This window comes from Geobacillus sp. FSL K6-3411 (assembly GCF_037965715.1).
In the GTDB taxonomy this organism is placed as follows: domain Bacteria; phylum Bacillota; class Bacilli; order Bacillales; family Anoxybacillaceae; genus Geobacillus; species Geobacillus thermodenitrificans.
Map to the genome: position 1 here is coordinate 3,544,009 of NZ_CP150187.1, position 57,671 is coordinate 3,601,679.

The following is a 57,671-nucleotide window of genomic DNA, read 5'->3' on the forward strand; positions in this document are numbered from 1 at the left end:
TCCGCGAAAACGGGCGGTGACCGAAAAAGCCGCGCGCGGCAGAAAACGGGCTCGGGTGCGGCGCCTCGATGATATGATGACGCGGGTTCGTGATGCGTTCTTTTTTCTCTTGCGCGTTCCGCCCCCAAAGCAAAAAGACGACTGGATCGTCTTTTTCGTTGACGAGCTCAATGACGCGGTCGGTGAAATGTTCCCACCCTTTGCCGCGGTGGGAATTTGCCTGGCCGCGCCGAACCGTCAGCACGGTGTTTAGCAACAGCACCCCTTGCTTTGCCCATTTCACGAGGTAGCCGTTATCCGGTATGTAACAGCCAAGGTCATCATGCAGTTCTTTAAAAATGTTGACCAAAGACGGCGGCACCGGAACGCCCGGCTTAACGGAGAAACTCAACCCGTGCGCCTGCCCTGGGCCGTGGTACGGATCTTGCCCGAGCAACACGACTTTGACGTTCGCGTACGGCGTATAATGAAGGGCGTTGAAAATATCGTACATATCAGGATAAATCGTTCGCGTCCGGTACTCTTCTTTTAAAAACTCGCGCAGCTTTAAGTAATATGGCTTTTGAAACTCCTCTTCTAGAAGCGGAGCCCAATCGTTTTTTAAAATCGGCATTGCAGCCACTCCTTTGGCATTGGCTTTTTTCTTTTCTGTTTCAAATAGTATAAAATATGGGTATATCCATTGTAAACGTCTTAGGGGTGGACAACCTTATTATACGATGACGAAGCCAAACCATCGAGCATTTGGGGTGAACCAACATGGACAGGAAACGATTTCATATCGTTCATGACGAACAGCCAGATCGGCACATGGTATACATAAAAGGAGAGCTTGATTTAGCGGCGGCCGAACAGTTTCAGCGCGCTGTCGAACCGCTTGCCAATGACGCAACGAAACTGCTTGTCATCCATTTAGACGAATTGACGTACATTGACAGCACCGGCATTGGCATGCTGGTCGCACTGTTGAAAACGAGAAAAAAGCAAGGAGCGCGGTTTGCCATTGAAAACGTGCCGCCCAAGGTGCAGCGTTTGTTTGATTTAACGGGAGTATCTTACTTTTTTTCCGAAGCGAACGATACGACAGAAAGGATCGGAGGCCAATCATGAAAGAGCATGAAACCGTCGTACAACTATCGATTCCAGCTGATGCGCAGTTTATCGATATCGCGCGTTTGACGTTGTACGGGCTGGCCGCTAAGATGGGATTTTCGTATGAAGAGATTGAGGATATGAAAGTCGCTGTTTCAGAAGCATGCAATAACGCCGTTTTGCATGCGTACAACGGAAGAAGGGGAATGATTCATCTCCGCTTTGAAATGAGCGCCGATGCCTTAGCGATTGTTATTAAAGATGAAGGCAAAGGATTTGATTACAAACAAGTAGCGAAACAGGCAGCACCACTGTCCGCTAAGCCGATTGAGGACGTCAAAATCGGCGGTCTCGGCCTCTTTTTAATGGAAGCGCTCATGGACGATGTAAGTGTCACAACAGCGGACGGAACAGAAGTCCGCCTCACGAAATTCCGCCATCGCGGCGAAGGAGAGCATGCCCATGAATGTATATCCCCCTCCTCTGTCCAAGAGCAAGCTTGACGCCCTCATTTCCGCCTATCAACAAACAAAGACGGAAGAAGCGGCGACAGCACTGCTCGTTCGCTTCGAGCCGCTCATTGCGGCCGCAGCAAAAAAAATGGCGCGCAGCCGTCCTGATTTTTATGAGGACTTATTTCAAGTCGGACGGTTATCGTTTTTGCGCCTCCTTGAGCATTACGACCCGAACCAAGGAACAAGCTTTGAATCGTATGCAATGAAAAGCTTGATCGGCTATATGAAAAACTATTTGCGCGACAAAGCGTGGTATATTCAAGTACCGCGCAGAGTGAAAGAAAACGGAAGCAAAGTGCAGAAGGCGATCGATGAGCTGACTGTCACACTTGAGCGATCACCGAACATCGAGGAAATAGCCAACCATTTAGGTTTATCGGTCGAAGAAACGATTGAAATTTTGGCTGGCCGCGACCATTATCAGGCGATTTCCATCGATGCCCCCGTGCAAGACGGGGAAAAGGACGCAACGACCATCGGCGAATTTCTTGCCGATGACACGAATGAGGTCGAGGCGCTGATCGAGCGGCTTGACTTGCAAGAAGCCATCGGCAAGCTGAGCGAGCAGGAGCGGATCGTCATCGAGGCGGTGTTTCGCCGCGGAGAAACACAGCGCTCGCTCGCTAAACGGCTCGGCGTCTCCCAAATGACGATCAGCCGCATCCAAAAGCGGGCGATTGAAAAACTGAAGCGGCAGCTTGCCGCCTATTCGTCATAATGGCAGAAGAAAGCGCCGCCTTCACCATCAAGCAGTATAAACGCTGATGTCAACGGCGGCGCAATAGCAACAACGTCTGATCGTCTTTTTGCTCGTATTGGTGATACGCTTTCACCTGCTCGTACAAATCGTGAACAACTTGTGAGGCAGGCTGGTCGAGGTTGGTGCGGGTGACCATTGAGGCGAGGACAGAAAAGCCATCAGCCACTTCTTCCCCGCGCTTTTCCGTCACTCCGTCCGTGTACAACAACACAAAATCTCCTGGTTCTAGTGCAACCGATTTGGTCTCAAACGAAAATTGCGGGAACAAGCCGAGCGCGCATCCTTTGGCGTGAAGCGGCACGCATTGTTTCGTTTTCGCCCGGTATAGAAGCGCCGGCTCATGCCCGGCGCACGCATACGAAAATACGTGCGTTTTTTCATTGTAATTGCCGACAAACATCGTTACAAACATCGACGGTTCGGTGTAGTCATAGGCGAACCGATTCAACAAGTCAAGATACACATGCGGCTGCGTCCCATAATGGACCGTGCGGTCTAAAATAAATTTCATTAGTGTCATGAGCATTGCGGCTGGAATGCCTTTTCCCGACACATCAGCAATGCCGACAGACACGGATGTTTGGTGAACAGAAAAGCGGTAAAAATCGCCGCTTAATACCCGAGCGGGAACGCTGAGGACACCGATGTCGACATAGGATGGCAAATTCGCTTCGGAAGACGTCTGCAAGAGCGCACGCTGCATATTCGCTGCAAGCGACAATTCAAAATCAAGCTGTTCACGCTCTCGTTCAAGCCGCTCTTTCTCTTTTTTCTCCGTCATGTCGCGCAACACAGCGACAAGCCCCGTCAGCGCACCGTTTTCGATTACTGGCGCCAGCGTGTAGCTCACCGGCAAACAAACACCGTCGTATCGGCAAAATGACTCTTCCTCAACGCGGATCACTTCGCCGCTTTTCAACCGTTTGACGACGTAGCGCAGCTGCTTCCAATCCCATGCGTCACCGTTCGGCCCAGCAAGCGAAACAAAAGAAAATAACGGCTTTCCTTTCGCTTCGTCAGGGACGACACCGAGCAGTCGACCGGCTTCTGGGTTCATCCAAACAATTTGCCCGTCTCGGTCTAACATCATCAGTCCTTCGCCAAGGGCGTTCGCCATCATTTCCAGCTGCTGTTCGTGTTGCTTGAGTTCTACATACGGCTTTTCAATCGTCTCCACATACATAGCCCGCAAGACATACAAAAATCCGGCCACTTCGTACAGCTGCCCCCATAGCACATGCCCAGGGCCCAACATCAGCAACACTTGGCCAAAAGCGAACAACAGTAAAGCCATCAACCAGTACAAGGGGGAAGAAGAGCCGCCTTGCCGATAGCGACGCCATACGATCGCGGCGGCTGCTGCATCAAGCAATCCAACCGTCCCTTCTCCCGCCTGCCACCAAAGCGGCCAGCGGCTCGTCCCATCTCCCAGCCAAAGCGACGCTGTAAAATGGAGCAATAGACCGATAGCAGCTGTATAAACCAAGGCCATCAAAAACGCCTGCCAACGCTGTCCGCTGTGCCGTTCCATCACCTCGTCCGGACGTGAAAATAAAAAGAGCAACCCCCAAGCGATCGTAAAGCGAGCAGCAAGCGAAAACAGCGACGCTTCACCCGCGTCCGCGAATGAAAGGAGAAAATGAAAGGAAAACAGCGATCCTGAGGAAAAAAATAACGCCCCCATCACGAGCCGCTCCATCGACAGCGTATGGGGAAACACCGCCCATCCTTGCATGGCGACAAGCCAGCAGACGACAACGGCGGCAAGCCCTAAAGCAAGATGAATAGAATGATAGAAACTAGGGGGAAAAGAGAGCCGCCCTGCAGCGAACAAAAGCACGCCAAATAACGTGGTTGCCAACACTGCCGCTATGCTGTGCAGGCGCATTCGCCGATTTTGTCTATGTTCGTTCACAAATGGTGAACCCCCACTCTTTGTTTATATGGTTTATTATACCATACGTCATCTAACTGACGTATAGGAACGTCAAAGCGCTTTTCTGTTTTCTTTGGCTCCCACAACAAAAAAGAGGCTCTCCCAAACAGAGAACCTCCCCAGATGAATAGTTGGCCATTTCCCGCGCAATATTTACTATCATAACAGAATCGAGAAACACATCCTGCCTGTCTCGATCAAAATGTATGAGCCAATTCTTTTGCCCGAGCAATGGCGTTCGCTTTAATTTCTTCCGCTTTTTCCGGCACGGCCGCATGTCCCTCGACAAACAGGCCTTCAAATGATGGTACGCCAAAAAATTGCATGATAATTTCTAAATAACGGTGTCCCATTTCCATTTGTGCTGCTGGGCCTTCCGAATAAAAGCCACCACGCGCCTGAATGTGGAGCGCTTTTTTATCGGTGAGCAACCCGATCGGTCCTTGTGCCGTGTATTTGAACGTTTTTCCAGCTACAGCCACCGCATCAATGTATGCTTTCAATACCGGTGGGAAGGAAAAGTTCCACATCGGCGTGACGAACACGTATTTATCAGCGGTGATGAATTGATCGCACAGCTCATTCATCCGTCCAACTTTCGTTTTTTCTTCGTCGGACAGCTGTTCAAACGACTGACCGGAGCGAAGCTTGCCCCAACCGCTGAACACATCGACATCGATTTCCGGAATATACTCTTTATATAAGTCAAGATGAATGACCTCATGGTCCGGATGCACTTGTTTATATGTCTCAATAAATGCCTTCCCGACCGCCATGCTGTATGATTGTGTATCGTCGTGAGGATGGGCGGTGATGTACAATACTTTCGCCATGATGCATACTCCCTTTCTTAATGGTCTCATCATTTTAGTGTTTACTGTTGTTGAACACAGCATGCACTTATCTCTAAATCAAATATCTCGAATACCAGGTAATTATATAAGGATGGTGGAAGCTTGGCAAGTCATTTGCTCAAAAAAAAATTGCCCTTGAGGCAATTTACATACGGATCAGCTATTCACCTTGTTCAACAGCAAATGGGTTGCCGCTAATTTGTTTTCGTATTTCGTCCGTGAGCGTAAACGGTTCGTTGTTCACCATATTTTCATCCGCGTCACCAGGATAATGACCACTACCATCGTAATAGATCGGTTTCCCTTCCATAGTGGTTCCCCCTCGATTCATGTAGGATACAGGAACTATTATGTATTTCTATTTTACCATTTATTCGATAAAATTTCGATGTTATTTTGAAATTTTTTCTATGAAATCAATTCCGTTTCCACACATCTTCCGATCACCCGCCTACTGGTTGGGCCAAAAAAAGAGGGCATCTCAAAAACAATGAGATACCCTTTCTCCATGACTGTATATGCGCATTGACAGATTCACCATTCTATATCTTTTGAGTCAACCCCGCCCATTTCATTAAAAGGCAATTTTTTTATCCAAAAAGGCTTTGAGCTCCCCAATCGGCAACCGCACTTGTTCCATCGTGTCACGGTCACGAACGGTTACTTGGCCATCTTGCTCGGACTCAAAGTCGTACGTGATACAAAACGGCGTGCCGATTTCATCTTGACGACGATACCGCTTGCCAATCGAACCTGTTTCATCGTAGTCGACCATGAAATGCTTCGCGAGTTCTTCATAAATTCGGCGCGCTCCGTCACCCAGCTTTTTCGATAACGGCAAGACAGCTGCTTTGTACGGCGCAAGCGCTGGATGCAAATGCATAACTGTCCGGGTCGTGCCGTCTTCGAGCTCTTCCTCGTCATAGGCGTCAATCATAAACGCGAGCGTGACACGGTCGGCACCGAGCGACGGCTCAATGCAGTACGGGATGTAGCGCTCATTCGTTTCTTGGTCAAGATAATGGAAATCCTCACCGGAGTGTTCCATATGCTGTTTTAAGTCGTAATCGGTGCGCGACGCAATGCCCCAGAGCTCGCCCCAGCCGAACGGGAACTGATACTCGATATCAGTCGTCGCATTACTATAGTGGGATAATTCTTCTTTCGTATGGTCGCGCAGGCGGATATGTTCTTCGTTCATGCCGAGCGACAACAGCCATTCCTTGCAAAATTGTTTCCAGTAGTCGAACCATTTCAGCTCTTCGCCCGGTTTGCAGAAAAACTCAAGCTCCATTTGTTCAAATTCACGTGTGCGGAACGTAAAGTTCCCTGGCGTAATTTCGTTGCGGAAGCTTTTTCCGATTTGCGCGATGCCAAACGGTAATTTTTTGCGCATCGTGCGCTGGACGTTTTTAAAGTTGACAAAAATACCTTGGGCCGTCTCCGGGCGCAAATAAATTTCGTTAGCGCTTGATTCGGTGACACCTTGGTATGTTTTGAACATTAGATTAAACTGACGCACGTTCGTAAAGTCACGACTGCCGCATTCTGGACAAGCGATGTCGTATTCACGGATAAGCTCTTCCATCTTGGCAAGCGGCAAACCGTCAACGACCATCTCAATTCCTTTTTCTTCAAGTGCCTGCTCAATCAGCTTGTCGGCGCGATGACGCGCTTTACACTGTTTGCAGTCGACCATCGGATCGTTGAAGTTGCCTAAATGGCCGGATGCTTCCCACGTTTTTGGGTTCATTAAAATGGCAGCGTCCAAACCGACATTGTATGGCGATTCTTGGACGAACTTTTTCCACCACGCCCGTTTAATGTTATTTTTCAGCTCGACACCGAGCGGACCGTAATCCCATGTGTTCGCCAGCCCACCGTAAATTTCCGACCCCGGAAACACGAAGCCGCGATGCTTGGCGTGGGCAACGATTTCTTCCATTGTTGCAGCCATGTCATCATCCTCCTCCATATTCGATTTCCAACAATCAAAAACGCCCTCGCCCCTAGGCTTACTGCCTAGGGACGAGAGCGTAGCTCCCGCGGTTCCACCCTAGTTGATGCGCCAATGGCACATCCACTTTTCCATGTTTCCGCTCCGGACTGCCGTTTCATTAACCGTCTTCACCGGGCTTCCACCGCCCCCGGCTCGCTTTAGAAGAGAGGGTTAACTACTATTGATCCGTCATCGCGATTCGTTATACGATTTTGTTCACTATCATAGCAAACCCAAAAAACTCCTGTCAATAGTTGCCCTCTTTTTTTGCGTCCAAAATCGCGACACCATCGGCTGACCGTCCCAGATGACTTCGCTTTCAGTTCGGCGACGCGCGACTTCCGGCTCGTCAAGCAACAGCCAAAAGTTTTTCACCGGCAAGTCGCCAAGCCCATGCTTCTCGCAAAGCCGCCGCAAGTAATGTCGCCGCTTGTCTCCCATTTGTCGCGACATATTGTCGCCGTCCGGGCTGAACGCATACAAAACAGTCGCCGCCGCGACACGAGTGACGCGACAAGCGGACGCGGCACGCAAAAAGAAGTCCCAATCCCAATAATGATGAACCGACACATCAAAGTAACCGATTTCGTCATGAAGCGCTTTCCGATACACACTTCCGGACGGGACGTACGTTGAGAACGTCCGCATCGCTTCCAAATCATACTCATAGGCAAATAAAAAGCGGGCCATCGGCAAGCGTTGGTCATTTTCTACCCGATATTGGACAATCTCCGCATCGGAATAAGCGAAATCCGCATGCTCGAGCGCCGCTACCATCCGCTCTAAGTGGCATGGTAAAAGCAAGTCATCGTCATCACAAAGCATAATGTATTCACCGCGCGCCGCTTGGACGCCTACGTTGCGAGCCATCACATGTCCTTCATTGCAACGGTCGATGAGTCGGATCTCAAGCTCTGGGTACAAAGCGACAACATCATGGACCGGGACGCCGCCATCATTGACCACAATCACTTCAAATGAACGATACGTCTGCCGGCTGAGTGACTCGAGCAACTCGGCTAACGGATAGGGACGATTGTACGTCGGGATGACGACCGATACGAACGAATCCACCGAAAATCCACCGCCTCTCTCCATGTTCCCAAACAAAAAGGGGCTTACCCTTAAGGTATCGCCCCTATTTTTTGGTTGTCAACTTAGAAGGTTGGTCATGTAAATGGAGAACGTGATGCAAAACATGCATCTTCTCAAATAGAGAAATCTTGCAAACGTTAACCTTTTCCCTCGTCCGAAGACCGCTGCACGATGGAAAAACCATCGTTTTTCTCCATCCTGTTAGACGAGTTCTTGCTGCTTCGTTTCTTTGCCAAGAACGGCGACCGCGAGGACAGCAACAAGGACCGACAGGCAGAACAACGTAAAAATCGCTGTCACTGACACGCCTTGAGTAACAAGGGAGCCGACCAACAGCGGCCCAAAAATGCCACCGATGCGGCCAAACGCCGCCGCCATACCGGCCCCGGTCGCACGGATTGACGTCGGGTATTGCTCCGGCGTGTAGGCGTACAGCGCCCCCCAGGCGCCAAGGTTGAAAAACGAGAGGAAGATGCCAGCTGCCATCAATCCAACAAGCGACTCGGCCGTACCGAAAAAGTAAGCACTCGCCGCTGTACCAAGCAAATAGGTGGTCAAAACAAACTTCCGCCCCGCCCGCTCGATCAGCCATGCGGCGCTGAAATAGCCAGGCAGTTGCGCCAAGGTCATGATGAGCACATATTCAAAGCTTTGGATTAAACTAAATCCCTTCATCACCATAACACTTGGCAGCCATAAAAACATGCCGTAGTACGAAAAGACGACACAAAACCAAAGGAGCCAAAGCATCGTCGTTTCCTTCCGATACGGAGCCGACCATACTTTCGCAATGTTGCTCCATACCGTTTCTTCTTTTTTTGTCGCTACAAACCGCGGTGAATCCGGCAATTGGAGGCGCAAATAAATGGCGTACAGCGCCGGTACGGCCGCCAACCATAACGCCACTCGCCAACCGTAAGTCGGAATGACAAAATACGAAATGAGCGCCGCCAGCAACCAGCCGCCGGCCCAAAAGCTTTCAAGCAGCACGACGACCCGGCCGCGGTCAGCCGCCGGCACCGCTTCGGAGACTAATGTCGAGGCAACCGGCAACTCACCGCCAAGCCCCATGCCAATCAAAAAACGAAGCACCAAAAATGCGGCCAACGTTGTCGTCAACGCTGACAGCCCGCTGCCGACCGAAAACAATAACAATGTGATAATAAAGACGTTTTTCCGGCCGATCCGGTCAGCCAGCAACCCGAACAAGAGCGCCCCGACCGCCATGCCGATCGAGTTGATACTGCCGATCCAGCCGACCTGCCCTGCATTTAAGTTCCAATCTTTTTGCAAGGCGGCCATCAAAAACGACAACATACCGACATCCATCGCATCAAACAGCCAGCCAAGGCCGGCGATACCTAACAGCTTGCGCTGGGAAATCGTCTGTTGATTCATGTATATCCTCCTGTCATTATTGATGTCAAGACAGAACCTATATCCATTATAGAAGCGGTTCAGCGCAAATTCAATCATATATTGATCATTTTCTCACAAAACGAACCGTCACATACAATGACCGCTCCCCTTCACTCACGCTTGGAAGTGAGGGTTTCTCGGTTCGAAATGATAAAAAAAAGCCGCCAAACAATTCCCCCTCGTTTGACAGCTTTGTAGATGCAAGCATATTTTAGCGTTCCCATTTCTCGATATCCATATGAAGATACCCGTGAGTGCCAATTCCAACCGGCTGGTTATCCTGATGTGAGGAAAACCGGGCGGTGAATGTTATTTCATTTTTACATGAAATAAGACGGTCTCCCCTTTTGTCGCCGAGCCTTCAGCCTTTTTCTCAAGGGTAGCAAGCGCGTCGCCGTTCGTAATGATGATCGGCGTAATGGCGCTTTTCGCCTTTTCACGAACGAGCGAGAAGTCAACAGAAAGGAGCCGCTCGCCTCGTTTCACCCGGTCGCCGGCCTGTACATGGGCGGTAAACCCTTCTCCGTTCATCGCCACCGTATCGATGCCGACATGAATAAGCAGCTCAACCCCTGCTTCCGAGCGCAAGCCAACGGCATGTTTCGTCGGAAAAAGCTGAATGACTTCGCCATCCACTGGAGCGACAACGTCCCCGTCCGTTGGATCAATGGCGATACCGTCGCCCATCATTTTTTGCGCAAACACCGGATCAGGCACGTCCTCAAGTGGCACGACCGTCCCACTCAGCGGCGCAACAATCGTTTCTTCCTCTGACTGTTTTTTGCCAAACCATTTTTTGAACAACGTATGTCATCCTTTCTTTGTCAGTTCTTCCGACAACAAGTATACCCGAATGGAAGGAAACTGCAAACCGCGCCGCTTGCTGCTCTGACGGGTCAAGCATGCTCGCGCAAGCGTCGGCAAATTTCCGCGGCTACTTCCTTCGTCGTCGCCGTGCCGCCGATATCCGGCGTTTTGACGCCGTCGGCCGTAACCTCCTCGACTACGTTTAACAACAGAGCGCCGAGTTCTTCTTCACCGAAATGGTCAAGCATTAATTTGGCCGTCCAAATTTGCCCGATCGGGTTGGCAATGCCTTTGCCGTAAATGTCGGGCGCTGAACCGTGCACGGGCTCAAACATTGACGGGTACTTGCCGTTGACGTTTATGTTCGCCGCCGGAGCGATGCCGATGCTTCCCATAATGGCGCCGCCGAGGTCAGTCAAAATGTCGCCGAACAAGTTGCTTGCGACAACAACGTCAAACATGTGTGGCCGTGTGACAAAAAAGGCCGCCAACGCGTCGATATGGTACGACGCGGTCGCGACATCCGGATAGTCGCGCTTGACGTCGGCGAACACTTCGTCCCAAAACGGCATCGTATGGAAAATACCGTTTGATTTCGTTGCGCTCGTCACATGCCTTTTCCGCTTTTGGGCCAGCTCGAACGCGTAGCGCATCGCCCGCTCCGTTCCTTTGCGGGTAAATACGGCGTTTTGGATGGCGATTTCATCTTCACCGCGATGAATGCGCCCACCGACTTCGCTATATTCACCTTCGCTGTTTTCACGGACGACGATGAAATCAAATTCGTGCGGCTCCGCAAGCGGGGAGGACAAGCCGCGGAAATATTTCGCCGGACGGATATTGATCACTTGTTCAAATTCGCGGCGGATTTTCAAGAGCAAGCCCCATAATGAAATATGATCGGGAACAAGCGCTGGATTGCCGACCGCTCCAAGAAAAATGGCATCAAAATTTCGCAAAATCGATAACCCGTCATCCGGCATCATTTTGCCGTGTTCAACATAGTAGTCACAGCTCCACGGAAATTCGGTGAACGAAAACGTCATCCCCCCATGGACATCGGCGACGGCCCGCAGCACATCCAACGCTGCTGGCACGACTTCCTTACCGATGCCGTCGCCCGGAATAACAGCGATTTCCCACTTTTTCACAACCATCTCCTCCTTGTCCACTCTCTCTTTGCCATTCATTCAACAAAAAGTGCACTCACTCCTCTTTCTTTGTAGAATGCATGAACAATCCTCATTTATGGTAAAATCAAACTAAAATCCTATGGACAATGCGAGGGAAACAAATATGTCTCATTACAATGACCCGTTCCGCGGCGAGTTTGACAGCCTTGAAGAGTTTGCCGACCGCGTCAGCGACGTGCTGCGATGTCCGGTGACCATCGAAGACGCGAACCATCGGCTCATCGCCTACAGCGCCCATGATGATTACACCGACCCGGCACGGACGGCGACAATCATCAGCCGACGCGTTCCAGAAAAAGTGATTAACAGCTTATGGAAACAAGGTGCCATTCCAGCGTTGCTGAAAAGCCGTGAACCGGTGCGCGTTCCACCAATTGAAGGTGTTGGCCTCGGCAGCCGCGTCGCCGTCTCCATTTGGAAAAACGATGAAGTGATCGGCTTTATCTGGGTGCTCGAAACGAACCGGACGCTCTCGCCTGAGGAGATGGAATGGCTGAAGCTGGCGGCCAAAGCGGCGAAAAATAAAGTGTTGCAACTGTATATGCGCAAAAACAAAAAAGAAGAACGAGTGCAAGAGCTGTTTTGGAAACTACTCACCAGTCATATCGCGACCGAAGATGAAATCCGTGCGCACCTTGCCGCGATGCAAATTACGGCAGCGCCGCAGTTTGCTGTCGTCGTCTTCCGTTTTGCGGCCGATTTGACCACCGAAATGGAACGGCAAATTTCCTACTTATTACAAACAACTCAGCAACTCCCGCTCCTTCTCTATACAACTGATAGACGTAACGTCATTTTGCTAGCAGCGCCGAAAACGGATCAGCCGCTAAAAGAACTGAACGAATTCATCGAGTCGTTTTCTGCGAAAATGAAAGAGCGATTTCACATTCATGATGTGCAAAGCGGATTCGGTGGCGTATACGAGTCATATCGTCTGATCGAAAAAAGCTACCGTGAAGCGCTCGCCGTACTAGCGCTGAAAGAAAAATTCGGCAATGAAATAAAGACGGTTTACGGCTACGCCCAGCTCGGCATTTACCAGTTTTTTGACTTTTTGCTTGAGAAAAAGCGGCAAGGGGAATGGGCCAACCCAGCTTTAGCCAAGCTGCACATATACGATAAAAAACATCATAGCGATTTAGTGAAAACGTTCGAAACATTCTTTGATCATAATGAAAACGTGCAAGAAACCGCCGACGCCCTCAACATTCACCCGAACACGCTTGCTTACCGGTTAAAAAGAATCGCTGACATTGCTGAGCTTGATCTCAATGATATGAATCAAAAAATCAAATTATATATCGATATTAAATTAGCGAAATATGAAGCGCACAGTTAATTTGTGAAAATCCACAAAAACTGTGTGCTTCTTTTCTCTTTTTTGAACAATGTCCGACCTGCTCCTTTTCTTTTATACTATAGGTGCAGCCACTTCTTACGAGGAGGAACGATATTGATGATTATTGGAGTACCAAAGGAAATCAAAAATAACGAAAACCGTGTCGCGATTACGCCAGCAGGCGTTTTGTCATTCGTTCAAGCAGGACATAAAGTGCTCATCGAAAAAGAGGCAGGAGTTGGAAGCGGTTTCAGCGACGACGATTACATCCGCGCTGGAGCGCAAATCATTGAACGTGCCGAAGACGTTTGGGCACAGGCTGATATGGTAATGAAGGTAAAAGAGCCGCTGCCAAGTGAATACGGCTATTTCCGTCCAGGTCTCATTTTGTTCACGTATTTGCATTTGGCGGCAGAGCCGGAATTGACTCGCGCCTTAAAAGAAAGCGGTGTCATCGCCATCGCTTATGAGACAGTGCAAGTCGGCCGCACGCTGCCGTTGTTGACGCCGATGAGTGAAGTCGCTGGACGGATGGCGGCGCAAATCGGGGCGCAATTCTTAGAAAAACCGTACGGAGGAAAAGGCATTTTGCTTAGCGGCGTTCCTGGCGTTGCCCGCGGTAAAGTAACGATCATCGGCGGTGGGGTCGTCGGTACGAACGCAGCAAAAGTCGCGGTCGGTCTTGGTGCAGACGTGACGATCATCGACTTGAACGCTGACCGTCTCCGTGAGCTCGACGACATTTTCGGCCACCAAATTACAACGCTCATGTCCAACCCGATGAACATCGCTGAAGCAGTTGCTGAAGCTGACCTTGTCATCGGTGCGGTTCTCATCCCAGGCGCACGGGCACCGAAACTCGTCACGGAAGATATGGTAAAAGCAATGAAACCGGGTTCGGTCATTGTCGATGTCGCCATCGACCAAGGCGGTATCGTTGAAACGAGCGACCACGTCACGACACATGACAACCCGACCTACGTCAAACACGGTGTCGTCCACTATGCAGTCGCTAACATGCCGGGTGCCGTCCCGCGCACTTCGACGATCGCCTTGACGAACGTCACGATCCCATACGCTTTACAAATCGCTAATAAAGGCGTTATCCAAGCCATTGCTGACAACCCGGCGCTCGAGCTTGGCCTCAACGTCGCCAACGGCGAAATCACGTACGAAGCGGTTGCCCGCGACCTCGGTTACCGCTACGTACCGGCCCGCGAAGCGCTCGGCAAAACGTTGGCGGCCAACTAAACGCTAACGAATGCGGCCGGCAAAGCGCGTTGTCGGCCGCATGTTCATCGCTGCCCATTCACTGCCATAAATTGCCGTCCCATACGGACGGCTTTTTTTATTTGTTCGTCATGCAAAATCGTTTTCTTCCATCAAGACAGGCGTTGTATAATGATAATGCTTGGGAAAGAAGGACGTTTTGTGAACTGTCTAGAAAAACAGATTGTTTCGCGGCGCGTTCGCTTGTTCTCGAGATCTTTTCTGCCGATGTGGAACGACTGTTTTATCCTTGAGACAGATTCATGATATGATTTTCATTAAAAAGGAGAGTGAATCACGATGACGATGCCCAAAGCATTAACGATCGCCGGCTCAGACAGCAGTGGCGGCGCTGGACTGCAAGCGGATATAAAAACCTTTCAAGAGCTTGGCGTGTATGGAATGACGGCGATTACGACAATCGTCGCCATGGATCCGCACAATCGTTGGGCGCATCAAGTGTTTCCTGTTGACTTGGCAACGATCGAAGCTCAGCTTGAGACGATCATCGTCGGTGTCGGCGTTGACGCCTTAAAAACAGGGATGTTACCGACGACTGACATCATTGAGTTGGCCGCACGAACGATTGAAAAACACGGCTTAACAAACGCCGTCATCGACCCAGTCATGGTGTGCAAAGGGGCGGACGAGCCGCTTCACCCAGAAAATACAGTGTGCTACCGTGAAACGCTCGTGCCAAAAGCGACGGTTGTGACGCCGAATTTGTTTGAGGCAGCTCAATTATCCGGTCTGCCGCGCATTGAAACGGTGGAAGATATGAAAGAGGCAGCCGGGCGCATTCATGAGCTCGGCGCGCAATATGTCATCGTCAAAGGTGGACGGAAAATCCCGCATGACTACGCAGTCGATGTCCTCTATGACGGCAAAACGTTCGAGCTGCTTGAATCAGAACGAATTGAAACGACGTATACACATGGAGCCGGCTGTACGTTCTCGGCGGCCATCGCTGCCGAACTGGCAAAAGGCCGCCCGGTCAAAGACGCCATTGCGACCGCCAAGGCGTTCATCACCGCTGCCATTCGCCATTCATTCCCATTAAACGAATACGTAGGACCGACACACCACGGCGCTTACCGCCGCTATATGGAACAATAGACAAGGCTTCAGCCTTGTCTTTTTTTATCAAGCAGCAGGTGGCCGCATCGGGACATCTAACTGCCGTCTCGCCGTCAAAAACAGATTTCATGATGAGGTTTCCATGTGCAGGAGCGAAAAAAGGAGGCGCAATGATATCGAAAAGGTCTAGGATAAGGGATTCCTTCCACCTAAGCATGAAAATGGCGTGCGCATTTTCAGAAAAAAAGGGCGGTCGCGACATAGCGCAACCGCCACACCGACTTGTACTCGGATGGGGACGGGACGACATCATGCCGCGACAAACGCCCGCATCCGGACTAGAATCGGGTGACATGGTGTCGCGACAACACCTGTACTTGAGTCGGGACATACAAAATATCTCATTGATAACAGGGTGTCCCTACGACAAAGGACACCCTGTTTGTCTTGCTTATGACAGCGACTGTTTAAACCGGTCAAATTGCTCGGCCACTTTCCCTTCCGGTGCCTTCGTCAGCAAGCTCACCACGACAATGGCAAGCAAGCTTGCGGCAAATCCCGGGATCATTTCATACAGCAGCCCTTTTAAGTAGTCTGATTGCGTCCAGAGGATGACTGTCATCGCTCCGGCGACCATGCCGGCGAACGCTCCCCATTTCGTCATTCGCCGCCAAAACAAGCTTAGCAAAATAACTGGACCAAATGACGCGCCAAACCCAGCCCACGCATAGCCGACCAAGTTTAAAATGGTGTCGTTTTTCGTGTATGCCAACGCGGTCGCGACAATGGCGACAACGAGCACCGACAGGCGGCCGACAAGGACAAGCTCCTTGTCTGAAGCCGAGCGGCGGAACAGCACTTTATACAAATCTTCAGTCAGCGAGCTGGACGTGACAAGCAGCTGTGAGGAAATCGTGCTCATGATCGCTGCCAAAATCGCCGCCAGCAAAAATCCCGTGATGATTGGATGGAACAAAATTTCACCAAGTTGGATAAACACCGTTTCCGGGTCATCGAGCTTCATGCCGCGTTGCGAAAAGTAAGCGATTCCAAAAAGACCTGTCAGCATCGCCCCAACGATTGAAAAAATCATCCAGCCCATGCCAATGCGACGGGCGCTTTTCATTTCTTTGACCGATTTAATGGCCATAAAACGGACGATAATGTGCGGTTGGCCAAAATAACCAAGCCCCCAGGCGAATAATGAAATAATCCCGAGAAAACTCGTTCCTTTCCACAGATCTAACAAAGCTGGATCAATATCGCGAATCGTCTCGATCGTATCAACCGGCCCACCTGTGTGAAACAGTGTCACAGCCGGGACAAGAATGAGAGCGATAAACATGATGGTCCCTTGTACAAAGTCCGTCCAGCTGACCGCCAAAAAGCCGCCGAACAACGTATAAGCAACGACAACACCGCCGACGATCCATAACCCCGTATGGTAGCTGACCCCAAACGAGTTCTCAAACAACACACCACCTGAGACAAGACCGGATGAAACGTAAAACGTGAAAAAGATCATAATGACAATCCCAGACACCATCCGCAACAATTTCGTCGTATCGCTGAAGCGATTTTCTAAAAATTCCGGAATCGTAATCGAGTCGTTCGCTACTTCTGTATAAACACGCAGCCGCGGCGCAACATACAGCCAGTTCGCATAAGCGCCTAGCGTCAGCCCGATGGCAATCCAAGCGGCGCTCACCCCGTCAAGATACATCGCTCCTGGCAACCCCATCAACAGCCAGCCACTCATATCGGAAGCCCCAGCGCTCAACGCGGTGACCGCTGGTCCGAGCGTCCGACCGCCGAGCACATAATCGGACAAATTGGACGTCCGTTTATACGCCCAATAACCGATCCAAAGCATGCCAACTAAATAAACAATGACGGAAAATAAAACCATGAAGGCTCTCCTTCCTTTGCTGTCTTGTCATCACTTTCATCATAACGAAATCGATAGTATTTACACAATAGTATTTATTTTTTTCCATATCGCTATAGTAAACGAATTCACAAAACCTTTGCCAATCCCTATCCCTTTCTGCTATAATATTTTGTAAATTCAAATAAATCATTTGTACTTTTCTCTATTACAAAAACTATTTCATAAAAATGCATGTAAAATTATATTCCCCATATAAATTCCAGTTAATGCAGAGAAAAACATTGGAAAAATGCGCATTTTCCCTTTTTGTAACCAAGTACCAAAATGTTCAAACAATTATTTTTATAAAACCTATTGCATAATCACAAAAATATTGATAGTATGATAATCGTTCATCGACAATGATTCCAAAGGGGGATTTTCTAGGATGTTAAGATTGAAGAAAGGATTCATCGTGGCTGTCGTTGCTGCGTTGTTTATGGCGCTCGCCGCTTGCGGCAAGTCGACAGAAACAACCTCTTCGTCAGGCAGTGAGAAAGAAACGAAACAAAAAATCACTGTCGGAACAGACGCTGCGTTTGCTCCGTTTGAGTATATGGAAAAAGGGAAAGTCGTTGGTTTTGATGCTGACCTTCTCGATGCGGTCATGAAAGAAGCCGGCTTGGACTATGAGTTGAAAAACATCGGCTGGGATCCGCTGTTCGCTTCGCTGCAAAGCAAAGAAATCGACATGGGCATTTCCGGTATTACTATCACGGATAAGCGGAAACAATCGTATGATTTCTCAGCTCCGTACTTTGAAGCAACCCAAGTGATCTTAGTGAAAGAAGGCAGCCCAGTGAAAAACGCCCTCGACTTAAAAGGGAAAACGATCGGTGTCCAAAACGCGACCACTGGTCAAGAAGCTGCTGAAAAGCTGTTTGGCAAAGGTGAGCATATTAAAAAGTTCGAAACAAGTGTTGTTGCCATTATGGAGATGTTAAACGGCGGTGTTGATGCCGTGATCACAGATAACGCAGTAGCGAACGAATATGTGAAAAACAATCCGGACAAAAAATTGCAAGTCATTGAAGATCCGGACAACTTCACTTCGGAATATTACGGTATCATCTTCCCGAAAGATAGCGACTTGAAAGCAAAAGTGGATGAAGCGTTAAAGAACATCATTGAAAACGGTAAATATACAGAAGTTTACAAAAAATGGTTTGGCATAGAACCGAATATTGAAAATTTAAAGCAACAACAATAAGCGCACGAACAAAGGAAAATGCGTAACTGCTAGCAAGTTACGCATTTTTCTTAAGAGAAAGGTGAGATTGATGGATTTTCGTTTTGATATTATTGTTGAATACGCTCCTTACTTTTGGAAAGGGCTGCTCGTAACGATCGGCGTATCATTAGCCGGCATCGTGTTCGGCCTCATCCTCGGCCTGTTCATCGGCCTTGGGAAAATGTCCAGGCACCCACTCATCCGCCTGCCGTTCACATGGTACATTAACTTTTTCCGCGGCACGCCACTTGTCGTGCAAATTTTGCTCGTCCATTTTGGTGCCATGCCGCTTTTGCTTGCAGAACCGAACGCCCTCGTTTCCTTAGTCGTCTCACTGTCACTGAACTCCGCCGCCTATGTCGCGGAAATTTTCCGCGCCGGTATCCAATCCATCGACAAAGGGCAAATGGAAGCGGCTCGCTCGCTTGGGATGACGCACGCGCAAGCGATGCGATACATTATTTTGCCGCAGGCGTTAAAGCGGATGATTCCGCCGTTTGCGAACGAGTTTATCGTCTTGATTAAAGATTCGTCGCTCGGGATGATTATCGCCGCCCCGGAAATTATGTACTGGGGAAAAGCGGCCGCTGGTGAGTATTACCGCGTCTGGGAGCCGTATTTAACCGTTGCATTTATCTATTTAATTTTGACGCTCTCCTTAAGCAAACTGTCACATTATCTTGAAAGGAAGTATTCGACCCAATGATCGATGTACGCCAATTAAAAAAATCGTTCGGTTCACTCCAAGTGTTAAAAGGAATCGACGCGCATATTCACGAAGGGGAAGTTGTCGTCGTCATCGGCCCATCGGGATCGGGGAAATCGACGTTTTTGCGTTGTTTAAACTTGCTTGAGGATTTCGATGAAGGTGAGATTATCATTGACGGCATCAATTTGAAGGCGAAAGACACCAATTTAAATAAAGTGCGCGAGGAAGTCGGCATGGTGTTTCAACGATTTAACTTGTTCCCTCACATGACGGTGCTCAACAACATTACACTCGCGCCGATGAAAGTGCGCAAATGGCCGCGTGAAAAAGCGGAAGCAAAAGCGATGGAACTGCTCGCCAAAGTCGGTTTGCAAGACAAAGCCAATGTCTATCCGGATTCCCTCTCCGGTGGGCAGGCGCAGCGCGTTGCCATCGCCCGGGCATTGGCCATGGAACCGAAAATCATGCTCTTTGACGAACCGACATCAGCCCTTGACCCAGAAATGGTCGGCGAAGTGCTTTCCGTCATGAAGCAGCTCGCCAATGAGGGGATGACGATGGTCATTGTCACCCATGAGATGGGCTTTGCCCGCGAGGTCGGTGACCGCGTCTTATTTATGGACGGCGGCTACATCGTCGAAGAAGGAAAACCGGGAGACTTGTTCGACCGCCCGCAGCACGAGCGGACAAAAGCGTTTTTGTCAAAAGTATTGTAAAAGGCGTCTTGCCATTTGGGGCAAGACGCCTTTTCTATGGTGAAATTTCTCCCTTTCACACCGCCTTCCTGGAAGGTTAAGCAAAAATGATTGTTTCTCCCTTTTGGGGCGGTTTTTGAGGCTAAGGTTTGCAAATTTTTTTAAGCTGGCCGCATTGACGATGACACCACCGGGTCTCTAGGCCAATCTTGCTTTACAATACAAATTGCATGACCCAAACCGAACCGGCCACAACAACGACAGCGATGAAAAAGCTGTACACCATGTTGAACGTTTGCACTTTGCCGCTGTCGCTTTCCGCTACGTGCATGAACATAAATAGTTGCAAGCTTGCTTGAATCATCGCAAACAAAACCATGACGACGATGACTGCCTTAAGCGGCAGCCCGGACGAGAGCGCCACCCACAGTGCCGCAAACGTTAAGAGGAGCGAAAGAACAAAACCGATCAGATGTTTCCATGGAAATGATTCATGATGGCCGTTCGTACCCATGTTACACCACCATCCCTAACAAATAAACGAGCGTGAAAATAAAAATCCAAACAACGTCTAAAAAGTGCCAATACAAGCTGACGATAAACACTTTTCTTGCTGTTTTTACTGTCAACCCGCGCTGGAGTAACTGGATGATGATGAAAATCATCCAGCCGATCCCTAAACTGACGTGAGCGCCGTGCGTGCCGACAAGGACGAAAAAGCTTGATAAAAAGGCGCTTGTCTGCATCGTCGCCCCTTCATGGACATAGTGAATAAACTCGCGAACTTCAAATGTAATAAACCCAATCCCAAGCAAAAGCGTAACAAGCAGCCAAGCGAGAAGCCCAGCAAGCCGGCCGCGGCGCATTTCAAAAATGGCCAACCCGCACGTGAAACTGCTCGTCAACAACAACAACGTTTCAATCAATACATCTTTTACTTGGAACAATTCCTGCGCTGTCGGTCCGGAGCCGGTTCGCTGGAATAAGACAAGGTAAGTCGCAAACAAGGTCGCAAATAAGACGACTTCTGCCCCTAAAAAAATCCAAAATCCTAAAATGTTGAGCCGATTTTCCTCTGTCCGATACTCAAGCGGCATCGTTTCATCATAACGATGTACTGCTTCTCCCATTCGTCACGCCCCCTTTCGCGCCGCTCGCTCAGTCCGTTTAATTTCATCGACGCCAATATGATAGCCGTCATCATTTTCAAACGAGCGGAGAATGAGCCCGAGCACAATGAACAACGCACCGGCAATTGCTAATGCAAACCATTTGAACACAAGACCAAACCCTGCGACAAAGAATGCGACCGAGATCCAAAACGGACGCCCCGAATTGCTTGGCATATGGATCGGCTTCAATTCCTCCTCTTTCACTTGGAAACCGCCTTGTTTTTTCTTCATTACCCAGTACGCATCCAAATCGTCAACAATCGGAGTGACCGGGAAATTGTAGTGCACCGGTGGCGACGCAGTCGCCCACTCAAGCGTCCGTCCATTCCACGGGTCGCCGGTCATGTCACGTTCGCCATAGCGAGCGCTGTAATAAATGTTATAGCAAAGTACAATAAATCCGATTCCCATCAGCACCGCCCCAACGGTCGCAACGACGTTGAGCGGCGTCCAGCCGAGACCGTCCGAATATGTGTACATGCGGCGCGTCATTCCCATAAGTCCGAGGAAATACATCGGGAAGAAACAGACGTTAAAGCCGATCATAAATAGCCAAAACGTCCATTTGCCGAGCCGCTCGTTTAATATATGGCCGAACATCTTCGGATACCAGTAATGCAAGCCGGCAAAGCAGGCAAACACCACACCCGCGATTAACACATAATGGAAGTGGGCAATCAAGAAATAGCTGTTATGATATTGGTAATCAGCCGCTGCCATCGCCAGCATAACGCCCGTCACACCGCCGATGACAAAGTTCGGAATGAATGCCAGCGACCAAAGCATCGCCGTCGTAAAACGGATTTTCCCTTTCCGAAGCGTAAACAACCAGTTGAAAATTTTCACCCCGGTTGGGATGGCAACAGCCATCGTCGTAATCGAGAATACCGAGTTAACCGCTGGTCCGGCGCCCATCGTAAAGAAATGGTGCACCCAAACAATAAAGCTTAAAAAGGCGATACCGACGATCGAGTAAACCATCGCTTTATAGCCAAACAGCCGTTTCTGCGCAAACGTACTGACGATTTCCGAGAAAATGCCGAACGCTGGCAAAATCACAATATATACTTCCGGATGTCCCCAAATCCAGAACAAGTTCGCCCACAGCATCGACATACCGCCATTCGCCATCGTGAAAAACTGTGTATCAAATAAGCGGTCGAACGTCATTAACGCCAACGCAACTGTCAACACTGGGAAAGCGAACACAATCAAAACGCACGTAATGAGAATCGTCCACGTAAACATTGGCATGCGCATCAACGTCATGCCTGGCGCGCGCATTTTCAAAATCGTCACAAGGAAGTTGATTCCGGTCATTAACGTTCCGATCCCGGAAATTTGCAAGGAAACAGCGTAATAGTTGTTGCCGACGCCAGGGCTGAACTCATTGCCAGCGAGCGGAAAGTACGCCGTCCAACCAGCATCCGGCGAACCGCCAATGACAAACGAAATGTTAAACAACATTGCACCGAAGAAAAAGAGCCAAAAACTTAACGCATTCAAGTATGGAAACGCGACATCGCGCGCCCCGATTTGCAGCGGAACGACAATGTTCATCAAACCGATAATAAACGGCATCGCCATAAACAAAATCATAATCGTCCCGTGCGTAGTGAAAATTTCATTATAATGCTGGGCATCAAGAAAATTCATATTAGGAGCTGTCAACTGTGCCCGCATTAAAAGGGCATCGACGCCGCCGCGGAAGAGCATGAGCACCGCGCAAATAATGTACATGACGCCAATTTTTTTATGGTCGACAGTCGTAAGCCATTCATTCCAAATCCATTTCCACTTTTTAAAATACGTCAATACAAACACAATGCCGACCATCGTTAAGACGATCGCGACATCAGCCGCATAAATCAGCGGCTCACCCGTGACGAAAAACTCGCTCCATTTCATCGCCCGTTCCCCCCTTCTTATTCTCCGTGATGATGACTGTCTTTCGCCATGTCATGGTCTGGGTTGCCATGGTTACCTGCTGATTTCCTCTCGACATGATGGCTGTTTTGTTTCGCATGGTCAATCCATTCTAAATGCGTATTTGAGAACGTCATCCGCCCGACAAGTCCCGGTTCTAAAATTTTTGCATACTTGTTCTCATTGAGCTTCGGCGCCGTTTGTTTCACTTCGTTGACCCATTGCTTAAAGTCGTCTCCTTTTTGCGCGACGACTTCAAACTCCATATGGGTGAACTTTTCCCCGGAAAAGTTGGCGCTTCGCCCCATATATGACCCCGGTTTGTCAGCTTGTAAAATCAGCTCTGTCTCCATGCCGTCCATGGCGTATTTTTGTCCGCCTAACTCTGGCACCCAAAATGAGTTCATCGGTCCGACTGAAGTCAGCTTAAACCTGACCGGAACACCCGCTGGAATATGGACATAGTTGACCGTTTCAATGTTCTCTTCCGGATAACTGAAAATCCATTTCCAATTGGCTGCCGTAACATGAATCGTTATTGGTTTGACTTTATCGGTCGGCGGCTTCTCAAAGGCAAACGTCGCCTTCACCGTCGGAACAGCAAGCGCCGCAACAATCAAAACGGGAATCGCTGTCCAGACGATTTCAAGCAGCGTGTTTCCTTCTTCATCCGGCGGCTCGTAATCGGCGTTCTCCGGCTTCTCCCGATAACGAATGAGCACGACCGTAAATAAAGTAAAGACAACGACAATAATCAACAGCATAAAGCCGATTGACCACATAATTAAGTCGTACTGCGTTCGCGCCACCGGTCCTTGTGGGTTGAGCACTGCTGTACGCTCGACGCAACCACTAAGCAAAAAGAGGAGCGGCAAGACCGACAGCGCGCGCCATATCGCCCGTTTCATCACTGTATATCCTCCTTCGTCCGCCCCCACCATGTGAGGCGTGCCTTCTATGCATATTGTCTTAGTTTCTACCATATCAAAGTTAAAAATATTTGAAACTGACGGGTGTAAAAGTTCATAAATCGGCAAAACATTTGTCACGAACTGTTCAACCATTGTTCAAGAAATCGTCATCCATTTTCCCCGATTAGGGAAATATTGATCCGGAAGGGGATTCACACAAAAATATTCCATCAAAAAAAATAACCGGGTTCCCTTCTCAAAAGAACCCGGTTATTTTCCTATTGTTGGTACATATCCTTGCTGTTCCAATTGTTTGCGGATGCGCGGATGCAATGTCTGCCACATCCATTGTTCGTACAGTGTCTTTTTCTCTTCATGTGACAAATAATAGCGTCTCCCTACTTGGCGCCGCGCCCGCTCAGTGACATCATACAGCGTCAATGCCGCAGCAACAGAAATGTTAAAACTTTGGACAAAGCCGTACATCGGGATGACGAACGTCCCATCTGCCAAACGGAGCGCCTCTTCCGATACACCGCTATGTTCGTTGCCGAACAATAACACCGTCGGCTTAGAAACATTTACCTCGGAAAGCGGAATCGTCCCTTCGCCGAGATAGCTCGCATACACTTGATACCCTTGCCGTTTTAAGTCGCTGATGGCCGTTTTGATATCCGGTTGCCGATGAAGCGTCAGCCATTGGTCGGCATAACGCGTCACAAGCCGATTCGGCGAAAACGGCGCCCTCCCGGTGACAACATGGACATCTTGAATGCCAAACGCCTCCGCTGTTCGCAACACGGCGGCTTGGTTGTGCGGATCATCCACCGCTTCCATCAAGACAGTGATATAGCGGGTGCGCTCGTTCAACACGTCATACATCCGTTTTAGCCGCTTTGGCAAAATCATTTCCCAAATTAGACGCGTTTGCTCGGTGAGCAATCCTTCTTGCTGCAATTGTTCAAGAAATGCTTTCGCTTCCCGTTCCTCCATCATCATCACCTTCATTCCGTTCCGCTTATTTTGCGTTTCCCATTGTACAAAATATAAGGCAAGGAGGCAATTCCCCTATTTCAAATAATATTTTGATTATTCAATAAATAATATTTTGGAAATATTGTTCATTTACAAATCGTTGTCATATCGATTACTATTATATTGTAAGCGCTTTATGAAAATTTTTTCGCAAAATATTATTTATTATCAATTGCTAGGAGGAAAAATAGATGGAGCAAAAGCAGCCGCAATTGCATCGAGGATTGGAAGAACGCCACATTTCGCTCATGTCGCTCGGCGCAGCGATTGGCGTTGGCTTGTTCCTTGGTTCGGCATCCGCAATTGAAATGGCTGGGCCGGCGATTTTGCTTGGCTATGCGATCAGCGGTGCCATTATGTTTTTTATCATGCGAGCATTAGGTGAAATGGCGGTCGAACATCCGGTTGCCGGTTCGTTCAGCCGTTATGCGCATAACTATTTAGGGCCGCTCGCCGGTTATTTGACCGGTTGGAACTATTGGTTTTTATGGGTGGTCACATGTATCGCTGAGATTACAGCCGTTGGTATTTATATGCAGTTTTGGTTCCCTGATACACCACGTTGGGCATGGGCGCTCGCTGCCCTTGTACTCATGACGTCCATTAACTTCCTTGCCGTAAAAGCGTATGGGGAGTTTGAGTTTTGGTTTGCTTTGATCAAGATTGTCACGATCATCGCCATGATTGTCGTTGGCTTAGGAATGATTATATTCGGCATCGGCAACGGCGGTATCGCCACCGGTATTAGTAATCTTTGGAAACACGGCGGCTTTTTCCCGAACGGGATTAGCGGTGTGCTCATGTCGCTGCAAATGGTCGTGTTCGCCTATTTAGGCATCGAAATGATCGGTGTCACAGCAGGAGAAGTGAAAAATCCGCAAAAATCGTTGACAAAAGCCATTAATACTGTGTTTTGGCGTATTTTAATTTTCTACGTCGGTGCATTGTTCGTCATTATGTCCATTTACCCTTGGAATGAAATTGGTCAAAAAGGGAGCCCGTTTGTGTTGACATTTGAAAAAGTCGGCATTCATGCCGCCGCGGGTATCATTAACTTTGTCGTCTTGACGGCTGCCCTGTCGTCGTGCAACAGTGGTATTTTCAGCACGAGCCGGATGCTGTTTAACCTGTCCGAACAAAAAGAGGCGCCACAAGCATTTAGCCGTTTAACTAACCGCGGCATCCCTGGCACCGCTTTGATCGTCACCGCCCTTGCCATGCTGGTCGGCGTCTATTTGAACTACGTATCGGAAAAAGTGTTCCAATGGGTGACAAGTATCGCAACGTTCGGCGCTATTTGGACGTGGTCCATTATTTTGCTTTCCCAACTGAAGTTCCGTAAGCAGCTTAGCGCAGAACAAGTGAAACGACTAGCATTCAAAATGCCATTTTATCCGTACAGCTCTTATGTATCGCTTGCCTTCTTAATTGGTGTCATCATCTTAATGGCGTATTTCCCGGATACGCGCATCGCATTGATCGTCGGCCCAACGTGGTTGCTGTTGCTGACAGCGATCTACTTCATTAAAGGAATGCACCGCCGCGAACACCGCGAGCAAGAGAAAAAGCAAGCTGTATAATAAATGCAGTGACCCCTGTCAAGTAGACAGGAAGAAAAAAGCCCATTTAAACACCCTCAGTTCTGTATTCATACGGACTCAGGGTGTTTTATTTTTTGGAAACACTAATGGTTATAAAAATGAATATCGTTGTGTACGACCTCCTTCACCTCTTCGGCTGTGCGAAACGAGCGCAGATGGAAACCATCCGCCTTGAAATGGCGAAAAACGCTTTCCATGCAGGCATTGTCCAGAACAGTTTTCTTTCCTGGACATCCTGACCTTCCGTTTGTCCGTTAAAGATGAGATAAGTGATATCCGTCACCCATTTCTCGTTGGGGTTGGTCGCATGGAAATTTCTGTTCAGATGATTGCCTGAAATGGCATCGGATGCTTTCTTCCCGTAATAAGGCCGTTTCTTCTGAATGACGGCGCGAATGCCCATCTCCCTCATCAGCCTTTGCACCCGTTTATGATTGACACTCAGCTGGTATTTCCGTTTGAGCCAGACTTGGACTCCCCGATCCCCATAGATGTGCCTTTGAGCTCTTTATGACATTCCGCGATGTTTTTCTTCCAATGCTCGCCTTCCCGTTGCTTTCGAGAAGGGTGTTCCTATCGTTTGGCCCACTTGTCGTATCCACTTCGAGACACACCTGCGATCTCACATAACGGTTGAATCAAACCATGACGTCCGTCCATTTCATGAATGATAGCGAATTTCTTGTGAGCAGGTACGACTTCCGGCCCTCCTTTCACTCCTCTAAGAGTTTTTTTACATCTCTACTTCCGCTTCAAGACGCCTCGTTTCAGGATCTTCAAGGTATTTTCCTTCCCTTGTTGTGGGTCTCTTCGCTTTTCCTTTACCCCTTAGATTCCTTCCCATTCATCCATCGACGCACCGTGGAATGAGCGACTCCCAACTCCTTAGCGATGATTTTGTAGCCCATGCCCTTGTTGAAATAGAAATCCACGACTTTCTTTTTAAACGCTAAATCATATGTTTCCCATAGAAAAATCCCCTCCATAGTAAACAGATTCGCGGGCTTTCTTTTTCTGTCTACTATAAGGGGATCATATCACGCTAAGGTACCCTTTTCCTTTTATTGCCGCGCATTGGTCACCAACATGATTATTTACCCGTCCCAATATAGGCTTGGCGAGGATGGTTCGGTTGGTCAGGATATTTCAGACGAATTTTTCCTTCTTCTAATAGTTTTCCTAAATAGTTGTTGCGCAACCCGTCCGGTGTTCGTTCAAGCAGCGCCGCCAGCTCCTTCAGCCGCAGCGGCCGTTCGCAGCACAAGCGGACGATCATCTCTTCCATCACCGCCGGAGCCAACCGTTTTTTTTGACGCGCCAATTCCGCCATCTTCCATAATCGTTCATCGATCTTTCCCTCTTCCTCTCCTCCATCCGTATCATGAACATTCGCTTCGTTACTATCGGAGTTCGGTGGGTTAGTTACGGAGTTGGGTTCGTTATTTATGGACTTCGGCAGTTTATTTACGGAGTTTCCGATGTTTTTTACGGAGTCGCCACCGTTGTTTAAGGAGTTTGAGACATTATTCATGGAGTTTAGCTCGTTATTTATGGAGTTTGAGCTGGTATTTATGGAGTTGGGTTCGTTATTTACGAAGCTCTCCTCAATCCATCGATCATCTTGTTCCGTCCATTCTTGTTCAGTCTGTTGCAATGGTTCGTCTGTTTCTGTTTCAATCGTTGCGCCCGCCTCGGCTGGAAATAACAATGGGCATAACGTAACGATCGTACGATTAGGATTCGTTTGTTGCGAGATATCGACCGGTTGGACAAGCACCCGTTCTTGCATATCATGCATTCGTTTTAGACCGGATCCTGCCCGCTTGCATACGTCAATCAATAAAAACATTTTAAAGACGTTCGGATTGCGCAAATTGCTCATTTGTCCGGCCAACGCAGCCTCAACTGGGATGCGGAATCGACCGGGATTAGCAAAGCGAAATGCCCCGTCTTCTTTTTCGACAGTAATGCCTCCTTCTTCCCCATAATCGGCATGGACGAGCGCATTTACTAATGCCTCACCGAGAATACTGCGCCCTTCATCCGACCAAACGTGACGCTCCAGCTCAGCAAGCACGCGGAAATAAAAATCGTACACATTGCCGGACCATGTCCCGTCCTGCGAAGTGAACCGCTTCGTCCAACCCGTTTCCTTCGCATCGGCATACTCTCGGTACTCTAAAAAGTATTGCGGCAGCACCTCGGTAATGATCCGCTCCTCGCTGAACATCAACAGGCCAGCGAGTGTCAGCCCTTCTTTGCTGCTGTCGCGCAGCTTACCCCATGCACCAATTTTGTATAAAAATTCTTTTGTCTCAAGCCCGTTCCACGGATGGCCCGGCTTGACGCGGGCAAACCGCTCCCGGTAATGGCTGACCGTTTCAAAGTTGAGCTCGCTTAAGCTGTAATGCTCCAAAATCAAACTATCCGCCATCGTATTGGCGCGTTCATGGAACGAATTTGTATATTTATTCATTCCCAATCTTCCTTTAACATTATTTTTGCAAAACAGTCTTGTTTCTCCATTTCTATTGTATCATCTTTCATTCTCCTTGCGGACGATTGCCAAAAAAAGAAAGCGGTTGTGGATATGTGGAATAACAGGCCATGGCAAAGAGCAAACTACAGAAAACAATATTGGCATGCAAGGAGGCCTACGTATGTCATCCCTTCCTTCTATCGTTGAACCGTACTGGCGCGATTCTGTCTCACTTCCGTCTTTTCCGAAGCTTGATGGAGACATTTCCGTCGATGTCGTGGTCGTCGGTGGCGGCATTTCTGGCATTACAACCGCTTATTTGCTGGCGACGCAAGGAGCACGTGTTGCCCTTCTTGAAGCCGATCGGCTGCTCAACGGGACGACGGGCCACACGACGGCGAAAATTACCGCCCAGCATGATCTAGTATACGATGAGTTTCTCAACCATTTCGGCAAGGAGAAAGCGCGTCTTTATTATGACGCCTGCATGGATGCGCTTGGCTTCATTCGCCGCACGGTTGAACAGCATGAGATCGACTGCGACTTTTGCGAACAAGACGCCTACATTTATACGACATCTTCCTCTTCATTTCAAAAGTTAGTGAAAGAGTGGGAGGCATATGAGCGGCTCGGTATCGACGGCGCTTTCGTTGAGTCCATCCCGCTCCCGCTGCCGGTGAAAGCGGCGGTTGTGATGAAGCGACAAGCCCAGTTTCACCCGCTCAAATATTTAGTCAAACTTGTCGATGCCATGACAAAGGCAGGAGTCGCGATTTACGAATACACGCCGGTCGCCGACATCGAGCAAGGGAAGCGGCTGTCCGTCGTGACGCGCGACAAAAAGCGAGTGGAATGTGACCATGTCGCCGTCTGTTCCCACTTTCCGTTTTATGACGGCGGGTTTTACTTTTCCCGCATGTATGCTGAGCGGTCATACGTGTTAGGAGTGACGATTACTGAACCTTATCCTGGCGGTATGTATTTAAACGCCGATAACCCGAAGCGCTCGGTCCGTTCCGCCGCGGCGAACGGTGAGACACTTATTCTCATCGGCGGGGAAAACCATAAAACCGGCCAAGGGGTACCGACGATGCGACATTATGAGGCGCTTTCCTCGTTTGCCTCGCAGCTGTTTACGGTGAAAGACATCCGTTACCGCTGGTCGGCCCAAGACTTGACGACGCTTGATAAAATGCCATATATTGGACCAATGACAGCCGATGCGCCAAACATTTATGTCGCGACAGGATACCGGAAATGGGGGATGACAAACGGGACTACCGCAGGGATGTTGCTGTCTGACCTCATTCTCGGCCGCGACAATCAATATCGCGACTTGTACTCCCCGTCGCGTTTTTACGCTGACCCGAGTGTGAAGCAGTTTTTCACAACAAACCTTGATGTCGCCAAACATTTATTGGCTGGCAAAATCGAGCCGGCCATCCGCCGGCCGCAAGACTTGGCGCGCGGGGAGGGAGCGGTCGTCTCGGTCAATGGGAAACGAGCCGGCGCCTACAAAGACGAGAACGGGACACTTCATGTCGTCGACACGACGTGCACCCATATGGGCTGTGAACTTGAATGGAACAGCGGCGACCGGACGTGGGACTGTCCTTGCCATGGCTCGCGCTTTTCGATCGATGGTGACGTCGTCGAAGGCCCGGCGAAGCAGCCGTTGACACGTATTGAACTCGATGAATCGTCTTGATGTGCTACTTCCTGTGTATCTATACATGGGAGCGAAATGTTCTTTTTTCTTGATGAGGGGGATCGTATGTTCGTTCCCCCTCATCATTTTCGTTTGCCGACGGTGTATTTCATGGTAAGATGAAGACAGGATCACCGTAATTTTTACTGTTTTTGGGGGGGGAACGATATGCATCAAGAACCGATTTTTCTCACTCCTGTCTTCCAAGAGCGCATTTGGGGCGGCACGAAGCTCGCCGAACGGTTCGGCTACGATATCCCGTCATCGCAAACAGGGGAATGTTGGGCTGTATCGGCCCATCCGCACGGACAGACGGTTGTCGCCCGCGGGCCGTTTCAAGGGATGACGCTTGGACAGCTATGGGAGGAGCGCCGCGACTTGTTCGGCAATTTTCCATCCGATCGCTTTCCGTTGCTGACGAAAATTTTAGACGCCAACGCCGATTTGTCCGTCCAAGTCCATCCGGATGACGACTATGCAAAAACAAACGAAGGCGGGGAGCTCGGTAAGACAGAATGTTGGTACATTATTGACTGCAAGCCGGGCGCCCAGTTAATTTACGGCCATTATGCCCAAACGAAGGAAGAGCTGCGCGCCATGATGGAGGCGGGAGAATGGGATCGTTTGCTGCGAAAAGTGCCAATCCATCCCGGCGACTTCTTCTATGTCCCGAGCGGCACGATTCACGCCCTCTGTGAGGGGACGCTTGTCCTCGAGACGCAGCAAAGCTCTGACACGACTTATCGCGTCTACGATTACGACCGCGTCGACAGCCAAGGCCGGAAGCGTGAGCTCCACTTAGAGAAAGCCATTGACGTCACCACTGTCCCGCATCGCGACACCGATGTCCAGCCCCATGTCGCCAACATACCTGGTGCAACCGTGACGACCTTTGTGGAGGGCGACTACTTTGGCGTCCAAAAATGGCATGTCCATGGAGAAGCCGAGTGGGAGCAGACGAAGCCATTTCTCATCGTCAGCATCCTTCAAGGAGAGGGCGAGCTTGTTCACGGCGAGCGTACATACCCGATCCGCCAAGGTGACCATTTTATTTTGCCGCACCAATTCGGCCGGTTTGCGATTCGTGGCACACTTGAAGCCATTGCCTCTTGGCCACGGACAAGCAAATAAACAAGAGAGGTGTCCCAAACAATAACGGGACACCTTTTTTCTATATACGTACGTCATGCAATATCCTTAGGGAAAGGGGATTTTTGGATATATCCCTCTATTTTAGAGTGCTCCTTCTTCTGAGAGCACGATTTCGCTAAAAAGTGACTCTCCCAAAACATCAAAGAGAAGATGTTTTTCCTATTTGTCCAAGGCGATACACAGAGGCAATATGTCGCGCGGTTTGCGTCACATAACGTTCTGCTTGCTCAAGCGCTTGCTCAAGCGGCACGACACCTGGGACAATCGTAAATAGCGCGTCAATACCATGGTCCAACACAGCTGTGCTGTCGTCGCCTAGTGAGCCGGCGATGCCGATGACCGGGACGCCGAACCGCTTCGCTGTCTTGGCGACGCCAATCGGCGTTTTGCCAAATACCGTCTGTCCATCAATTCGCCCTTCGCCGGTGATGACGAGATCCGCCCCTTTGACGCGCTCCGCGAGCTGGACCGTTTCGATCACAATATCGACGCCACGCTTTAATTCAGCCGGAAGAAATGCGAGCAACCCTGCACCTAAGCCGCCGGCCGCGCCAGCGCCTGGGATGTCGCCCACTTGTTTGCCAAGTTCGCGTCTGATCATGTCGGCGTAATGGGCTAAGTTTCGGTCGAGGATTGCCACCATGTCCGGTGTCGCCCCTTTTTGCGGCCCGAAAATGGCAGATGCCCCTTTTGCGCCAGTCAACGGGTTATCAACGTCGCAAGCCACATCAATACGGACACTCTTGAGGCGTGGATCGAGCTCGGAAAGGTCAATCGCCTGCAAATCGGCGAGCGCCCCGCCGCCTGGCCCAATGTCGCGTCCGTCGCGATCTAAAAGCCGCCCGCCAAGCGCCTGCACCATGCCGGCGCCGCCGTCGTTTGTCGCGCTGCCGCCGAGGCCGATGATAAGATGGTTAGCGCCAGCGTCAAGCGCGGCGCGGATCAGTTCCCCTGTCCCTCGCGTCGTCGTCACTAACGGATTGCGCCGGTCGCGCGGGACAAGATGCAATCCTGAGGCGGCCGCCATCTCAATCACTGCTGTCTTCCCGTCGCCCAGCAAGCCGAAAAACGCCAAAACCGGCTCACCGAGCGGGCCGGTCACTTCGACTTCCACGATGCGGCCGCCGGTCGCGTCAACGAGTGACTGCACAGTTCCTTCTCCACCATCAGCCATCGGCACCTTCACGTATTCAGCTTCTGGAAACACCATCCGAAACCCGCGTTCGACCGCCTCAGCGACTTCAAGTGCTGAAAGGCTCTCTTTAAACGAATCTGGGGCAATAACAATTTTCATCTTTTTTCCTCCTCCAAATGATGAAACAAAGCGAAACACGCCAAAACAACAGCTTGAAACAACCGACTATGAAACTGGTCGGTGGCTCGCATGGCACAACGTTCAATCATTTTTTCTCTATCTGACCGTTTTTCACTACCCTTTTGGGAAATGCTCTTGCACGGCAAATAGTGAAAGACCGTCCCTAGAAACGCTCACATCGCGCTTTCTTTACAGACGGAAAACATCGATGTCTAACCCTGTCCCTTTCATTGCCCATATTATATACGAAAAAACCGATATCCAGCTATACCGTTTTTCAAGGAACGAATAGCGGCTTCAGGTATATATGATTCAATAGATGTCAAATTTTGTGGAAAAAAGGTGAAAATAAATGGAATTTTTTCTATTTTCAGAATTGGATATATAATACTATAATAGATTTAACGAGATGGCCGTTGGTTCTAATCGTGAATATACTAGTGCCGTAAAAACACCAGCTTCTAAATGGGCTATTCACCGTTTTTTAATGACGTATATTTTTGTTTAAGGCCACTGGCATATAGGTGGCCCTCCTTTTTTAGCATGGCTTCGCCAACGCCAAAGTCGTCAGAGGTCAGATCATAGGAGAGGGCTGAGATGTTACTCCGAGCACGACCGATTATTTTTGCTGTTTTTTTCGTTTCAATCGCCGTTGCCTTTGTGTCAAAGCCGATTTCCTTCGATCGTACGTATGTCATCGCCCTGCTATTTTACTGGCTGTTTTCTAGCTTATATTCTCACTTGCGCGTCGTCGACAAAACGAAAAACAATATCCCGGTTGATTACGGCATTAACTACAGCTTATCGTTCGCCTTATTTGCCGGCCCGCTCGGACTGTTTATTTTTGAAACATTATTTCGTCTCACTGAACATGTGACAAAAAAATATTTGAAAACAGCGGAGCCGGATGAATGGCTGCATACATTGTACAATATCGGTTCTTTTGTAACATTCAATTCACTGGCGTTTGCCTTATATAATCTCCTTCATCCGTGGTTTCAGTCTGTTCCGTTCATCGGCTTTTGGCTGCTTATGTTTCTACTCGTCATCATCGTTTCCTTTTTGACTGATTGCTGTCTCATCGTAATCTTTTACATAACCGGCGACATTCGCACAAAGCGTGAAGCACTGGATTTTATTAAGACAAGAAGCTGGATGGATATAGGAAAAACCGTACTGACAAATGGCCTGTTATTTCTCTTTTTGCAAGAACAGCGCTGGGATATGCTCTTGAGTTTGTTTTTGCTCAATTACTTCGTCAGCTGCTCATTCTTTTCCAAATCGCAAAGCATCCAGCATAAACTAGAACGCGATCAGTTTGAAAGAATGGCATATACCGATTTTCTGACCGGTGTTCATAACCGAGCCTACATGGACCAGACGATTGCCAAGTTAAATGGAACAGGGGAATGGATTGGCGTTGTCGTTGCTGATATCGACAATTTTAAAGCGATTAATGACACGTACAACCACGCCGTCGGCGATGAAGTCATTCGCCACTTTGCCTTGACATTGAAACAGTTTCTTAAAGAGGACGATTTTTTGTTCCGCAGCGGTGGGGAAGAGTTTACCATGTTTTTGCGCCATCGCACATTTGAAGAAAGTGTTCAGCTTGTCGAAAAGATGCGGGAAACTGTACGCCACAGCACGGTGTTGGTCGATGACGGAACGGCCAAACGTCCAATTGCTTACACATCATCATTCGGTCTCTACTTTTTCCAGACAGGAGGAACGACATCACTCGAAAAGGCATACGTCTATGCGGATCACTTATTGCTCCGTTCGAAAGAAAGCGGCAAAAATAAAATATCGGCCCAATGCGGGGGAGTTGCGTAGCGAAGCAACTCCCTTTTCGTTTTCTCCCGCCCAATGTTGTGAATGATGGGAAACAGACATCAACAACTACCTCGTCGCCATTGTCGAGAAGGTCAAGACTCAAGGGAGAAAAATAACTGATAGGTAGAGCGAGCAGCGGAAACACATCATTTTTGGCAACGATAGTAAGTATCTGTTTAATATCCCAAGTAATGGTGTCTCTATTTATGTGTATACAAATAACAAAGCACATCTACTTGTTTTTTCCACACGGAGGTCGAAAGTGGATCTCACCTCTATATCCAGCTTTACGAATAATTATGGTACAGTTCACAAAAATGCACAGAACATTATTTTTGTTTTATTTTCTTCGTTTCCCGCTTAAATACTTCAGTAGTTTTCCTAATATAATCATTTATTACTTCCATTTCTGCTGGACTATACTTAGATACAACCTTCCCTATTTCCTGTCCAAATGATTGGAAATATGGCCCTAATTCAGAGCCTATTTTTTCAAAATTTGCTTTAATAATCACCTTTCGCCTATCGTCTGGATCTCTATCCCTATATACAAAATTCTTCTTTTCAAGCCTGTCCACAACTGTTGTCACCATGCCCGTTGACAAGCCTGTTATTGATGCTATTTCCCCAGCGGTCAATCCTTCAAATGGGATGATTCCCAATACTTTATAATCTGTTAAATTCAACCCCACTCTTTCTGCTACCGTTTGATGAAACATAATTAAAGCCAAACTGAACTCTTTTCCCAAATTTATCGACCTTTGTTCATTTGATTGATTATTTATCGTTGACAAGTTCATTACCCCGATGATGTATAAAATTTTGTGTAAAGCATTTTGCTAGAACAAAAGAAAAAAGGTAGGGTATTCTCTGATTTGGACCACAACACATTCCAGAGAAAGGAGTACCCTACCTATGTCTAAAAGAAGTATACCGAATGTCGACTGGGCAAATCAACTGGAAAATGCCATTCGTCAGTTTGTAAAAGAAAAATTAGAACTGATTATGCGGGAAGAAATCAAAAATTTCCTCGAAATCGAACAGGCTGGAACGCCGAATATGAGAAACGGCTACTATCAGCGAAATCTAGATACACAATATGGCCGGATTGAGGGTCTTTTGGTTCCAAGAGACCGAAACGGGGAATTTCAAACACAGTTGTTTGCCCCTTACCAACGGCACACGGGCTGGCTGGAGGAAGCAATCATTAGGATGTACCAAAGTGGCATGAGCACGCGTGAAATTGGCAAGTTTATCGAACGAATTCTAGGAAGCACCTATTCTCCTGCGACGATCAGCCGGATTACCGATGTCGTGAAGGAAGACATCGAGAAATGGCACGCTCGTCCACTACACCAGCGTTATTCGGTCTTATATTTGGACGGCTTGTACGTGAAACTTCGCCGGGATACGGTAGAGAAAGAAGTTATTTATGTGGTATTGGGGGTGAACGAAGAAGGGTATCGTGAAATTCTTGATTTCTTCGTAGGAGGACAAGAAAGCGCCTATGTATGGCAGGAGATTCTCCAACAGCTCTACAAAAGAGGCGTCAAGGAAGTGCTTCTTGGCGTCTTCGATGGCCTTCCGGGGTTGGAGGAAGCCTTTAAGGCGGTGTATCCGAAAGCCGATGTGCAGCGCTGTGTCGTGCACAAAGTCCGCAACACCCTCAGCCGTGTTCGGAAAAAAGATCAATTCGAAATGGCGGAGGACCTGAAACTCATTTATCGTTCTCCGAATAAAGAAATCGCATTGGAGATGTTTCAACAGTTTCAATCCAAATGGTCTCACAAATACCCAAGGGAAGTCCAATCTTGGGCAAATGAGTTGGATGTCCTTCTCACCTTTATGGACTATCCAAGCAGTATTCGAAGTGTGATTTATACGACCAATGCCATCGAACGAACGATCAAGGAGATTCGGAAACGCCTAAAACCGATGAACAGTTTGAGCAGTTTAGAAGCCGCTGAAAAAGTCGTATATTTGACGATACAGGACTTTAACGAGAAATGGGCAGGGCGAAAGTTGCGAGGATTTGCCGAAGCGCAAGAAGCCCTTCAACGAATGTTTGAAGAACGTTATTGTTAACCAAATATTGTAAATAAACAAAATAAGGGGATTTTCCCTTTCCACACAAGAGACTGAATATTCAGTCTCTTGTGTGAAGGAAACCGGTTCCCTATCCATTCCAAATCCATTTCAGAGATACCCTATCTATCTTACATTACACAAAATTCTTGACGGTACCAGACCGCGCTGGGCGTAGGCATGAATATAGTTATAAATAGTTTTCTTGGATCGACCAATAATCGTTGCGATTTCTCCTTTGGTATATCCCTGCAAATGAAGATAAATCGCTTGGTAGCGTTCATATGCTCGTTTACTTTTTGCTTCTTTCATGGCAGTGGACAACTTTTCGATCTCGTCTTTGTGATTTGGCATCATATTTTCTCTCCGTTCCCCTATTTTCTCTTTGTATTTATTCGCCGTGGAACGGGAGAAAACCTTTATTTCAATTTATATATAAAGGATTGTTTTGGTCAATATCATTACTTTTTTTAGCATATTTCATATTTAATATTGCAAACAAATCTACAGTCCGTTGTATTACCAGAGAAATGTTCAGCGACACAAATATGTAAATATGATCTTTTCTGAAAAAACTTATAAATCAACAACAAGTAACCATCCCCCTTGATATACAAGGGGTTTTTCTCATTTGTAGAGGGTTGACAAAATATGTTGCATTCAACAATACCCAACAAAACGAGACGAGATTTTTTCTCGTCTTTTTTATATGATTAAACTAGTCATATAATCTACGTTATATGTCTAACAATCTATTCTTTTTTATGATATACTCGTCATATAATGTTATTTTTTCAATCGATTTTTTGCTCTTCGAACCCTTTTAAACTCGTCGTATAAGTGAAAGGATGAAAAAGATGCTACACGAATATGAAACGTATTTGCAAGAGAAGGGGTTTTCTCCTAACACCGTGATCTCCTATCTCAATGACGTGAATCAGTTTTTGAAAGACTTGCATCTTCGTCCAGGCGATTACGTTACGTCGGCCGACATTCGCAAATGGATTCAGCAAATGTTGAATCCGGTAGAAGGGAAACCGTTGGCTATCTCCACGATCAATCGCCGTCTGAATTCGCTGCGAAGCTTCTATGCGTGGGCGGTCAAACATCATAAGCTTGAGCAGAACCCAATGAAAGACATCCAGGATTTAAAATCAGCCGATGAAGATAACGAAAAAATCATGTGGCTCACAGAAGAAGAATTCGAGGACTTATTGCATCGGATGCGGAAAAAACCGGTGCAAAGCCGGGGAGTCGATCCTGAAGAGAAATATCGCCGGGACCGTGCAGTGGTGTACCTGCTTACCTATGCAGGATTGCGAGTAGAGGAGTTATCCAATTTAAAATTAACGGACTTAGATTTAGAGATGAAACGAATTCGGATCGTGGGAAAGGGGATGAAGGTTCGGACGGTACCGATCTCGAATATCTTGCTGGCAGAACTCGAGGATTGGCTTAAGTTTCGCGCGGAAATGGCGAAAAAGAAACCGCATGTGGCCGAATCGCCATACGTCTTTTACAGCCAACGTTCTCCGAAGTTTTCGGTAAGGGGCATCCAGCGAATGATCGAAAGCTACAGCCTGCCAAATAAAAAACTGACGCCCCATATGTTTCGGCATACGTTTTGTAAGTGGATGTTAAAGGCGACGAACAACGATATCGAGAAAGTGCGGAGGCTTGCTGGTCACAGTAATATCGCCACGACATCCCGATACTTAAAAGACAGCTATAGTGATTTGGCGGATGCCGTGGAGGCGTTGCCAAAGTTCTAACCCAAATAAATTTATTCCTGAAGGGAGAAGATCTGTTTATGACGAAGCGATTACAAGTCATTGACGGGTATTTTGACGACAATACGTTTTATATGCGTAGCATTGCTGGATTTCCATTAGAAGGTCGCTTCAAAGCCGCTGGTCTTCGTTCGTTAGCACGATTGATCGACGAAAACGAACCTTTTTCGTTCATCATGGGGCAAAATACCATGATCCATGTCCCCGTAGTGCTGAATCGGCAGCTGAAGCAGGAACTGTTTATGATTGTGGAGAAGCTGGAAGCTGAAAAGGAATAAAAATAACGGAAGAGACAGAGGAAAAACAATGATGAGACTTGAAAAAATCATTTTCTAGGAATTAGAATACAAAGCGATTATGATTATCTGAAAATACTAGAGCGAGAGAAGCACAAGAAAATAAACCAAGTTACCCGTGGTGCTAGTTGAGTCTTAACGCTCAACTAGCCCAAGAACAACAAGGGAGTAAGCCAGTAAAATACCATCCAGTGCCGTTTCAAATCCAGAAACCGAGTTCGCTCGAATCTCGGTGATCCGATACGAATCGACTAAAATCGAAAACACGGTTTCAATCACTTTGCGTTTTCGTTTCATCCACTGTTTCCATGCGTCGGATTGGAGAATTCGCTGATTTTTTCGAACGGGCGTCCAAAAAGCGACTCGATGCTCTTCGTACAGCTTCTTTTGCAGTTTTTGGCTGATGTACCCTTTGTCACCTAGGTTATATGGATGTGGAATTTGCGTCATGACGGTTTCAGCGGCCACCCGGTCGTGACAAGACGCTTCGGTGACAACATATCCCATCGGAAGCCCTTGGTCGGTGACCTGCAGGTGAAGTTTCAACCCATAGAAAGTGATCCTTTTGGAAGCACAATAGCCAATATCCGCAATTCCACGAAACCGTTTGGCGCGATACATTCGAGCTGAATGACACAGCTCGATCGGCAAACTGTCCACGACCGCATACGCATGGTGTTGTCCACGCTTGGCCAGCTGGTGCCGCATCCACTTGATCGCAAAGCCAAGCGCTCGGCAGCGACGGTTGTATCGAGAACGTTCAGGGAACAAGTCCTTGGAAAACAAATTCCCGATCACAAACCGGTGCCAAGCCCGTTCGGAAGTGAAGCCTAACAACTTTCCAAGGACATGGACGGCGATGATGACCTCGTCCTTCTGTTTCAACAAATGAAGATTTCGACGTTGAAGATGAATCTGGATACTCGATAGTTGAGCTGATACAAAACACAAAATCGATACATATTGTTTTTGAAGTTTGGCTCGATCTGTTGTAAAATGAAAGTGCTCTTGCATGTGAATTCTCCTTTTAAATGTTTGGTCGCACTTTCATTTTAAGGAGATCCTCATGCAAGGGCTATTTTTATGCTTGTCTGATTTTATCTAGCACCACGGGTATAGTGATGTTTTGTAAAATGATCACCTATATTTGCCTAACCATGGGAAAGAGACATTGGTTATAAAAAATTGCCCACACTATGATTTCTCCCAAATTTGTAAACAGCAATTAAGAAAAAAGCGAGCGCAAAGGCAAAGAGAATCAGTATATTTAAATATAAGCTTCCGAAATGATGCCCTTGCTGTAATTTCAATAGCGTATCTAACGCCCACCGCTGCGGAAGAAAATCAGCCATTTTTTGCGCAAACGCAGGCATAATATCCACTGGCCAAAAACATCCAGCAAGCATGCATGTAGGAACCGTTAATAAATTTTGCATCGCTCCTGAAGAAGCGGAACTGCTCGCAAAAGCCACTGTCATTAACGCTACTCCAATGGCTACCAAGGCAAAAAGCATAAGGATCGTTGTCATTTGCCAAAAAGGAATATTTGTTTTGATGTGAAATACTGTATCCATCATGATTAGCGTAATGATAATCTGCCCCGTCATTACGATCATGTTGACGATGACATTTGATAATACATACTGCTTTGCATTAATAGGAGTGGATAATAATCGGAAATAGGTTCGATTTTCTTTTTCTTTAATAATGATTTCGGCTAAATTTCCCGCCGATAAAAGCATGATCATGAGCAAATATCCGATCGTTTGATACGTCATATATTTGTGTTTCGATGTATCTTGTAACGAATGGACTGACATGTTGAACGGAGCTTGCTGATAACGTTTGTACATCTCCAAAAACGTATGTTCATCCCCTTTTGCAATTTGGCCGAGGGCAGCAATATTATCGATGTAATGATACAGATACGATTTGATAAAACCTGTAATTTCTGTTCCCCGGATCGAAACGATTTGAATATGGCTAGGACGTCCTTCTTGAACGCTTTGTGAAAACCCTGAATGAAAAATAACCACACAGTCTAGTTTTCCAGACGTGATTTTGTCGTCTATTTCCGATTTCTTCACCTTCGTAACCGATATATGTTCAATGCTTTTGATAAAACGTATCGTATCATTGGTAATATAATGAGGATCATGGTTTATCATACCGACATGCAACTCCTTCGCTGTAGAACCTCCGTAAGCAAGTAGAGATATTATAATCCCGATCAATGGAGTACCAAAATATAATAGTATATTTCTTTTGTTGCTAAACGTCCTTTTTAATGTATGCCTTATTAGCCAAACGAGATCGCGCATCTTATAATCCCTCCCGTCTTGTGAGCGACATCCCTGCAATCAGCAAAAACAATGCTGATAATCCGACATTTAGGAGCATGGCAGGAAAGCTGGCGGACAAATCGTTGGCATAAATCATTTTCGTAATAGCCGTGTTTGCCCATGTGAGCGGAGAAAGATTAGTAATCAACCTTGCTATTGTACTTGTAGCTTCTATTTTAAAATACGCCCCGCCAAAGAAAGACGCTAACTGTATCACCACCATGACAATCATTTTCGCAGCTCCTTCTGTCCTTGCAATGTAGCTGATGCCTAGCCCGAAACTAACGGCGAATAGTACTTCGGTGAACACTACAAGGTATACGAGTGCAAGATGGTTTCCCCAATACGCTTTGAAGACAAACTTACTGAAAACGATGATAATGGCAACGCAAAGAAAATTGGTAACCATGCTTCCGAGTATTTTTCCGATAAAAATTTCACTTTTATGAATTGGCGCCGCTAGTAACCGATCTGCTGTTTTCCGTGTTCTTTCTCCCCTTATTAAATAACTGGCCGATACGGCTCCATAAAGAGCAATCATCGTTGTCATCGTAATGGCATAATAGTCCATGGCGCCTGGTTGTCGTTTAGAATGCAGGGGGGTTTCTTGTATATAATCATCACGATGGCCGTTGTTCATCAGCATATGGACTTGATTGGGCTTTACTTGCACCACAGCCGCAACCATATTATATTTATCGGCAAAAGCAGCCACCATTCCTTGAATAATACTGCCTTTGACCGAATTGCTATTGTTCGTATACAGCTGTACGCCTTGATTATCGATTTCCATGTAACCGTCATAATTTCCCTGCTTGACCTCTCTTCTCCCATCCATATGATAGGAAGCTTTTTTGAAATGAATGTCAGATTTCTTTGCTTCTTCTATAAATGTACGAACATATTTGGAAAACTCCCCAGCCGTTTTGTCTTTGTACAAAACATGAATATCCCCTACCGAAATGGTGGAATCAAACGCATTGGAAAGAGCCGTACCAAGTATTAACATGAGCACAATCGGAAATGCAAGCATAAAAACAAGCGTTCTCACATCGCGAAACTCTCTTTTTATTTCTTTTATGGCAATATTAACGATATTCAAGGGCAAACCTCCTTTGTATTACAAGGCTAATCTCTTAAATTTCTTCCCGTTAAGGTAAGGAAGACCGTTTCTAAATTTGGTGACTTTTCTTCCAGTGAACGTATTTCTACGCCATCATTCATCAAACATTGGATAATGCGGTTAAGGTTATTGACTCCTATATCCGAGCTGATTTTCACCATGTTTTCTTCGCATTGCACTGCCTTTACTCCACTAATGGCTTTAAGTTTGTTGATATCCATGTTATCCATTGATTTGACTCCAATCCAAACGTCTTTTGTATTCGTGATAATCGCTTCAAGCTGTTCTTTCGTTCCCTCCGCAATGATTTTTCCATGATCAATGATGGCAATTCGCGTGCAGATTTCTTCGACTTCCTCCATATAGTGGCTTGTATAAATGATCGTGCATCCCATTTCGTTGAGCTTTTTGACAGAGGCCAAAATATAATTTCTAGATTGCGGATCAATGCCCACGGTAGGCTCATCCATAATAATCAGCTTCGGTCGATGGGCGATCGCGCAAGCGATATTTAATCTGCGTTTCATTCCGCCTGAAAAATTTTTCGGATAGCTTTTTTGTTTATCGCTTAATCCGACAAACTGTAATGCTTCTTCTACCCGCTCATGTAGCTGGGAACCACGCAGTCCGTATAAGCCGGCAAAAAATTTCACATTTTCATATGCCGTTAAATCTTCATAAATCGCAATATCTTGGGGAACGATACCGATATTTCCTTTCGCAAAATGGCTATGTTTGCCAATGTCTTTTCCAAGAATCTTGATCTCACCCGCATTGGGACGCAGCAGCCCGGAAATCATATTGATTGTCGTACTTTTCCCAGCGCCGTTTGCCCCGAGGAATCCAAATATTTCCCTTTCCGCCACCGTTAAAGACATATTATCTACTGCGATGAAGTCGCCAAATTTTTTCGTTACGTTTTTGATTTCTAATATGTTCATCCTTTCACCCTCTTTACCTGCTTTATGTTGCTTATTATAGAAAAAAAGACGAACCCCTGTAAGTGTAGGAGTTCATCTTCTTCACATGAGAATTTTCATGTTTTCTGCATGAAGTCATTCATTGAAGAATAGGAAGCAACGTTGTCACAGAAAAGCCTTTTGTGCCATCGACAATTACAGTACCGTTTACCGAAGCGGCCCGTTCTTCCATTCCCATGATTCCAAGGCCTTTTTTTATTTTTTCGGCGCCTTTTCCATTATCTTTCACTTCCACTTTAATGAGAGTGTTAAGTACATGAATCTCAACGGAAACGACAGTCGCTTCCGCATATTTCATCGCGTTCGTCAACGCCTCGGTAATATTCTCATAAATAATTTTCCATTGAATAGGGGAAATGACCTCCAAATCCCCTTTGCATACAAGCGGAATTCGAATATGATGTTTAGCCGAAAATTCCTCTATGAATAATCTCACTCGATTCATACCGATTTGTTCGGATGGAGGCTTTATTTGTTTTAACGTCATTCTTATATTTTCAATTCCTTCTTTCGAAATATGGATGGCATTTTGCAATAGTTCTTTTGCTTTTCCTTTGTCCATATCCATTAAGCGTTTCGCCGCTTCCATCTGAATGAGTGCTCCGGTCATGGAATGTCCGATTTTATCATGGATTTCTTGAGACAGCCGGTTTCGTTCCTCTAATTGCAGCGTATATTCTGACTGCTTTATGTATTCATGATATTCGTTTAAACTCTTGGTTAATCGTTGCATATCTTTCCGCATTTTATCAAGGCGGTCTTCCAATTGTTCTGTTCTAAACGTGTACTGTTTTGCCATGGTAACACCCATAAAAGTAAACGACGCAACAAGTCCATATATAGGATATACGTCTTCTTGGACAAAGAAAATTGGAAGCAAAAGCAAGAGAAACAGTATCCATTTTTTACGTATATGGCCAGAAACGAATTCATATAGATTGATGGGCAAAAGCAAAATAAATAAAGGGTAAATATAGAAACTCGCAGTAAGTATAAGACCGATCGATAGCAGCACCGCGCCCTTTTTCACTGTATCTTTTTTGACGATGTAAATGACCATATTGATACAAAAGTAGACAAGAGAAGAAAAGACAAACCAAGAAATAGCGGTATTATCAGAGTACACGTAACAGACAGCCACGTAGACCCACACGATTAGTTTGCTCAGGATGAACCAAAGCTCCATTGATCTCCCTCAACTAATTTTTCCTGTTAAATAATAAATGGCAATCTGTGTGCGATGCTGTAATCCTGTTTTATCTAAAATCGAAGTGATGTAATTGGCGACTGTTCCTTCCGATATAAAAAGCTGTTTCGAAATCTCTTTGTTCGAAAGCCCTTTCGCAATGAGAGACATAATTTCCATTTCTCTTTCCGTAAAAAGGCTCTTGTCGACTTTAGGTTCTGCTTCTTTTTCTTCTTTTAAGCTGAACTTGATCTTTTCCATTACAACATCCTGCATAATGATATTTCCGTTATATACTGCTTTAATCGCTTCCCGTATTCTCTCTGGGTCGGTATTTTTCAAAAAATATCCTTTCGCGCCGTTTCGGACGGCATCTAAAATATATTCATCGTCATCAAAAGTAGTAAGTATAAGCGGTTTCGTCTTTGTTTGCTCACATATGAGTTTGGTCGCTTCGACCCCGTTCATATTCGGCATACGCACATCCAATAGCGCGATATCTACATCATGATTCTTGCAGTAATGGAATGCTTCTTGTCCATCATTCACTGTCGCTACGACCTCAAACTCATCGTACGTGCTTAATATAATTCGCATTCCTTCGCGAACAAAGGAATTATCATCGGCTATAATGACTTTTATTTTCATCGGTTTTGGCGAAGAGGTGTCCGTCATCCCTATTCACATCCTTTCCTCTCTTTTCATTTTACTATATTTATCTCCACAACCGGATATATGTGTAGGAATATGGATAAAATGGACACCTACTTCCTCCTATCATCTCCAAACATCTTTCTACAACAGATACACTCCGTAAACATCAGTCAATAGATCCGTAAGGAATGGAGCGAAACAGCCGTGGTGCATCTGACCCGCACACCCCCACTTTTACTCCTTTGTATTGCAATGACGCAATCGATACAAAAAATGAGCAACAAGCGCAGCAGGCCAATTCATTATATTTCCTTGCATGTGGTAATGCAGCTGTTCTTCTTCAAACGACATATTTTCATACATTTGTTCTTGCGAAAGCTTCGATTTTCTTGTCCGTTCTTTTATCCCCGATATATACAAATATTGAATCGGAACCATCACAAAGAAATACAACAAAGCAATGCCTCCAAAAAATAGCCATGCAGATGACATCACACACTCCCCCTTTTTATTATATTACGAACCAAATTTCCAAAAGTTTCATTTCCATTGTAATGGATAAAAGGAATTTCTTCTATATGCGCAGAAATACAGAACAAAGAATAGGAGGAGGGACGGATGGAACATCCAAAAACGTTACTAAGAAAAAACAGTTATGCCATCATGGAAGATGAGTATAGCCGTATGTATATTTCTGTCCCAGAAAACGAATCGGTGGTCATTCTTGCGAAGGAAAAAAATGCGTTTTTACTGATTGAACAGTTTCGCCAGCCAATCGGTTCCTGCGTCATACAGCTCCCTGGCGGAGGAGTAGAGCGTGGAGAAAACTTGGAGCAGGCGGCAAAACGAGAATTGCTCGAAGAAACAGGATATGAATGAGAAGCCGTTCATTATCTTGGCAAACTGTATCCTGCACCCTGGCGTTCAAACGAAGTCACTCACGTATTTTATACCGATCAGGTTCACCAACGCAGCCAGCAAAAGCTGGAAGCCCATGAAACGATTAAGGTACAAAAAATTAATGTCCAAGACTGCCTGAAACAAGTCAGAGAAAACAAACTTCATGATGCCGAACTTTGCTATGCTTTGCTGCAGGCGCTGTTGAAAGGATATATATATATACCCGTGGTGCTAGTTGAGCGTCAACGCTCCACTAGCCCAAGAACAACGAGAGAATGGGCCAATAAAATGCCATCAAGCGCTGTTTCAAATCCAGAAACCGAATTGGCACGAATTTCCGTAATCCGAAATGAATCCACTAAAACCGAGAACGCAGTTTCGACGATTTTGCGTTTTTGCTTCATCCATTGTTTCCATTTTTTTGATTGCGCAACTCGTTGATTTTTCCGAGCAGGCGTCCAAAAAGCGATTTTGTATTCATCGTATAGTTTCTTTTGCAAGGCTTGGCTCACATATCCTTTGTCGCCAAGTGTATACGGATGAGGAAGTTGGGCCATCACGGTTTCCGCAGCTGTCCGGTCGTGGCAGGATGCTTCGGTCAGGACATATCCCATCGGAAGCGCTTGGTCGGTAATCTGAAGATGAAGCTTAAATCCATAGTAAGCCATCTTTTTGGATGCACAATACCCAATATCTGCGATTCCTTGAAATCGTTTGACGCGATACATTCGTGCGTGGTGGCAGAGTTCAATGGGTAAGCTATCCACCACCGCATAAGCGTGATGTTGTCCACGTTTGGCGAGTTGGTGACGAATCCATTTGATCGCCCAACGCAACGACCGGCATCGACGGTTGTATCGAGAGCGCTCTGGGAACATTTCCTTTGTGAACAGGTTTCCAATGACAAATCGATGCCAAGCCCGTTCCGAAGTAAACCCCAGCAATTTTCCAAGAATGTGAATGGCGATGATGACCTCATCCTCTTGCTTCAACAAATGACAATTTCGACGTTGTAAATACATCTGGATACAAGGCAATTGTTCTGATACAAAGAATAAGATCGCGGCATATTGCTTTTGAATTTTTGCTTGGTCTATTGTAAAATGAAAGTGCTCTTGCATGGGACTTCTCCTTTTGGATGTTTGTTCGCACTTTCATTTTAAAGGAGATCCTCATGCAAGGGCTGTTTTTATGTCTTGAGATTTTATCTATATAAGTTGAATTAAAGATTTACAACTGAACACACAAACGATCGATCGTTTGTTCTGGTTTCTGGTTGATTCGCTGAATAAAGGCTTGGACATTCTTTCTAATTTCTTGCACACTCGAATAGAACACGTTGTAAATCACGTCTGATTTCAGCCATTTCCATAGCCCTTCAATCAAGTTCAATTGCGGACTGTATGGTGGCAAAAAGACGAGCTCTAACCGATCTTCGTGTTCTTTTAAAAATGGCTGAATGAGTTTGGCATGGTGAATTCGAGCGTTATCTAAAATCATCACTATTTTGCCTGTGGGATAGCGTTCTAACACAAGTTGAAGAAATCGAAGAAATGTTTCCGCGTCATAGCATTCTTCTTCGATGCAAAACACTTCCCCTGTTTCGTAGTTCAACGTGCCAATCAGCTTCAGCCCTTGATGTTTTCCAAACGTCGGAATGATTCGTTGTTTTCCTTTGACAAACCATGTTTTTTGAATCGCTTGGTAATCACGAATCATCGACTCATCTTGAAAGAGGACATGGGCGATGTTCCCATCTACCAGTTTTTTTTTACTTCAGGGAAGGTGATTTCGACGAATTCTTTTTGTTTCTCTTCATCGGCATTGGCTAGTGTATAGGTCGGTTTCGTATAGCTTAGCCCTAACCGATGCAGAATGTCACTTGTTCCGCGAAGCGTGTATGTTGGCCCCCACTTTTGTTGAATGAGTTCAGCGATTATCGCAAGCGTCCAATTATATTTTGCTTCGAATCCCACATCTACGGGGAGCTGATGTTCAATGATCAAAGCCAGCTCTTTTTCCTGCTCAGGGGTCAATCGACGTGGGGCGCCAGGTGAGTATTTCATCTCCAGTCCATCAAGACCGCGCTGGGCGTAGGCATGAATATAGTTATAAATAGTTTTCTTGGATCGACCAATAATCGTTGCGATTTCTCCTTTGGTATATCCCTGCAAATGAAGATAAATCGCTTGGTAGCGTTCATATGCTCGTTTACTTTTTGCTTCTTTCATGGCAGTGGACAACTTTTCGATCTCGTCTTTGTGATTTGGCATCATATTTTCTCTCCGTTCCCCTATTTTCTCTTTGTATTTATTCGCCGTGGAACGGGAGAAAACCTTTATTTCAATTTATATAGCACCACGGGTATCATTTATTTATGATTCGGTTCTTTCCTTGTTGGTTCCTAAAAAACCATTTACTTATGATACGGTTCCCCTCGGTTAATCCGAAACGCACGATAAATTTGCTCAAGCAAAATAAGGCGCATGAGTTGGTGTGGGAAAGTCATTTTGGAAAACGACAATGCCTCGTCAGCACGAGCCATCACTTGTTTGCTTAAGCCAAGCGATCCGCCGATAACAAAAACCACTTTGCTTTTTCCATAAGTGGCAAGCTCATCGAGGCGAGCGGCGAATTGTTCGGACGATTTCATTTTCCCTTCAATGGCAAGCGCAATAACATGGGCATCGTGTGGAATTTTCGCCAACAGCCGCTCACCCTCGCGCTGTTTAATTTGTTCTTCCTCGAGTTCGCTAGCCCGCTCAGGGGTTTTTTCATCAGCGACTTCGATGATTTCTATTTTGGCGTATGCAGATAGGCGCTTTGTATACTCTTGCACCCCTGCGATCAAGTATTTTTCTTTCAACTTACCTACAGCTGCAATGGAGATATGCACAAGTAATCCCTACCTTATAAACAACTTATCAACAACAATTATCCACATATACACAACACATATCCACATGTTGTGCAAAAATATCATTTTCCTACTACATATACAGCCGTTTTTTCACAAAATCGGCACTGTTGTTCATTGTTATCCACAGGTTCGATATCAGGCGCCTGTTCTGTCTCATCCACATATTCGTCAATGGCGATATCAATATGTTCTTCACATGTGAATATCATCTTTCTCGCCCCTTTCCTTGTGGAAAAAAGAAGGAGCGTTCCCGCTCCCTTCGCTGTTTTTTTTGTTTAGTACGACTCGGGCGCCAGTTTCATCGTGATCGTCCGCTTTTTCCCATCACGATAAAACGTGACTTCCATTTGCTCTCCAACTGATTTTTTCGTATACAAATACTTGCGTAAATCAAGCACGTTACGGACTTTTTCGCCGTCTAGTGCCACGATGACGTCAAACTGCTGCAAACCTGCTTGCGCAGCCGGCGACATCGGCACAACTTGGATGACTGCTACTCCTTCTGTCACGTTCGACGGTAAATGAAGCGTCGCCTTCAAATGGTACGATGGGATGTCGCTGAGTGAGCGGAGCTCTACCCCCATGTATGGCCGACGTACTTGTCCGTATTTTTCCAAGTCGGAAATAATCGGGATGGCTGCATTGATCGGAATGGAAAATCCGATCCCTTCTACCGCTTCTTGAGCAATTTTCATCGAATTAATTCCGATCACTTGTCCTTTCATGTTCACGAGAGCACCGCCACTGTTGCCAGGGTTAATCGCCGCGTCTGTCTGCAATACTTCCGCGTTCCAGTCCGGTGTGCCGTCTTGATCCAAGTCGACTTCCACCGTCCGGTTCGTCCCAGAAATAATTCCTTGCGTCACCGATCCAGCAAACTGTAAACCAAGCGGATTGCCGATAGCGATGACCGGCTCACCCAGCTTCACTGTATCAGAATTGCCGAATTGGGCGACTTTTTTTACGTGTTTCGCGTCAATTTCCAACACAGCTAAATCCATGAGCACATCGCTGCCGAGCAGCTTGGCCGGCACTCTCGTTCCATCTTTTAAACTCACTTCCAACTGGCTAGCGTTTTCAACGACATGGTGGTTCGTGACAACAAACGCTCGGCCACCAGCCTTTTTATAAATAACGCCCGACCCAACACCGGCTTCGCCTCCTTGCGACCAAAAACCCGCTGCCTGAATATTGACGACGCCGACAACCGCATCGGACGCTTGATCGATCGCTTTCGTTACCGCTGTTGTCACATCAACAGAAACACTTTGCTGGATGGGGGGAGCCCCGTTTTCCCCTTCACGTTCTTCCTCTCCGCCCTGCGGCGGCACAACCTCATATGGGAGGACGTCCCAACGGGAAAGTGTCGGGATGGACATGAGGACGAGCAGCCCTCCTAGTATAGCACCGACAAGCGCAGAAACGAACGAACCGCTGCGCCGTTTTCGTCTCGTCTGTCCATTCGGTTCATAATGGTCATCGTAATATCCCATGCTCACCACCCCTTTCTCATTCATCTCCATCCCTCATTATAATCATGAGCAGGACAAAAAATCCAACAAATGCATTTTCTTCAGTTTAGACAAAAGAGGCATCACACATACGCCAACGCTGTCGCTTGACGCGGGTCAGTATCGTACAGACGAAAGCGGTCGCCGACCTCCAGACCCCTCTGCTCAAGCGTTTGCGTCACGGTCATGCGCGCCAGCTCCTTCATATTGTTATCTTGGCTTAAATGGGCTAAATAAATTTGTTTCGTCCGTTCGCCAATCACATCAGCGAGCACAAGCCCCGCTTCTTCATTGGAAATATGGCCGACATCACTTAAAATGCGGCGCTTGACGTTCCACGGATATCTCCCCATTCGCAACATCCCGACATCATGGTTACTCTCCAATACAAATACGTCGGCGTTTTCAATCGTCTTTTTCATCCGCTCACTCACATAGCCGGTATCCGTGAGCAAGGCGAGCTTTTTCTCTCCATAGTGGAAGACGTAAAACATCGGCTCGGCTGCATCGTGGGAAACACCGAATGATTCAACGTCAACATCGCCAAACGTTTTCACCGTGCCGAGCGGAAAGACAAATTTCTGCTCGGTCGGGATGTCACCGATGGCCTGCTCCATTGCCCGCCACGTTTTTTCATTCGCATAAACCGGCAGACGGTACTTGCGGGCGAGGACGCCGAGCCCTTTAATGTGGTCGCTATGTTCATGGGTCACAAGCAGCGCATCAAGCTGCTTCGGATGGCGGCCGATTTCCGCGAATAGCTGCTCGAGCTGTTTGCCGCTCAAGCCGGCATCGACAAGCAGGCGCTGGCTGTCTGTTTCGATGTAAAAGGCGTTGCCAGTACTGCCGCTTGCTAGTACACTAAATCGCATTGTCATTTGTTTTCACTCCAACACATTTCCTTGATCATTAATGACTTGCCCTTCAAACGCGTTGACAAAATAGTCTTTTTTCCGGTTGACCACGATATGCCATGTCGGTGTCAACACTTGCGAGGCAGTAAATTGGACAAGTCCATAATAGCCAAGCTCGATTCTAGTGACGTGATCCCCTGGCTGCAAATGTCCTCTTCGATACAGCGTCTCAATCGCCTTAATGGCCGGAACGACATCCTGTTTCCGTTCGTATTTTTCCAAGTCAACGAGCATCGTCTGTTCGTAGGAAAGCGCCTCTTTTTGCTCATTGACGTGGATGACAAGCTTGCTGTTTTCGTTGTCATAAATCATTTTCCCGTCATATACTTGGTAGCAAATCACTGTACCTTTCTTTTTGTCAAATGACCAAAAGGCATATTGTTCCCCATTTAAGATGTGCCGCTGTAAAAACTCGCTCAGTTGGTACTGATCTTCGAAGTTGAAAGCGACCGGATGAGTGAACGTCCCTTTCAACTTTGTTTCTCCTTCAATTTCTACCTTTTGTCCGGATAGTTTTTTCGTATCGGCACTAGTAAACGACCGACTTTTACCGCTAACATACACCGCTTTTGTCACTTCTTTTGGCAAATCGACATATGTAATGCCGTTCGCTTCGAGCTGTTCTTCAATCGTCGTTTCTAAAATAACGTCAAGCTGACTGCTGTTTCGTTTCTCCATAAACTGATAAATTAAAAAACAATCAAGGATGAGGAACACAATAATAAAAATCGTCTTCGTTTTACTCCAATCCATTGGTTCCCCCTCCTCTGCTCTCTCCACCGACACTCACTTTTTTCCACGTTTGCCCATACAAATAAAACCATGCCGGTTCAAGACGGATCACCTTTTCCCGTTCTGGATCTTTGATGAGCTCATAGCCGATGGCAATATCTTTCACGAGCGCTTTACGGACGTCTTTCATTGCTTCGATCTGTTTGACAATATCTCGGCCGGACGGCAACGTTGTCGGTGTACGGTTACGGTCAGCAATCTCAAGGCGGAACAGCGGGCGCTGGTACTTCATTAAATCGCTTGCTCCCCATGTTTCCACAATTTCTGACATGCCATATTCGTTAAAAACCGGATAGCCGTTCACAACAAGGCGGAAAATGATTTTCCGGTCCTCTTCACTCCAGCGGACAAAATGGTACAGATCGGTCCACCCACCATGTTCATTGACAAAATTGATGCTTTTTTGAATGAGATGAGTTTCCGATTTGGTTTGGCTCATATCCGAGGCGCGCGCTGCTGGATTGACATACAACAGCGTTCGTTGGAGAAAATCAACGTTCATCAGCCGTGAACCATCGGTATATTCTTCACCAAACGGAATCAAGTCTTTTTTAACGAAACTCGGATCGCTAAAAAGCGCCTCTTTAAATTTATCGACATCTAATTCATCGGTATAGTATTGCAAGCTACTGAGCGCCACTTCGCTTTCCGGCAAGTAAAGCTGTTTCGTCTCGCTGACCGGATATGCAAAATAACGGGCAAAATGGTTTGTTTCTTTCGTCAGCCGTCTGATTGCCACCAGCGAAGCGTCACTAGCAACCGCTTTATAAATTTTTTGCTTGTCCGTTGCCATAAAATACACTGGAAACTCATCGTCTCCTTCAAGTGGAACGAGAATACGGTCGAATGACAAATCGTCCAATCCTTTATCATCTACAGTGAAAATTAATCGGTATATGTCAATGGGGATTTCGTCTGGATAAATAATTTCCAGCCGCTCCTTGCCATTTAAAAACGTAAAAAACTTTCCTGCCGGAACAGAAGACGAAATGTTTTCGAAGTCGTCAAGCGTCCATTTTTTTATTTCTTTCAACACTTTATTTTTCTCTTCTTCTTTCGTCACGGCATAGTGGGCACCGTTTTTATGGATAATCATCTGTTTGGGCTGCACGACCATCGCCGTATCGACTTGTGTATTGCTCACGGAAACGTGCTGAATATAATCATCGTTTTGCAGCACATCATATTTCGGATAGTATGTCCATAAAACAAACGTCAACGTAATGCTGATCAGCACGAGCACCGTCAACACGACTGTTTTAATCTGCTCATACATTGTACCAGTCATCCTTTTGTTCTCGTTCTAATGGCAACGTAAAGTAAATCGTCGTCCCTTTATGTTCTTTGCTTTCCGCCCAAATTGTCCCACCGTGGGCGAGCACCAATTCTTTGGCAATGGCCAGTCCAAGGCCGGTGCCACCCAATTTGCGCGACCGTGCCTTATCGACCCGGTAAAAACGCTCAAAAATTTTGGCCAAATCCGCTTTCGGAATGCCGACTCCTTCATCGCTGATACTAATGATGATTTCATCAGCCAGCTCGCGCACCCGAAACGTGATCGTCCCACCTTGGGGAGAGTATTTTATTGCGTTGGAAATGATGTTATCCAACACTTGCGTAATTTTATCTTCATCCACTTCAATGAAAATCGCCTCGCGTGGAATGTTGCGAACAAACCGGATATTGTCGCTTTTTGTCAGTTCAAACCGGTCAATAATTTTGTGAAAATAAGCCGAGAAGTTGATCCACGTTTTCTTCAGTTTATAGTCTTTGCTGTCTAGTTTCGATAGATGGAGCAAATCGTTGACGAGCCGAATCATCCGCTCGGTTTCATTTTGCACGACTTGAATGAATCTTGGTGTGATCTCTTTATCTTGCCAAGCACCGTCAGCCAACGCTTCTAAATAACTTTTCATCGTCGTCAGCGGCGTGCGCAATTCATGCGACACATTGGCGACAAACTGCCGCCGTTCGCGGTCGATTTTTTCCTGTTCAGTCACGTCGTGCAAGACGACGATCAACCCGTTGATCAGTCCGCCTTCTTTTTGAATGACTGACAACGAGGCGCGCAAAATATACAATTCCTCATCTGTGCTGAAATCCAAAATGAGCGAATCGTGCTCCTCGAGCAACGTTTCAAACGTATATTGATCGGCGATGCCAAGCACATCAACAATTGAACTCGACAGCACTGTTTCACGTGAAACATTCAAAATGTTGAGCGCTGCATCATTAATCAAAATGACGCGGCCGCGGCGGTCGGTCGCGATGACCCCGTCGGTCATATGTGTCAGCACCGACTCAAGTTTGCGCCGCTCCCCTTCCGTCGTTGCCTGCGCCTCCTGCAGCTTTTTTGTCAAGTTGTTAAACGTCATCGCCAGCTGCCCGATTTCATCGTAGCCATACACTTTCACCTTGCGTGAAAAATCGCCTCTCGTCATCGCCAGCGCTTGTCGGCGCATATCGGAAATGGGGCGGGTGATCGTGCGCGACAAAAAAATGCCGAGCACGGCGGTAATGGCGAGAGCGATCCCCGTTCCGGTCGCCAAAATCATATTAATTTGCCTCATTTGTGAAAAGACGTTTTCCATCGAGGCAATCACATAAATGACACCCTTGACTTCCCCACTCGTTTTGATCGGAGTTGAGGAAATGTACATCCGATAGCCTGTCTTCGAATCAAGCAGCATCCGGTCGACAATTTCACCCGTGACGAGCGAACGTTTCACATAAATCTCCGTCGTTCGCTTTCCGACGATGTTTTGCATATACGGATTGGACGTCGCCAATACTTTCCCTTTCTCATCGATGACGCGCACCTCTGAAATATCTTGGGAAACGAAATCATGAAGAAGCGAACGGATGTCTTCCTCCAATGTCGGGCTTTTCTCATCCCGCTCCCGACTCATTGCCTGCTCAACGTTATAAGCAAGCAGCGTCACCCGTTCGTTCAACGAGTTTTTGAAGTTTTGCACCAGTTCCGTTTCCAGCTTGCGGACGAAGTACACGCCAATAATTTGCATCGCAATGAGAATCAACAACACATAAATAATGACAAACTTAAAATGAATCGAACGAAACGGACCTAACTTTTTCATCTCGGCTCATGACTCCTGTTCCGGGTTGCGCAAGTAGTAGCCGACCCCCCGTCTAGTAACGATCCATGACGGGTGAGAAGGGTTATCCTCAATTTTTTCACGCAGCCGTCTTACCGTTACATCGACCGTGCGTACATCGCCATAATAGTCATAACCCCAGACCGTTTGCAACAAATGCTCGCGCGTCATCACTTGGCCAATATGTTTCGCCAAATAGTGGAGCAGTTCAAATTCGCGGTGAGTCAATTCAATCGTTTCCCCGCGCTTTTGTACGACATACGCGTCCGGACGGATTACAAGCGGACCGACGACGATTTCATTCGTTTCGCTCTCCTCTTCCTCTTGGGTCGCTGTTTGCGCATGGCGGCGCAAGTTCGCTTTCACCCGCGCCAATAGCTCCCGCGTGCTGAACGGTTTGGTGACATAATCGTCTGCTCCGAGCTCCAGTCCAAGCACTTTATCAATCTCCGAGTCTTTCGCCGTCAGCATAATAATTGGCATATCGTATTTTTTTCGCACTTCGCGGCATACTTCCATCCCATCTTTTAGCGGAAGCATAATATCAAGCAAAATTAAATCCGGCATTGTTTCTTCCACTTTTTGAAGCGCTTCTTCACCGTCGTAAGCGCAAATCACTTCGTATCCTTCTTTTTGTAAGTTAAATTGCAAAATATCAGCAATCGGTTTTTCATCATCAACAACTAAAATGCGTTTTTCCATCTCGTTCACATCCTTCCCTTTTGCGATGGAATGCTATCATTACTAATTTATCATGTTATGAAAATGAAATCATCCTTTGTCGATTGCCATTTTGAGGGGTAGGCTGATCGACTTTTTCTCCTTAAAGGCAAGTGGCTTCGAAAATGTGATCTCCGGCGCGAAAACAATGAAAAAGGCATAGACGCACAAGCATCTATGCCTGCTTCCTATCGACCGTCACTCGCTTACGCGTAGACGCTGCGGACGACATTCGTTTGCGAGCGATCCGGGCCGACGGAGAAAATCGAGAGCGGGATGCCGGTGAGCTGGGAAATGCGCTCGACATAGTGGCGAGCGTTCGCCGGCAGCTCGTCCAAGCTTCTCACACCAGTAATGTCTTCCGTCCAGCCTGGCAGCTCTTCATAAATCGGCTCACATTCGGCCAATACTTTTAAGCTGGCTGGAAATTCTTCAATCACTTCACCACGATAACGGTAGGCCACGCAAATTTTCAATGTTTCAATACCGGTTAAGACGTCAATCGAATTGAGCGACAAGTCGGTGATACCGCTCACCCGACGGGCGTGGCGGACGACGACGCTGTCAAACCAGCCGACGCGGCGCGGACGGCCGGTTGTCGTCCCATACTCGCGGCCGACTTCGCGGATGCGGTCGCCAATTTCATCGTGCAGCTCGGTCGGGAACGGCCCATCGCCGACGCGCGTCGTGTATGCTTTCGCCACCCCAACGACATGTTTAATTTTCGTTGGGCCGACACCAGCGCCGATCGTCACCCCACCAGCTACCGGGTTGGATGACGTAACAAACGGATATGTCCCTTGGTCGATATCGAGCATGACACCTTGCGCCCCTTCAAACAAGACGCGACGCCCTTCATCGAGCGCATTGTTCAACACGACTGATGTGTCGCAAACGTACTTAGCGATTTGTTGACCGTACTCGTAGTATTCTTCGAAAATGTCCTCGTGCCGGAAGCCTTCGACCCCGTACACTTTTTCAAACAACATGTTTTTCTCTTCTAAATTGCGGGCCAACTTTTCCGCGAACACATCGCGGTCAAGCAAATCAACGATACGAATGCCGATGCGCGCCGCTTTGTCCATGTATGCCGGGCCAATCCCTTTTTTCGTCGTGCCGATTTTGTTCGCACCTTTCCGCTCTTCCTCGAGCCCATCCAGTTTCAAATGGTATGGCAAAATAACATGAGCGCGGTTGCTAATGCGTAAATTATCCGTCGAAATGCCGTGTTCATGCAAATATGAGAGTTCAGCGACAAGCGCTTTCGGGTCGACAACCATTCCGTTG

General features: G+C 47.1%; 54 protein-coding genes and 1 pseudogene (2 of these 55 only partly in view). 17 read left to right on the forward strand and 38 right to left on the reverse strand.

The annotated features are described in order from the left end of the window. Positions 1-613 carry the 5' portion of a uracil-DNA glycosylase gene (locus NSQ22_RS18075; protein WP_008880759.1) on the reverse strand. The gene continues 77 nt to the left of window position 1, outside the view, so the window shows 613 of its 690 coding nt (coding positions 1-613); it begins with the start codon at positions 611-613; its stop codon lies beyond the left edge, outside the window. A gap of 146 nt (positions 614-759) precedes the next feature. Here NSQ22_RS18075 and NSQ22_RS18080 point away from each other — a divergent pair, with 146 nt between their 5' ends. From NSQ22_RS18080 to NSQ22_RS18090, 3 genes are read left to right on the forward strand one after another with little or no spacing between them, the layout of a single operon-like run. Next, the gene (locus tag NSQ22_RS18080; protein ID WP_008880760.1) at positions 760-1,110 is read left to right on the forward strand and encodes an STAS domain-containing protein; all 351 of its coding nucleotides are present in this window, start codon (positions 760-762) and stop codon (positions 1,108-1,110) included. Continuing rightward, entirely contained in the window at positions 1,107-1,595 is a 489-nt protein-coding gene (gene rsbW / locus NSQ22_RS18085; protein WP_008880761.1) for an anti-sigma B factor RsbW, read from the forward strand. Before NSQ22_RS18080 ends, rsbW begins: the two co-directional genes overlap by 4 nt. Beyond that, entirely contained in the window at positions 1,555-2,325 is a 771-nt protein-coding gene (locus tag NSQ22_RS18090; RefSeq protein WP_008880762.1) for a sigma-70 family RNA polymerase sigma factor, read from the forward strand. The genes rsbW and NSQ22_RS18090 overlap by 41 nt, the downstream gene beginning before the upstream one ends. 49 nt (positions 2,326-2,374) lie before the next feature. Here NSQ22_RS18090 and NSQ22_RS18095 read toward each other — a convergent pair whose 3' ends face one another. From NSQ22_RS18095 to NSQ22_RS18130, 8 genes are all read right to left on the reverse strand, one after another. Then, entirely contained in the window at positions 2,375-4,282 is a 1,908-nt protein-coding gene (locus NSQ22_RS18095; protein ID WP_087960346.1) for a SpoIIE family protein phosphatase, read from the reverse strand. Between the two features lie 218 nt (positions 4,283-4,500). Then, entirely contained in the window at positions 4,501-5,136 is a 636-nt protein-coding gene (locus NSQ22_RS18100) for an FMN-dependent NADH-azoreductase (RefSeq protein ID WP_008880764.1), read from the reverse strand. Between the two features lie 181 nt (positions 5,137-5,317). Next, entirely contained in the window at positions 5,318-5,467 is a 150-nt protein-coding gene (locus tag NSQ22_RS18105; RefSeq protein WP_008880765.1) for a hypothetical protein, read from the reverse strand. A gap of 264 nt (positions 5,468-5,731) precedes the next feature. After that, positions 5,732-7,114 carry a glycine--tRNA ligase gene (locus NSQ22_RS18110; protein WP_008880766.1) on the reverse strand — a complete coding sequence of 461 codons (1,383 nt, stop codon included), beginning with the start codon at positions 7,112-7,114 and terminating at the stop codon, positions 5,732-5,734. A 264-nt stretch (positions 7,115-7,378) separates the two neighbouring features. Beyond that, positions 7,379-8,230: a glycosyltransferase family 2 protein gene (locus NSQ22_RS18115; protein ID WP_087960347.1), complete on the reverse strand. Its 852-nt coding sequence runs from the start codon at positions 8,228-8,230 to the stop codon at positions 7,379-7,381. A gap of 222 nt (positions 8,231-8,452) precedes the next feature. Continuing rightward, positions 8,453-9,649, reverse strand: coding sequence for an MFS transporter (locus NSQ22_RS18120; protein WP_008880768.1), 1,197 nt, complete (start codon positions 9,647-9,649; stop codon positions 8,453-8,455). A 330-nt stretch (positions 9,650-9,979) separates the two neighbouring features. Beyond that, positions 9,980-10,474 (reverse strand): PTS glucose transporter subunit IIA, encoded by a 495-nt coding sequence (locus NSQ22_RS18125; RefSeq protein ID WP_008880769.1) that lies wholly within the window; start codon positions 10,472-10,474, stop codon positions 9,980-9,982. Between the two features lie 92 nt (positions 10,475-10,566). Further along, on the reverse strand, positions 10,567-11,628 hold the full coding sequence (locus tag NSQ22_RS18130) for a tartrate dehydrogenase (protein WP_008880770.1): 1,062 nt from the start codon (positions 11,626-11,628) through the stop codon (positions 10,567-10,569). 145 nt (positions 11,629-11,773) lie between these two features. On the opposite strand from NSQ22_RS18130, the gene NSQ22_RS18135 reads away from it, so the two are divergent. The 3 genes from NSQ22_RS18135 (at position 11,774) to pdxK (ending at position 15,394) form a co-directional block, all read left to right on the forward strand. Next, positions 11,774-13,009, forward strand: coding sequence for a PucR family transcriptional regulator (locus NSQ22_RS18135; protein ID WP_008880771.1), 1,236 nt, complete (start codon positions 11,774-11,776; stop codon positions 13,007-13,009). A 117-nt stretch (positions 13,010-13,126) separates the two neighbouring features. Beyond that, positions 13,127-14,260, forward strand: coding sequence for an alanine dehydrogenase (gene ald, locus NSQ22_RS18140; RefSeq protein ID WP_008880772.1), 1,134 nt, complete (start codon positions 13,127-13,129; stop codon positions 14,258-14,260). Between the two features lie 318 nt (positions 14,261-14,578). Beyond that, positions 14,579-15,394, forward strand: coding sequence for a pyridoxine/pyridoxal/pyridoxamine kinase (gene pdxK, locus NSQ22_RS18145; RefSeq protein WP_008880773.1), 816 nt, complete (start codon positions 14,579-14,581; stop codon positions 15,392-15,394). 412 nt (positions 15,395-15,806) lie between these two features. On the opposite strand, the gene putP is transcribed toward pdxK, so the two are convergent. Then, on the reverse strand, positions 15,807-17,264 hold the full coding sequence (gene putP / locus NSQ22_RS18150) for a sodium/proline symporter PutP (RefSeq protein ID WP_008880775.1): 1,458 nt from the start codon (positions 17,262-17,264) through the stop codon (positions 15,807-15,809). A 409-nt stretch (positions 17,265-17,673) separates the two neighbouring features. Between putP and NSQ22_RS18155 the strand changes: the two genes are divergently transcribed. The 3 genes from NSQ22_RS18155 (at position 17,674) to NSQ22_RS18165 (ending at position 19,941) form a co-directional block, all read left to right on the forward strand. Then, positions 17,674-18,495 carry a basic amino acid ABC transporter substrate-binding protein gene (locus NSQ22_RS18155; RefSeq protein ID WP_008880776.1) on the forward strand — a complete coding sequence of 274 codons (822 nt, stop codon included), beginning with the start codon at positions 17,674-17,676 and terminating at the stop codon, positions 18,493-18,495. A 70-nt stretch (positions 18,496-18,565) separates the two neighbouring features. Beyond that, positions 18,566-19,222: an amino acid ABC transporter permease gene (locus NSQ22_RS18160; protein WP_008880777.1), complete on the forward strand. Its 657-nt coding sequence runs from the start codon at positions 18,566-18,568 to the stop codon at positions 19,220-19,222. Beyond that, positions 19,219-19,941: an amino acid ABC transporter ATP-binding protein gene (locus NSQ22_RS18165; RefSeq protein ID WP_011888433.1), complete on the forward strand. Its 723-nt coding sequence runs from the start codon at positions 19,219-19,221 to the stop codon at positions 19,939-19,941. Before NSQ22_RS18160 ends, NSQ22_RS18165 begins: the two co-directional genes overlap by 4 nt. Before the next feature lie 193 nt (positions 19,942-20,134). Here the strand turns inward: NSQ22_RS18165 and qoxD are convergent, their stop codons facing one another. The 5 genes from qoxD to NSQ22_RS18190 form a co-directional block, all read right to left on the reverse strand. Continuing rightward, a complete protein-coding gene (qoxD, locus tag NSQ22_RS18170) occupies positions 20,135-20,434 on the reverse strand; it encodes a cytochrome aa3 quinol oxidase subunit IV (protein WP_087960348.1) in 300 nt (99 codons plus the stop codon). 1 nt (position 20,435) lies between these two features. Next, positions 20,436-21,050 carry a cytochrome aa3 quinol oxidase subunit III gene (qoxC, locus tag NSQ22_RS18175; protein WP_011888435.1) on the reverse strand — a complete coding sequence of 205 codons (615 nt, stop codon included), beginning with the start codon at positions 21,048-21,050 and terminating at the stop codon, positions 20,436-20,438. Between the two features lie 3 nt (positions 21,051-21,053). Beyond that, on the reverse strand, positions 21,054-23,000 hold the full coding sequence (qoxB, locus tag NSQ22_RS18180) for a cytochrome aa3 quinol oxidase subunit I (protein WP_087960349.1): 1,947 nt from the start codon (positions 22,998-23,000) through the stop codon (positions 21,054-21,056). A 17-nt stretch (positions 23,001-23,017) separates the two neighbouring features. Beyond that, positions 23,018-23,926, reverse strand: coding sequence for a cytochrome aa3 quinol oxidase subunit II (gene qoxA / locus NSQ22_RS18185; protein ID WP_011888437.1), 909 nt, complete (start codon positions 23,924-23,926; stop codon positions 23,018-23,020). 273 nt (positions 23,927-24,199) lie between these two features. Continuing rightward, positions 24,200-24,922: an RNA methyltransferase gene (locus tag NSQ22_RS18190; protein WP_081157506.1), complete on the reverse strand. Its 723-nt coding sequence runs from the start codon at positions 24,920-24,922 to the stop codon at positions 24,200-24,202. A 233-nt stretch (positions 24,923-25,155) separates the two neighbouring features. Here NSQ22_RS18190 and NSQ22_RS18195 point away from each other — a divergent pair, with 233 nt between their 5' ends. Then, positions 25,156-26,544 (forward strand): amino acid permease, encoded by a 1,389-nt coding sequence (locus NSQ22_RS18195; protein ID WP_008880787.1) that lies wholly within the window; start codon positions 25,156-25,158, stop codon positions 26,542-26,544. A 145-nt stretch (positions 26,545-26,689) separates the two neighbouring features. Here the strand turns inward: NSQ22_RS18195 and NSQ22_RS18200 are convergent, their stop codons facing one another. Together NSQ22_RS18200 and NSQ22_RS18205 are read right to left on the reverse strand one after the other, a co-directional pair. After that, entirely contained in the window at positions 26,690-26,968 is a 279-nt protein-coding gene (locus tag NSQ22_RS18200; RefSeq protein ID WP_233129498.1) for a hypothetical protein, read from the reverse strand. Between the two features lie 687 nt (positions 26,969-27,655). After that, a complete protein-coding gene (locus NSQ22_RS18205; protein WP_008880788.1) occupies positions 27,656-29,041 on the reverse strand; it encodes a transcriptional regulator in 1,386 nt (461 codons plus the stop codon). Positions 29,042-29,225: 184 nt separating this feature from the next. Between NSQ22_RS18205 and NSQ22_RS18210 the strand changes: the two genes are divergently transcribed. After that, positions 29,226-30,752 (forward strand): FAD-dependent oxidoreductase, encoded by a 1,527-nt coding sequence (locus tag NSQ22_RS18210; RefSeq protein WP_081157507.1) that lies wholly within the window; start codon positions 29,226-29,228, stop codon positions 30,750-30,752. Positions 30,753-30,920: 168 nt separating this feature from the next. After that, positions 30,921-31,883 (forward strand): mannose-6-phosphate isomerase, class I, encoded by a 963-nt coding sequence (manA, locus tag NSQ22_RS18215; protein WP_011888441.1) that lies wholly within the window; start codon positions 30,921-30,923, stop codon positions 31,881-31,883. A gap of 160 nt (positions 31,884-32,043) precedes the next feature. Here the strand turns inward: manA and NSQ22_RS18220 are convergent, their stop codons facing one another. Continuing rightward, the gene (locus NSQ22_RS18220) at positions 32,044-33,198 is read right to left on the reverse strand and encodes a glycerate kinase (RefSeq protein WP_008880791.1); all 1,155 of its coding nucleotides are present in this window, start codon (positions 33,196-33,198) and stop codon (positions 32,044-32,046) included. 618 nt (positions 33,199-33,816) lie between these two features. On the opposite strand from NSQ22_RS18220, the gene NSQ22_RS18225 reads away from it, so the two are divergent. Then, complete coding sequence (locus NSQ22_RS18225; RefSeq protein WP_008880792.1) at positions 33,817-35,055, forward strand: GGDEF domain-containing protein; 1,239 nt, start codon at positions 33,817-33,819, stop codon at positions 35,053-35,055. 329 nt (positions 35,056-35,384) lie between these two features. Here the strand turns inward: NSQ22_RS18225 and NSQ22_RS18230 are convergent, their stop codons facing one another. Further along, a complete protein-coding gene (locus NSQ22_RS18230; protein WP_230459188.1) occupies positions 35,385-35,849 on the reverse strand; it encodes a MarR family transcriptional regulator in 465 nt (154 codons plus the stop codon). A 121-nt stretch (positions 35,850-35,970) separates the two neighbouring features. Here NSQ22_RS18230 and NSQ22_RS18235 point away from each other — a divergent pair, with 121 nt between their 5' ends. Beyond that, a complete protein-coding gene (locus NSQ22_RS18235) occupies positions 35,971-37,140 on the forward strand; it encodes an IS256 family transposase (RefSeq protein WP_008880572.1) in 1,170 nt (389 codons plus the stop codon). Positions 37,141-37,299: 159 nt separating this feature from the next. Here NSQ22_RS18235 and NSQ22_RS18240 read toward each other — a convergent pair. After that, positions 37,300-37,497: pseudogene (locus NSQ22_RS18240) on the reverse strand (helix-turn-helix domain-containing protein); the annotation flags it as partial. 500 nt (positions 37,498-37,997) lie between these two features. On the opposite strand from NSQ22_RS18240, the gene NSQ22_RS18245 reads away from it, so the two are divergent. After that, a complete protein-coding gene (locus tag NSQ22_RS18245; protein WP_081157674.1) occupies positions 37,998-38,912 on the forward strand; it encodes a tyrosine-type recombinase/integrase in 915 nt (304 codons plus the stop codon). 38 nt (positions 38,913-38,950) lie between these two features. Continuing rightward, the gene (locus tag NSQ22_RS18250) at positions 38,951-39,208 is read left to right on the forward strand and encodes a hypothetical protein (protein ID WP_081157675.1); all 258 of its coding nucleotides are present in this window, start codon (positions 38,951-38,953) and stop codon (positions 39,206-39,208) included. A gap of 153 nt (positions 39,209-39,361) precedes the next feature. Here the strand turns inward: NSQ22_RS18250 and NSQ22_RS18255 are convergent, their stop codons facing one another. The 7 genes from NSQ22_RS18255 to NSQ22_RS18285 all read right to left on the reverse strand — a co-directional run bounded on the left by NSQ22_RS18255 (position 39,362) and on the right by NSQ22_RS18285 (position 46,003). Further along, positions 39,362-40,240 carry an IS982-like element ISGth1 family transposase gene (locus NSQ22_RS18255; RefSeq protein WP_087960355.1) on the reverse strand — a complete coding sequence of 293 codons (879 nt, stop codon included), beginning with the start codon at positions 40,238-40,240 and terminating at the stop codon, positions 39,362-39,364. 161 nt (positions 40,241-40,401) lie between these two features. Then, positions 40,402-41,547: an ABC transporter permease gene (locus tag NSQ22_RS18260; RefSeq protein WP_081157635.1), complete on the reverse strand. Its 1,146-nt coding sequence runs from the start codon at positions 41,545-41,547 to the stop codon at positions 40,402-40,404. Position 41,548: 1 nt separating this feature from the next. Beyond that, a complete protein-coding gene (locus tag NSQ22_RS18265; protein ID WP_081157636.1) occupies positions 41,549-42,670 on the reverse strand; it encodes an ABC transporter permease in 1,122 nt (373 codons plus the stop codon). A gap of 26 nt (positions 42,671-42,696) precedes the next feature. Beyond that, positions 42,697-43,632: an ABC transporter ATP-binding protein gene (locus NSQ22_RS18270; RefSeq protein WP_087960356.1), complete on the reverse strand. Its 936-nt coding sequence runs from the start codon at positions 43,630-43,632 to the stop codon at positions 42,697-42,699. 118 nt (positions 43,633-43,750) lie between these two features. Then, complete coding sequence (locus tag NSQ22_RS18275) at positions 43,751-44,857, reverse strand: sensor histidine kinase (RefSeq protein WP_087960357.1); 1,107 nt, start codon at positions 44,855-44,857, stop codon at positions 43,751-43,753. Between the two features lie 9 nt (positions 44,858-44,866). Continuing rightward, positions 44,867-45,505 carry a response regulator transcription factor gene (locus NSQ22_RS18280; protein WP_081157660.1) on the reverse strand — a complete coding sequence of 213 codons (639 nt, stop codon included), beginning with the start codon at positions 45,503-45,505 and terminating at the stop codon, positions 44,867-44,869. Positions 45,506-45,745: 240 nt separating this feature from the next. Beyond that, positions 45,746-46,003 (reverse strand): DUF3949 domain-containing protein, encoded by a 258-nt coding sequence (locus tag NSQ22_RS18285; RefSeq protein WP_081157658.1) that lies wholly within the window; start codon positions 46,001-46,003, stop codon positions 45,746-45,748. A gap of 126 nt (positions 46,004-46,129) precedes the next feature. Between NSQ22_RS18285 and NSQ22_RS18290 the strand changes: the two genes are divergently transcribed. Then, positions 46,130-46,390: an NUDIX hydrolase gene (locus NSQ22_RS18290; protein ID WP_081157659.1), complete on the forward strand. Its 261-nt coding sequence runs from the start codon at positions 46,130-46,132 to the stop codon at positions 46,388-46,390. Between the two features lie 263 nt (positions 46,391-46,653). On the opposite strand, the gene NSQ22_RS18295 is transcribed toward NSQ22_RS18290, so the two are convergent. The 11 genes from NSQ22_RS18295 to NSQ22_RS18345 all read right to left on the reverse strand — a co-directional run. Continuing rightward, on the reverse strand, positions 46,654-47,532 hold the full coding sequence (locus tag NSQ22_RS18295; RefSeq protein WP_008881892.1) for an IS982 family transposase: 879 nt from the start codon (positions 47,530-47,532) through the stop codon (positions 46,654-46,656). Positions 47,533-47,641: 109 nt separating this feature from the next. After that, positions 47,642-48,687 (reverse strand): IS630-like element ISBs2 family transposase gene (locus NSQ22_RS18300; protein ID WP_076611651.1). Its coding sequence is split into 2 segments (ribosomal slippage): positions 47,642-48,181 and positions 48,184-48,687, totalling 1,044 coding nucleotides; the frame shifts between segments, so codons are not numbered across the junction. A gap of 140 nt (positions 48,688-48,827) precedes the next feature. Beyond that, entirely contained in the window at positions 48,828-49,307 is a 480-nt protein-coding gene (gene rlmH, locus NSQ22_RS18305; protein WP_041264774.1) for a 23S rRNA (pseudouridine(1915)-N(3))-methyltransferase RlmH, read from the reverse strand. Positions 49,308-49,390: 83 nt separating this feature from the next. Further along, on the reverse strand, positions 49,391-49,540 hold the full coding sequence (locus NSQ22_RS18310) for a CxxH/CxxC protein (RefSeq protein ID WP_008880799.1): 150 nt from the start codon (positions 49,538-49,540) through the stop codon (positions 49,391-49,393). Between the two features lie 66 nt (positions 49,541-49,606). Next, positions 49,607-50,824, reverse strand: coding sequence for a trypsin-like peptidase domain-containing protein (locus tag NSQ22_RS18315; protein ID WP_035499498.1), 1,218 nt, complete (start codon positions 50,822-50,824; stop codon positions 49,607-49,609). A gap of 101 nt (positions 50,825-50,925) precedes the next feature. Then, entirely contained in the window at positions 50,926-51,720 is a 795-nt protein-coding gene (locus NSQ22_RS18320; RefSeq protein ID WP_008880801.1) for an MBL fold metallo-hydrolase, read from the reverse strand. Between the two features lie 6 nt (positions 51,721-51,726). Next, complete coding sequence (yycI, locus tag NSQ22_RS18325) at positions 51,727-52,509, reverse strand: two-component system regulatory protein YycI (protein WP_008880802.1); 783 nt, start codon at positions 52,507-52,509, stop codon at positions 51,727-51,729. Continuing rightward, on the reverse strand, positions 52,496-53,824 hold the full coding sequence (yycH, locus tag NSQ22_RS18330; RefSeq protein ID WP_087960359.1) for a two-component system activity regulator YycH: 1,329 nt from the start codon (positions 53,822-53,824) through the stop codon (positions 52,496-52,498). Before yycH ends, yycI begins: the two co-directional genes overlap by 14 nt. Further along, positions 53,817-55,646 (reverse strand): cell wall metabolism sensor histidine kinase WalK, encoded by a 1,830-nt coding sequence (gene walK, locus NSQ22_RS18335; RefSeq protein WP_087960360.1) that lies wholly within the window; start codon positions 55,644-55,646, stop codon positions 53,817-53,819. The genes yycH and walK overlap by 8 nt, the downstream gene beginning before the upstream one ends. A 6-nt stretch (positions 55,647-55,652) precedes the next feature. Then, on the reverse strand, positions 55,653-56,366 hold the full coding sequence (yycF, locus tag NSQ22_RS18340) for a response regulator YycF (protein ID WP_008880805.1): 714 nt from the start codon (positions 56,364-56,366) through the stop codon (positions 55,653-55,655). Between the two features lie 224 nt (positions 56,367-56,590). Beyond that, positions 56,591-57,671, reverse strand: the 3' portion of a protein-coding gene (locus NSQ22_RS18345; protein ID WP_008880807.1) for an adenylosuccinate synthase. The gene runs 206 nt beyond the window's last position; 1,081 of the gene's 1,287 nt are visible here — the last part of the coding sequence; its start codon lies off the right edge, out of view; the stop codon is at positions 56,591-56,593.

What these genes read in the sequence shown, in the direction of transcription:
- NSQ22_RS18255 (WP_087960355.1), bottom strand. Translation starts at nt 40,240, where the DNA reads ATGCAAGAGCACTTTCATTTTACAACAGATCGAGCCAAACTTCAAAAA.
- qoxC (WP_011888435.1), bottom strand. Translation starts at nt 21,050, where the DNA reads ATGGGAGAAGCAGTACATCGTTATGATGAAACGATGCCGCTTGAGTAT.
- NSQ22_RS18285 (WP_081157658.1), bottom strand. Translation starts at nt 46,003, where the DNA reads ATGTCATCTGCATGGCTATTTTTTGGAGGCATTGCTTTGTTGTATTTC.
- NSQ22_RS18210 (WP_081157507.1), top strand. Translation starts at nt 29,226, where the DNA reads ATGTCATCCCTTCCTTCTATCGTTGAACCGTACTGGCGCGATTCTGTC.
- NSQ22_RS18295 (WP_008881892.1), bottom strand. Translation starts at nt 47,532, where the DNA reads ATGCAAGAGCACTTTCATTTTACAATAGACCAAGCAAAAATTCAAAAG.
- NSQ22_RS18120 (WP_008880768.1), bottom strand. Translation starts at nt 9,649, where the DNA reads ATGAATCAACAGACGATTTCCCAGCGCAAGCTGTTAGGTATCGCCGGC.
- qoxD (WP_087960348.1), bottom strand. Translation starts at nt 20,434, where the DNA reads ATGGGTACGAACGGCCATCATGAATCATTTCCATGGAAACATCTGATC.
- rsbW (WP_008880761.1), top strand. Translation starts at nt 1,107, where the DNA reads ATGAAAGAGCATGAAACCGTCGTACAACTATCGATTCCAGCTGATGCG.
- NSQ22_RS18165 (WP_011888433.1), top strand. Translation starts at nt 19,219, where the DNA reads ATGATCGATGTACGCCAATTAAAAAAATCGTTCGGTTCACTCCAAGTG.
- manA (WP_011888441.1), top strand. Translation starts at nt 30,921, where the DNA reads ATGCATCAAGAACCGATTTTTCTCACTCCTGTCTTCCAAGAGCGCATT.
- NSQ22_RS18110 (WP_008880766.1), bottom strand. Translation starts at nt 7,114, where the DNA reads ATGGCTGCAACAATGGAAGAAATCGTTGCCCACGCCAAGCATCGCGGC.
- NSQ22_RS18200 (WP_233129498.1), bottom strand. Translation starts at nt 26,968, where the DNA reads ATGGGCATTCGCGCCGTCATTCAGAAGAAACGGCCTTATTACGGGAAG.
- NSQ22_RS18225 (WP_008880792.1), top strand. Translation starts at nt 33,817, where the DNA reads ATGTTACTCCGAGCACGACCGATTATTTTTGCTGTTTTTTTCGTTTCA.
- NSQ22_RS18100 (WP_008880764.1), bottom strand. Translation starts at nt 5,136, where the DNA reads ATGGCGAAAGTATTGTACATCACCGCCCATCCTCACGACGATACACAA.
- NSQ22_RS18080 (WP_008880760.1), top strand. Translation starts at nt 760, where the DNA reads ATGGACAGGAAACGATTTCATATCGTTCATGACGAACAGCCAGATCGG.
- NSQ22_RS18190 (WP_081157506.1), bottom strand. Translation starts at nt 24,922, where the DNA reads ATGGAGGAACGGGAAGCGAAAGCATTTCTTGAACAATTGCAGCAAGAA.
- NSQ22_RS18290 (WP_081157659.1), top strand. Translation starts at nt 46,130, where the DNA reads ATGGAACATCCAAAAACGTTACTAAGAAAAAACAGTTATGCCATCATG.
- NSQ22_RS18135 (WP_008880771.1), top strand. Translation starts at nt 11,774, where the DNA reads ATGTCTCATTACAATGACCCGTTCCGCGGCGAGTTTGACAGCCTTGAA.
- NSQ22_RS18260 (WP_081157635.1), bottom strand. Translation starts at nt 41,547, where the DNA reads ATGCGCGATCTCGTTTGGCTAATAAGGCATACATTAAAAAGGACGTTT.
- NSQ22_RS18280 (WP_081157660.1), bottom strand. Translation starts at nt 45,505, where the DNA reads ATGAAAATAAAAGTCATTATAGCCGATGATAATTCCTTTGTTCGCGAA.
- pdxK (WP_008880773.1), top strand. Translation starts at nt 14,579, where the DNA reads ATGACGATGCCCAAAGCATTAACGATCGCCGGCTCAGACAGCAGTGGC.
- ald (WP_008880772.1), top strand. Translation starts at nt 13,127, where the DNA reads ATGATTATTGGAGTACCAAAGGAAATCAAAAATAACGAAAACCGTGTC.
- NSQ22_RS18160 (WP_008880777.1), top strand. Translation starts at nt 18,566, where the DNA reads ATGGATTTTCGTTTTGATATTATTGTTGAATACGCTCCTTACTTTTGG.
- qoxB (WP_087960349.1), bottom strand. Translation starts at nt 23,000, where the DNA reads ATGAAATGGAGCGAGTTTTTCGTCACGGGTGAGCCGCTGATTTATGCG.
- NSQ22_RS18235 (WP_008880572.1), top strand. Translation starts at nt 35,971, where the DNA reads ATGTCTAAAAGAAGTATACCGAATGTCGACTGGGCAAATCAACTGGAA.
- NSQ22_RS18155 (WP_008880776.1), top strand. Translation starts at nt 17,674, where the DNA reads ATGTTAAGATTGAAGAAAGGATTCATCGTGGCTGTCGTTGCTGCGTTG.
- yycI (WP_008880802.1), bottom strand. Translation starts at nt 52,509, where the DNA reads ATGGATTGGAGTAAAACGAAGACGATTTTTATTATTGTGTTCCTCATC.
- NSQ22_RS18315 (WP_035499498.1), bottom strand. Translation starts at nt 50,824, where the DNA reads ATGGGATATTACGATGACCATTATGAACCGAATGGACAGACGAGACGA.
- NSQ22_RS18245 (WP_081157674.1), top strand. Translation starts at nt 37,998, where the DNA reads ATGCTACACGAATATGAAACGTATTTGCAAGAGAAGGGGTTTTCTCCT.
- NSQ22_RS18220 (WP_008880791.1), bottom strand. Translation starts at nt 33,198, where the DNA reads ATGAAAATTGTTATTGCCCCAGATTCGTTTAAAGAGAGCCTTTCAGCA.
- walK (WP_087960360.1), bottom strand. Translation starts at nt 55,646, where the DNA reads ATGAAAAAGTTAGGTCCGTTTCGTTCGATTCATTTTAAGTTTGTCATT.
- NSQ22_RS18105 (WP_008880765.1), bottom strand. Translation starts at nt 5,467, where the DNA reads ATGGAAGGGAAACCGATCTATTACGATGGTAGTGGTCATTATCCTGGT.
- qoxA (WP_011888437.1), bottom strand. Translation starts at nt 23,926, where the DNA reads ATGAAACGGGCGATATGGCGCGCGCTGTCGGTCTTGCCGCTCCTCTTT.
- yycF (WP_008880805.1), bottom strand. Translation starts at nt 56,366, where the DNA reads ATGGAAAAACGCATTTTAGTTGTTGATGATGAAAAACCGATTGCTGAT.
- yycH (WP_087960359.1), bottom strand. Translation starts at nt 53,824, where the DNA reads ATGTATGAGCAGATTAAAACAGTCGTGTTGACGGTGCTCGTGCTGATC.
- NSQ22_RS18090 (WP_008880762.1), top strand. Translation starts at nt 1,555, where the DNA reads ATGAATGTATATCCCCCTCCTCTGTCCAAGAGCAAGCTTGACGCCCTC.
- NSQ22_RS18310 (WP_008880799.1), bottom strand. Translation starts at nt 49,540, where the DNA reads ATGATATTCACATGTGAAGAACATATTGATATCGCCATTGACGAATAT.
- NSQ22_RS18320 (WP_008880801.1), bottom strand. Translation starts at nt 51,720, where the DNA reads ATGACAATGCGATTTAGTGTACTAGCAAGCGGCAGTACTGGCAACGCC.
- NSQ22_RS18250 (WP_081157675.1), top strand. Translation starts at nt 38,951, where the DNA reads ATGACGAAGCGATTACAAGTCATTGACGGGTATTTTGACGACAATACG.
- putP (WP_008880775.1), bottom strand. Translation starts at nt 17,264, where the DNA reads ATGGTTTTATTTTCCGTCATTGTTTATTTAGTTGGCATGCTTTGGATC.
- NSQ22_RS18205 (WP_008880788.1), bottom strand. Translation starts at nt 29,041, where the DNA reads ATGAATAAATATACAAATTCGTTCCATGAACGCGCCAATACGATGGCG.
- NSQ22_RS18270 (WP_087960356.1), bottom strand. Translation starts at nt 43,632, where the DNA reads ATGAACATATTAGAAATCAAAAACGTAACGAAAAAATTTGGCGACTTC.
- NSQ22_RS18195 (WP_008880787.1), top strand. Translation starts at nt 25,156, where the DNA reads ATGGAGCAAAAGCAGCCGCAATTGCATCGAGGATTGGAAGAACGCCAC.
- NSQ22_RS18275 (WP_087960357.1), bottom strand. Translation starts at nt 44,857, where the DNA reads ATGGAGCTTTGGTTCATCCTGAGCAAACTAATCGTGTGGGTCTACGTG.